Raw genomic sequence first — 57,205 nt, 5'->3', positions numbered from 1 at the left:
GCGAATTGCAGGACATGGCCGGCGCGGTCGGCCTGCGCGACGTGCGCTACGGCTATGAGGGCGACAACCATGTGTTCGCCAGGTCCGGCGGCGCGGTCAATCCGGCCTGGATGCCGAAGGACGAGTCCAATCCTTACTTCACCTACGATCCCTCGAAATGCATCGTCTGCTCGCGCTGCGTCCGCGCCTGTGAGGAGGTGCAGGGCACGTTTGCGCTGACAATCGCCGGCCGCGGCTTCGACAGCCGCGTCTCGCCCGGCATGAGCGAGAGCTTCCTCGGCTCCGAATGCGTCTCCTGCGGCGCCTGCGTGCAGGCCTGCCCGACCGCGACGCTGACGGAAAAGTCGGTGATCGAGATCGGCCAGCCCGAGCATTCCGTGGTGACCACGTGTGCCTATTGCGGCGTCGGCTGCGCCTTCAAGGCCGAGATGCGCGGCGAGGAAGTGGTGCGCATGGTGCCGTACAAGGACGGCAAGGCCAATCGCGGCCACTCCTGCGTCAAGGGCCGCTTCGCCTGGGGTTACACCAACCACAAAGAGCGTATCCTCAATCCCATGATCCGCGAGCGGATCGAGGATCCCTGGCGCGAAGTGTCGTGGGACGAGGCGTTCTCGTTCGCCGCCGCGAAGTTCAAGGCGATCCAGCAGAAATACGGCCGCGACGCGGTCGGCGGCATCACCTCTTCCCGCTGCACCAATGAAGAGACCTATCTGGTGCAGAAACTGATCCGCGCCGGCTTCGGCAACAACAATGTCGATACCTGCGCCCGAGTCTGTCATTCGCCGACCGGATATGGCCTGTCGCAGACCTTTGGCACCTCGGCCGGCACCCAGGACTTCGACTCGGTCGAAGAGACCGACGTCGTGATCGTGATCGGCGCCAATCCGGCATCCGCCCACCCGGTGTTCGCCTCGCGCTTAAAGAAGCGGCTGCGGCAAGGGGCAAAACTGATCGTGATCGATCCGCGGCGCACCGAGATGGTTGAGGCCCCTCACCTCAAGGCGCTGCATCTGCCGCTGATGCCGGGCACCAATGTCGCTGTGATGACAGCGCTTGCGCATGTCATCGTCACCGAGGGCCTGGTCAATGAAGCCTTCGTGCGCGAGCGTTGCGACTGGAGCGAGTTCGAGGAATGGGCGGCGTTCGTCGCGCAGCCGAACAACAGCCCGGAAGCGACCGCGATCCTGACCGGCGTCGATCCGAAGGCGCTGCGCGAGGCGGCGCGCATCTACGCCACCGGCGGCAATGGCGCGATCTATTACGGGCTCGGTGTCACCGAGCACAGCCAAGGCTCGACCACGGTGATCGCGATCGCCAACCTCGGAATGGTGACCGGCAATATCGGCCGCCCCGGCGTCGGCGTGAACCCGCTGCGCGGCCAGAACAACGTGCAGGGCTCCTGCGACATGGGCTCGTTCCCGCACGAACTGCCGGGCTACCGCCACATCTCGACCGACGCCGTGCGCGACCAGTTCGAGGCGATGTGGAAGGTCCAGCTCAACCCCGAACCGGGCCTGCGCATCCCCAACATGTTCGACGCCGCGATCGAAGGCAGCTTCAAGGGCCTCTATGTGCAGGGCGAGGACATCCTGCAGTCCGACCCCAACACCTCGCATGTGGTGGCGGCGCTCTCGGCGATGGAATGCGTGATCGTCCACGATCTCTTCCTGAACGAGACCGCGAATTACGCCCACGTGTTCCTGCCGGGCTCGACCTTCCTGGAGAAGGATGGGACCTTCACCAACGCCGAGCGCCGTATCCAGCGCGTGCGCAAGGTGATGACGCCGAAGAACGGACTGGCCGACTGGGAAGTGACGATCGCACTCGGCAAGGCGATGGGCTTCGAGATGCAGTACAACCACCCCTCCGAGATCATGGACGAGATCGCGGCACTGACCCCGACCTTCGCCGGCGTCTCCTATGCCAAGCTCGACGAACTCGGATCGGTGCAGTGGCCCTGCAACGAGAAGGCGCCCGAGGGGACGCCGGTGATGCATATCGGCGGCTTCGTGCGCGGCAAGGGCAAGTTCATTGTCACCGAATATCTCGCGACCGACGAGCGCACCGGCCCGCGCTTCCCGTTGCTGCTGACGACGGGGCGCATCCTCAGCCAGTACAATGTCGGCGCGCAGACCCGCCGCACCGAAAATGTGGTCTGGCACAGCGAGGACCGGCTGGAGATCCATCCGCACGATGCCGAGCAGCGCGGCGTGCGCGACGGCGATTGGATACGGCTCAAGAGCCGGGCCGGCGAGACCACGCTGCGCGCGCTCATCACCGATCGCGTCGCGCCAGGTGTGGTCTACACCACGTTCCACCATCCGGACACGCAGGCCAATGTGATCACGACCGACTATTCGGACTGGGCCACCAACTGTCCGGAATACAAGGTCACGGCGGTGCAGGTCTCGCCATCCAACGGTCCGTCCGATTGGCAGAAGGCGTATGAGGCGCAGGCGAAGCATTCGCGGCGGATTGCGGCGGTCGTGGAAGCCGCGGAGTGAGGATGCACGATCCCGTCACCAGCGCAGAGCGGCAAGTCTGGCGCGACGGCAGCCTCAGCGAGGGCACGCGCCAGATCCCCGCAGAGACGGCGCTGGCGCTGACCTATAATGGCGGCACCTACGCCGTGATGATGGGCACGCCGCAGGACCTGCGCGACTTTGCCATCGGTTTCAGCCTCAGCGAAGGTATCGTGCAGTCATCCGACGAAATCGAGACATTCGATGTCATCGAGCTCGATGATGGCATCGAACTGCGGATGTGGCTCGCGCCCGACAAGGCCGCGCAGATCAACGAGCGACGGCGGCATATTGCAGGTCCGACCGGCTGCGGCCTCTGTGGTATCGACTCGATCGCGGAAGCGGTTCGTCCGGCAGCGATCGTGCAGAAGGGCCGCAGCTTCTCGCCGCGCGAGATCATGACCGCGATGGCCGCGATCGCGCCGCTGCAGGCGATCAACCTCAGCACACGCGCGGTGCATGCTGCCGCGTTCTGGACGCCCGCGCGCGGCATCGTCGCGCTGCGCGAGGACGTCGGCCGTCACAATGCGCTCGACAAGCTCGCCGGCGCGCTGGCGCAAGCCAAGGTGTCGGCCAGGGAGGGCATGGTGCTGTTGACGAGCCGCGTCTCGGTCGAGATGGTGCAGAAGACGGCGACCATCGGCGCACCGCTGATGGTCGCGGTGTCAGCGCCGACGGCGATGGCGGTGCGCATGGCCGACGCGGCCGGCATTACGCTTGCGGCAATCGCGCGCACCGACGGATTCGAAGTCTTCACGCATGCGGAGCGCATCGCGGCCCACGCCGACAGCAGGGAAGCCATCCATGTCGCCTGATAGACTGATCCACATGGCCAACCAGATCGGCAAGTTCTTCCAGAACCAGGGGCATGACCGCGCGGTGCCGGGCATTGCCGAGCATATCAAGAAGTTCTGGGACCCGCGGATGCGGAAGGCGATCTTCGCCCATCTCGACGCCGGCGGCACGGGGCTTGATCCGTATGTCCGAGATGCGCTCGAGAAGTTGAAGAGGGCGTAGAGTTGTAGTTGTAGGGCGGGCAAAGCGGAGCGTGCCCACCCTACGTTTCGAGTTTGCTCAACGTCCCCCGACCAGTGCGTTGAACACCCGACGGACCTCGCCCTGCGTCTCGCGCACGCGGGCTTCCAGGGCGGAGAAATCCGGCGTGTCCCCTGCCCGCGCCATCACCCGCAACAAATCCTCGCCGGCGCTTTCAGGATTGAATTTGCCGGTTACGCACAGCCGCAAGATCTGCGTCAGGTCGTGATAGAGCCGCGCGGCCGAGCGCAGCACCTCGGCCTCCGACTGGCCGAGCACGCCAAGCTTTGCGGCGTTGTCGAGCACCTGCATCGTGGAGACGCTGAGGATGTCGGGCTTGTCGGCGGCGTGCACGAGCTGCAGATATTGCGCGATGAAATCGATGTCGACGAGGCCGCCGGCGGCGAGCTTTAAGTCCCAGACGTCGTCCTCGCCCTTCTCGAGCGCGATCGCACGGCGCATCTCGAGGACGTCGTTGGCGGTCTTGCCCGCATCGCGCTTGCGCGTCAGCACGCCGCGGATGATGCGTTCGATCTTCTCGCGGAACGCCGGCGATGACGAGATCACACGGGCGCGCGTCAGCGCCATGTGTTCCCAGGTCCAGGCCTCGTGCTCCTGATATTCGGCGAAGGAATCGAGCCGCGACGCCAGCGGACCGGCGCGGCCCGACGGGCGCAGCCGCATATCGACCTCATAGAGCACGCCGTAATTGGTCCGCGTCGTGAAGGCAGAGATCAGGCGCTGGGTGAAGCGAGCAAAATACTGCGCGCCGTGCAGCGCGCGGTCGCCGTCGGAGTCCGGATGTTCGTGGTCGTAGTCATAGAGCAGGATCAGGTCGAGGTCGGAGGACGCCGTCATCTCACGGCTGCCGAGCCGGCCCATGGCGAGGATGGCGGTCTCCTGGTCCTTGATGCGGCCGTATTGCGTGGCAAACTGATCGGTGACAAGGCCATGCACGGTGTGCACGATGCCTTCCGCCACATCAGCAAAGGCGACGCTCGCCTGCTGCGCCGACACGGTGCCGGAGAGAATCCGCGTGCCGATCAGGAACAGGCTCTCCTGGCCGAACAGCCGCAAGCGGTCGAGGAAATCCTCGTAGGAATCCGCGTCCTTGAGCGTTGTCGCGAGTCGGTCCGACAATTCGCGCTGGTCCGGCATCGCGCCGAAGAAGCGCGGGTCGATCAACCCGTCCATGATCTGAGGCTGCCGCGCCAGCATGTCGCCGAGCCGCGGCGCGGCACCGAGGATCAGCGCGACCAGCGCGACCAGGTCGCGGTTCTGGCTGAGCAGCGTGATCAGCCGCCCGCCGCGCTGCAGTGCGCCGAGGAAACGGTCGAACGCCGCAACCGCAGCGTCCGGCTCCTCGGCATGCGCGAGGCCGTCGATCAGGCCAGGAATGAATTCGAGGAAGGCGTTGCGCGTCGCTTCCACGCGCAGCGCGCGATAGTCGCCTTCGATCCAATGCTGCACGGTCATTGCGACCGCCACCGGCTTCTCGAAGCCGAGATTGGCGAGATGCTCGAGCAGCCGCTGGTCTTCAGCGCCGGCATCGTAGTCCAGCTTCGGCAGCTTTGCCGTACCGGTCGGCTCATCGCCCTCGAACAGCTTGGCGTAGTGGCCCTGCACGATCTTGAGATGCGCGAGCAATTCCATCGCGAAGGTGGCCCTGCTCGTATAGCCGAGGAAATGAGCGAAGCGTTCAATCGCAGCGGAATCCTCCGGCAGCGTGTGCGTCTGCTCGTCGGCGATCATCTGCAAGCGGTGTTCGACGCGGCGCAGGAACTGATAGGCCGCGGTGAGTTCGTCGCGCGCCTCGTAAGTGATCCAGTTGCTGGAGGCGAGCACGGCGAGCGCCTCGAGCGTCGGCCGCACCCGCAATTCCGGATGCCGCCCGCCCGCGATCAACTGCTGGGTCTGGGCAAAGAACTCGATCTCGCGGATGCCGCCGCGGCCGACCTTGACGTTGTGCCCCTCGACCGCGATCTCGCTCTGGCCGCGATAGGTCTGCATCTGCCGCTTCATGTCGTGGACATCGGCAAGCGCGGCGAAGTCCAGATGCTTGCGCCAGACAAAGGGGGCGATCTCCGCAAGCAATACCTCGCCCGCTTTGCCGTCGCCGGCGCAAGGGCGTGCCTTGATCATCGCCGCGCGTTCCCAGGTCCGTCCTTCCCGCTCGTAGTAGCTCAGCGCCGAATCGGTCGAGATCGCGACCTGCGTCGAGGCCGGATCAGGCCGCAGCCGCAGGTCGACACGGAACACATAACCCTCGCCGGAGCGCTGCTGCAGCATGCGCGCCATTGACTGAGTGACGCGGACGAAGAACGGCTGCGGCTCGATATCATCGGCCAGCGAAGTCGCAGCCGGATCGTAGAACACGATGAGATCGATATCGCTGGAATAGTTCAGTTCGCCCGCGCCCATCTTGCCCATCGCGAGCACGATCAGGCCGCTGCCCGCTTCGAGATGGTCAGGGTCGGGCGCATGGAGGCGGCCGCGCGCCATCTCCTGGCGCAGCAGGTAGCGCAGCGCCGATTGCACGGCGGTGACCGCAAGGTCGGTCAGTGCGGCGGTGACCCGCGTGACCGGCCAGACGCCGCCGATGTCGCAGAGCGCGATCAGGAGCGCCGCCTCCGCCTTCATGCGGCGGAGCAAATGCATCACCTCGGTCTCGCCTGAGGCGGCGAACACGTCATGCGAGGTCTTCTCGATCAGGGAGGCCAGATGCGCTTCGGGGTCGCAGGAGAGCAGCCGGATCAGCCGTGCCGGATCGGCACGCACCAGCTCGAACAGGAACGGCGAAAATTCCGCAATGCCAAGCAGGATACGCTTGGCGAAGGGATAGCCGAGCAGTTCGCCCAGCGCGGCTGATTGCGCCGGCTCGAGCTCGGCGAGCCAGTCTGTCAGGCGCTGTTCGGCGTGGATGGGCGCGGACACATGCGGTCCGTCCGCGAACCGCGCGGCCAGACGATGTCCCGCGGAGCCCGGCGCGGAAGCGTTCATGCCGCCTTCTGTGGCACATCCTGTGTTTGGCCTGCAAGCCTGTCAGCCGCGCCGGCGCGCGCCGGGAGCACCAGGGTCGCAATAAGGCCGGGATCGGCGTCGCCGAGCCTGAGCTCGCCGCCGTGCAGTGTCGCGACCGCCGAAGCGAGGCTTAGCCCTAGTCCGGAACCGGGCAGCGTGCGGCTTGCCTCGAGCCGGACGAATCGTTCCACCACATGCTTGCGGTCGGCCTCGGGAATGCCGGGGCCGTGGTCGGCGACGCTGAGCAGCACCGAATCGTCCTCGCGCCGCGCCTCGATCAGGATCTCCTTGGCCGCAGCGGCGGCCTCCGGGTCGATCGGCTGCACCACCGGCTTGCCATATTTGATCGCGTTCTCGACGAGGTTGGCGAGCGCTTGGCTGATCAATTCACGGTTGCCATGGAGCGGGCTGGGTCCGGTCACCACATGCAGGCTCATCCCGCCGTCCTCGGCAAGCGGCTCGTAGAGTTCGTGGATGCCGGCGGCGACCTCGGCGGCGTCGAAATCATCCATGTTGCCGCGCGCCTGCCCGGACTCCGCGCGCGCGATCATCAAGAGCGCATTGAACGTGCGGATCAGGCCGTCGGATTCCTCGATGGTGCGCTCCAGCGCAGCCCGGTAACCGGCCTCGCTGCCGGCGCGCGCCAATGCTTCCTCGGCGCGGTTGCGCAAGCGCGTCAGCGGGGTCTTGAGATCGTGGGCGATATTGTCGGAGACTTCCTTCAGCCCCGTCATCAGCGCCTCGATCCGCTCCAGCATGGCGTTGAGGTTCTCGGCGAGCCGGTCGAGCTCGTCGCCGCTGCGGCCGACCGGCAGGCGGTCGGAGAGATCGCCCGCCATGATGCGCTGGGCGGTGCCGGTCATGGCATCGATCCGCTGCAGCACCCGCCGCGCGACAAAGATGCCGCCGCCGATGCCGAGCACGACCACCACCAAAATCGACCATTGCGCGGCTTTCGCGACGATGCCGAACAGCCTCCGTCGCTCCTCCAGGTCGCGCCCGATCAACAGCCGGAAGCCGTTGGTCATCTCGGTGACCCGCACCAGCGCGCGGTGATCGGTATTGTCATTGTCGTCAAGCCGCCGATAGGCCGTCTCCGTCCAGCCCTCGATTCCCATCACGCCCGGCGCCAGCGAGCCGACATTGCCGGCGATCGCCTGCCCGTTCGGTGCGGTCACGAGATAGAGATTGGCACCCGGCCTCAGCGCCCGGTTGCCGATGGTAAACACCAGGCCGCGCAGGCCGCGCCGGTTGTAGATCTCGGTGACCTCGCCGACCTCGGCATTGACCGTGGAGGTGATCTGCTCAGTGATCAGGCGGCGGGTATTCCACGCGAAATAGCCGAGCAGCGAAGCGGCAAACAGCGCGAACAAAAACAGATAGACCAGCGTCAGTCGGAACGCCGTGGTGCGGATCAGTTTACCGAATGCCGTCACGGATCATGTATCCGGCGCCGCGGATCGTGTGCAGCAACGGCCGCTCAAAACCCTTGTCGATCTTGGAGCGCAGGCGCGAGATGTGAACGTCGATGACGTTGGTCTGCGGATCGAAGTGATAGTCCCAGACATTCTCCAGCAGCATGGTGCGCGTCACCACCTGGCCCGCATGCTTCATCAGATATTCGAGCAGGCGGAACTCGCGCGGCTGCAGCGTCAGCTCGTCCTTGCCGCGGGCGACGCGATGCGACAGGCGGTCGAGCTCGAGATCGCCGACGCGATAGACCGTCTCTTCCGCCGGGCCGACATTGCGGCGCGACAGCACTTCGACGCGCGCCAAAAGCTCGGCGAATGAATAGGGTTTCGGCAGGTAATCGTCGCCGCCGGCGCGCAGGCCCTTGATGCGGTCGTCCACCTGGCCGAGTGCGGAGAGGATCAACACCGGCGTACGGTTCCCCTTCTCGCGCAGCGTGCCGATCAGGGACAGGCCGTCCCGCTTCGGGAGCATGCGGTCGACGACGAGGACGTCATAGTCGCCGCTCTCGGCCATCGACAGCCCCTCCTCGCCGTCGTCGGCGAGATCGGCGATATAGCCGACTTCGCGGAACGCCTTGACGAGATAGTCGGCGGATTCGCGGTCGTCTTCGATAATCAGGAGGCGCATCTGGGGTGCGGCTGCAGGTGCGGTGGCGGTCACGGAATTGGCTTTCTCTCACCATGGCGCGGCCGCCCTGCACATGCAAGACGGCCGCGCTCGCTCGCGTTGTTTTGCATGATCGTTCCGGAAAGGCGGCTTGCGCTTTTCCGGATCATGCCGGAGGGGAAAGAGTGGGCGGTGAAGCTGGGGGACTTCACCGCCCTAGGCCTTCCGACGGAGGGGGGCGCATTCCACCGGAAGGTAGCAACAGGGAGCGAGCGTTGGGGCTCGCTCCCCAGGAAGGGCCGCCGGCGGGGGCGACGATTGCCGGCGACGCCTTCCATCTCTTAACTAACCCTTGGCCAGCGGCACTGCCACGAAGCGCGACGAACCGCCGCTCTTCACACGCATCAAAACGCTGTTCTTGTTATCGTTCCGTGCGGAGGTGATCGCATCACGCACATCACCGGCGCTGGTGACGTTCTTGCCGGCAACTTCAAGAATGACATCGCCTTCCTTGAAGCCGCGCTCGGCCGCAGCGCTCTTCGGGTCGACCTCGGTCACCACGACGCCATCCTTTCCGGCGCCGGCCACGCTGTCGGCGGGGGCCACCGTCAAGCCGAGCTTCGGCACATCGGTGCCGCGGGAGGAAGGACCACCACGATCGCTGTTGTCGTTATCGGCCTTGGCTTCCACCGTGTTCGGCAACTGCCCAAGCGTGAGGTTGACGGTCTTCTCCGTGCCCTTGTGCAGGACATTGAGCTTCACCGCGTTGCCGGGAGGCAGGCCGCCGATGGTGCGGGCGAGCTCGCGCGCATCCTTCACCGGCTCGCCGTTGACGGCGGTGATGACGTCGCCAGACTCGATGCCGGCCTTGGCCGCCGGGCCATTGGCCTGGGGTTCCGCCACCAGTGCGCCTTCGGCCTTCTTCATGCCGAGGCTGTCGGCGATATCGGAGGTCACCGGCTGGATCTGGACGCCGATCCAGCCGCGGCTCACCGTGCCCTTGTCCTTGAGCTGGGCGACCACGTTCTTCACCGTCGGAGCCGGGATCGAGAAGGCGATGCCGACGCTGCCGCCGGAGGGCGAGTAGATCGCGGTGTTGACGCCCATCACCTCACCGGAGACGTCGAATGCCGGGCCACCGGAGTTGCCCTTGTTCACGGGTGCGTCGATCTGGATGAAATCGTCATACGGGCCGTTGCCGATGTCGCGGCCGGAGGCCGAGACGATGCCGGCGGTGACGGTGCCACCGAGCCCGAAGGGATTGCCGACCGCCAGCACCCAGTCGCCGATCCGCGGCTTGCCGTCGGACAGCTTGGCGAACGGGAAGTTGGAACCGCCCTCAACCTTGATCAGCGCAATGTCGGTACGGGCATCGGTGCCGATCACCTTGGCCTTATAGGTCTTGCCGTCATCAGTCGTAACCTCGACCTTGTCGGCGCCATCGACGACGTGATTGTTGGTCACGGCGTAGCCGTCAGCGGAAATGAAGAAACCCGAACCCTGGCCGGTCACGATGCCACGGCCACGCGGTCCGCCGCGCAGACCCGGGGGGAACCCGTCCTGTCCACCAAAGCGACGGAAGAAGCGCTCCATCGGCGAACCCGGCGGGAACGGCGAGTCGTCATTGCTGTCGTCCTTGGCGAGCTTTTCGCCGATATTGACCTTCACCGAAATCACCGACGGCTTCACACGCTCGACAATGTCGGCAAAGCCGATCGGCTGCTGGACTTTGCGGACCTCGTTGTTGACCTGCGCCTGCGCCGGGCCTGCAAACAGATCGCTCGGCATGTGCTGCGGGCTCAACCCATAGGCGGAGACGCCAAGGCCGGCGACGACCGAAGCCATCAACGCAAATCTGCGGGCCGACAACAGCGAGCGCCGGGGCGCGCGGGAAGACGGCAGAGACGAAAGATCGGTGGGTCGTTCGGTCATTCCTAAAATCTCCAAGAGCCAGAATTCGAAGTGGTGCGAGGGCAAGCACCGGACCTGACCAAACATGGGGATGTCAGCCTTACGGCGCGCTGGCTGCGGAATTAAACTTTCGTAATAGAGATGAAACCGGGTGCGGCAGAATATCGCAGATGTACCAATGAGTTAGCCGCGAGCTGCAGCGCTCGCGGCCGGCTTTCGTCGAGCGGTTCCAGGGTCGAAAAAGCGAGCCGTCAGCCCGCCCTGACGCTGGCAATGAAGCCCTCGACCTCGCGTTTGAGAATGTCCGCCTGTTGCGACAGGTCGACCGCTGAATCCTTGGCCTCGCCGGCCATGCGCCCGGTGCCGGACGAGGTGGTGGTGATCTGGACGATGTGGTTGGTGACGTCCATGGTTCCCCTCGCCGCATCCTGGACGCTCCTGGAGATGTCCTGCGTGGCGTTGCGCTGGCGTGCGGTGTCGACGTCGATGCCCGACATGATCGAGCTGATGTCCGCGATCGTGTTCGAGATTCCGTCGATGGCGCCGCGGGTTTCTGCTGTGATCGCCTGGATGCTCGCGACCTGCTGCGAGATCTCTTCGGTCGCCTTGCTGGTCTGGCTCGCGAGGTTCTTCACCTCGGAGGCGACCACCGCAAATCCCTTGCCGGCCTCGCCGGCGCGCGCGGCTTCGATGGTGGCGTTGAGCGCCAGGAGGTTGGTCTGGGAGGCCACCGTCTGGATCAATTGCACGACGGCCCCGATCTTCTCGGCCGCGTCCGAGAGCGCATGGATGGTGTCGGCGCTCTGACGCGCCTGCGCCACCGCGCCCTCGGCGCGCTGGGTGGCGTCGGTAACGCGCTGGCTGATGGCTGCAATCGAGGTCGTCATCTGCTCTGCGGAAGCCGCCACCGTCTGCACGCTGGTGCTGGCCTGGCCGGCTGCACTGGCAACCGCGCTCGCCTTCTCGCTGGTCTCATTGGCAGCACGCGACAGCGTTTCGGCGTTGCCCCTGAGGCGAACGGCCGATGCCGCAACACTGTCGACGACATTGGCGACGAGGCCGTTGAAGTCGCAGATCTTCTCGTCCAGATAGCGGGTGCGCTCGCGCTGGTTGTGCGCGTCGCTCAGCTCCTGCTCGGTCAGCCGCTGGCGTTCGATCCCGTTGGTCTTGAACACTTCGAGCGCGCCGGCGAGCAGGCCGATTTCATTGCCTCGGCCGAGGCCCGGGATCGGCGTCTCGTATTTCTGTTCGGCCACCTCGCGCATCGCATGCACGATGGCGGCCAGTGGCCGCATCACGCCGTTCCGAACCGCGAAATAAGTCATCAGGCAAACCGTAATCGCGATCACCGCAATCGCGGCGCAGGCGATCAGGAAGTAGGAAAACGCGGTCTGCGCTTCCTGATAGATCTGCATGGCATGCTCGCGGCCGGACCCGCTGAGCGATTTGAACTCCGCCGCAAGCGCGGTGATCTCGTTGTTGAGGTAGAGCACGGCGATAAAGCCCGTGCCGCCGCCGATCCCCAGCAACATCAGAAGTGCAATGACGACGGATGCGACGAGGAAGCGGATAGTCAGATTACTGTTGGAAAACATCGGCTTGCTCAAGAGCGTTACGACGAAGCATCATCACGCTCTATCTCTTTGTGAACACGATCTTCGTCGATCATGTTCTGGAGGAAGGGACGCGGCAAAGTTCCGCACAAAAGGTCAAAATTAGATGAATGCCGCCGCGGATGCCGACGCGTGCGAACCTACGTAACAGTACGTAGTCAGGTCCGCCTTTCCCCCGGCGCTTCCTCTGACATCAGCGCAGCCAACCGGCTCTCCTCCTCAGGGGTGAGATGAGCGCCGGTGGCGGCCGCCGTCGAGGCGGCTGGCCGGCGGCGGCCGAACCGCCAAAGCGTCACGCCGCCTCCGACCAGCACCAGCGGCGGCACCAACCAGAGCAACAGCGTGTGTGGGTTGAAGCGCGGCTTCAGCAGGACGAATTCGCCATAGCGTGCCACCAGAAAATCGATCACCTGCCGGTCACTATCGCCGGCCGCGATCCGCTCGCGGACCAGGATGCGGAGGTCGCGCGCCAGCGGCGCCTCGGAATCGTCGATCGACTGGTTCTGACACACCATGCAGCGCAGCTCGCGCGACAGCTCGCGCGCCCGCGCTTCCTTGGCGGGATCGGCCATGATCTCGTCGGGCTGCACGGCAAAAGCCGGAGCGGCGACGGATACGGCCAGCGCGAGGGCAAGAACGGCGAGCGCCCTGCGCATCACTCTGCCGCCTGCAATGCGCGCGCGGCCTTCGCCGGCTTCGGCGCGCCGACGCGCAGGCGCCGGTCCGACAGCGACAACAGGCCGCCAAAAGCCATCAGCACTGGGCCGAACCAGATCAGGAGCACCATCGGCTTGTGGTAGATGCGCACGGCAATGCCGCCGTCAGCGGCGATATCGCCGAGCGAGATATAGAGCTGGCTCGCGCCGCGCGTCAGCAGCGCGGCCTCGGTGGTGGATGCGCCGCGTGTGGTGAAATTGCGCTTCGACGGGGTCATGACGCTGAGGGTATTGCCGTCGCGCCCGACTGTGAACCGCGCCACCATCTCGCGAAAATTCGGCCCCTGGCGCTGGCCGATGTCATCGAGCTTCAATTCGTAGCCGGCGACTTTCGCGATGTCGCCCGGCTTCAGGGTGCCGATATATTCGCTGTTCCAGGTGGTCTCACAGACGATCCCGATCAGCGCAATACCGACGCCGGCATGGGCGAATGCCGTTCCCCAGGCCGCGCGCGGCAAGCCACGCGCCCGCTGCACGGACGTGCCGAACGGCAGCCGGAACAGCCCGATGCGCTCGGCGAGGTCGGTAAGCGCGCCGGCGACGACGAATACCGCAAGCCCGATCGCAAGCGGCGCAAAGCTAGAGCCGCCGCGCGTCCAGGCCCACAGCACCGCGATCGCAATCAGCGCTAAGATGCCGGCCGCGGTCAGCCGCTGAGCAGCGCCGAGCAGGTCACCACGCTTCCAGGCCAGCGAGGGGCCGAACGGCACCGCGATCATCAACGGCACGAACAGCGGCGCGAAGGTCAGGTTGAAGAACGGCGCGCCGACCGAGATCTTGTCGCCGGTCAGGACCTCGAGCGCCAGCGGATAGAGCGTGCCGATGAACACGGTCGCGCAGGCCGTGGTCAGGAAGAGATTGTTGAGCACCAGCGCCCCCTCGCGCGAGATCGGCGCGAACAGGCCGCCCTGCTTCAACGACGTGGCCCTGGCCGCATAGAGCGACAGGCTGCCGCCGATGAACAGGCAGAGGATCAGCAGAATGAACACGCCGCGTGCCGGATCGGTCGCAAAGGCATGCACCGAGGTCAGGACGCCCGAGCGGACCAGGAAGGTGCCAAGCAGCGACAGCGAGAAGGTCAGGATCGACAGCAGGATGGTCCAGACCCTGAGCGCGTTGCGCTTTTCCATCACGACCGCGGAATGCAAGAGCGCGGTGCCGGCGAGCCAGGGCATCAGCGACGCGTTCTCGACGGGATCCCAGAACCACCAGCCGCCCCAGCCGAGTTCGTAATAAGCCCAGTACGAGCCCATCGCGATGCCAAGCGTGAGGAAGATCCAGGCCAGCAGCGTCCATGGCCGCACCCAGCGGGCCCAGGCGGCATCGATGCGGCCCTCGATCAGGGCGGCGACCGCGAAGGAGAACGAAATCGAGAAGCCGACATAGCCGAGATAGAGCATCGGCGGATGCACGGCGAGGCCGACGTCCTGCAGCACCGGATTCAAGTCCCTGCCCTCGATCGGCGGATTGGCGATACGCAGGAACGGATTCGAGGTCAGCAGGATGAAGAAATAGAAGGCGCTTGCGATCCAGGCCTGCACCGCAAGCACATGCGCGCGCAAGGTCAGCGGCAGATTGTTGCCGAAAGCGGCGACGAGGCCGCCGAACAGCGCCAGGATCGACACCCACAGCAGCATCGATCCTTCATGATTGCCCCAGACGCCGGTGATCTTGTAGATCAGCGGCTTCATCGAATGCGAATTCTCGAACACGTTGACGACGGAGAAATCCGAGGTCACGTGCAGCATCACCAGCGCGGTGAACGAGGCGCCAACGAACAGCAGCTGCGCGAGCGCGGTGGAGCGCGCGACGTTCATCAGCGCGACATCGCCCCAGCGCGCGCCGAGCATCGGAACGACCGACTGGATCAGCGCCAGCCCGAGCGCCAGCACCAGCGCATAGTGTCCGGCTTCCGCGATCAACGCATCACCCCCTTCACCTGCTGCGTCTCGGCCGACGCGCTGGGCTTGCCGTAATCGTCCTTCCAGTGGCCCTGCTTCTTCAGGGCGTCGGCGACTTCCTTGGGCATGTAGGTCTCGTCATGCTTGGCGAGCACAGTGTCGGCGCGGAACACGCCGGATTGATCCAGCGCGCCCTCGGCGACGACCCCCTGCCCTTCACGGAACAGGTCCGGCAGAATTCCCTTGTAGGCGACCGGCAGCGCGGCGCTGCCGTCGGCGACCTCAAACGTCACGGCGAGGTTGTCGCCGCGCTTGAGCGAGCCCGGCTGCACCAGGCCGCCGAGGCGGAACCGCTTCCCGGCGGCGATATGCTTTTCGGCGACCATCGAAGGCGTGGAGAAGAACACGATGGAATCGCGCAAGGCGTTGAGCACGAGCGCAGCCGCCACCGCGAGCACCGCCAGCGAGCCGCCGATCATCACCAAACGCCGCTGCTTACGCGTCATGGTTCCCTATGGTCCTGTTTGTGCGAATGTCATCCATCCAGCCCGAGATTCTTCAGGCCTTCATTGAGCTGGCGCAAGCGCTCGGCATCATTGGCAACCGCCTGGCGGGCATCGGTGCGCGCGGCAACTGCCTTGTCGCGCTCGCCCATCACCATATAGGCGCGCACCAGCCGCAGCCATCCCTCGACATCGTTGCCGTCCTGCTTCAGGCGCGTGGCGAGCCGATCGACCATGCCGCGGATCATCGCGGAGCGGTCGTCCGCGCTCATGTCCTTGGCCGCGGCCATGGCATCATCGGATAGCGCGGGCGCGGCAGGGGCGGCGCCAACGCGCACCAGCGAGGTCTGCACCAGCGATCGCCATGGCGCATCCGCCGGCGCCTTGGCCAGCATCGCGCGCCAGATCGAGGCGGCGTCGGCCTTGCGGCCGTCCTGCTCGGCGGCGAGCCCGAGGAAATAGTTGGCCTTGGGGTCGCCGGCATTTTGCGCCACCGCGCGCTCGAATTCGGCCTTGGCCTCCGCCGTGACGACGCCACCGGCCGCACCGGTCAGCGCTTCGCCAAGATCGGCACGGCGCTCAGAACTGTCGCCGTTATAGGTGATCGAGTTGCGATAGGCGCGCACGGCATCGTCGTAACGGCCGAGCCTTGAAAGCACCGGCGCCAGCACGTTCCAGCCGCGGCCGTCGGTTGGATTCTTCTCAAGATGCGCTTCCACCTGCGCCACCAGGTTGGCGAGCGGCTGATTGACGTCTGCAGGGCGGCTACGCGCGGCGAGTGGAACATCGCTGAGCTGTGGCGAGCCCAGCGCGAGATAGACCGCCGCCGCCATCACCGGCAGCCCCACCAGCGCCGCCACGGCGGCCGAGCGCCGCAGCCGCAGATTCGCTTTCGGAGCCGCGGCGGCCTCGTCGTCAACGGCGGCGAGCAAGCGTCGGCCGATCTCGACCCGCGCCGCTTCGGCTTCTGACGCCCCGATCATGCCCGAGCCAAGATCGCGCTCGATCTCGCCGAGTTGGTCCTTGTAGACATTGGCCTCGCTGCCGCCCGATGTCGCAGGCGTCGCGCGACCGAGCGGCCATAGCACGGCGAAGATCGCCGCGACCGTCATCAGCGCGAACACAAACCACAGTGTCATCAACGAGTTCCCGGGCGAACGGCACCGAAAGCTGGTGCCGATGTGCCGTTTACACTACCGGCGGGAAGCGGAGCAATTGACAATTGCTGGATCGGAACCGCCCTACGTAACCATCCGGAGGGATGATTGCGGGCGTTTTCACCATCCGGAGGGATGATTGCGGGCGTTTTCGCGCAAACCGGACATCGGCTCGCGGAAGGAAACCCATCAAAACTTATCAAAGCTCAAGGATCAGCCGGCGCGGGAGGATTTGCGCTCGCCCGTCAACGCGTTTTCCGCGGCGCGGTTCATCAGCGAAGCGTAGTCATGGCCGAACAGGACCTCGCAGAACCGGATCGCCGCGCTGGCCTGCTGCTGCCGATAGCCACGTACCCTGTGGTCGCCGGCGCGCAAAGACTGCACCAGCGCCTCCGTGGACTGCTCGACATATTGCTGCAGGTCGGAATAGGTCCGCAGCGTCACCTCGTTGATCGCAAGCTCGCTCGCATAGATGCGGCATACCGCGACGAAATCAATCAGGGCGGCGACCTCCTCGACTTCGGTCGGATCTATGCGGACGGCGGCGGAGATGTCCTTGTCCGCGCGCTGGCGCAGGATACGGCGGACCCGGCCGGGAACGCTGTCGATCTCCGATTGCAGCGAGTTGGAGATGTCGGCCCGGATCGACGTCAACTGCTTGCCCCAAGTGGAATCGTTGCGCAGGTCGAGCTCTGTTCGCAAGCCGCGTACACCGTCATGCAGCATCTTCAATTGGTCCCCGACATTGTCGAGATGACCGCGCCGGATATCGCTGCGCAGGCAGGCCGCGAGATAGGAGAGATCGTGCAAGGCGATCGTGACAGCGGTGCCATAGGGCGTGGCGGCGACGCGGATCTCGTCGTCGGAGGCCGCCATCTTGATCGCGAGGCGGATGATCTGCCAAGGCGCGACCAACCGCTGCATCACCAGCGATAGCGCGAAGGGAAGCAACTGCGGCGTCTGCAGCGAGGGGACGTTGAGCGCCGCAGTGACGGAGCCGATCTGGGTGTCGCCGAACATCCGGAGCTGGGCCGGAAGACGGCTGCCGAGCGTCTCCAGCGCCTCGCGCGCACGCAACACCTGCCCGATCGACAGCAGGTCCTCGACGACGTTGGGCGGGCCGATGCGCGACAGCGCCCGCTGCTTGTCGTCGCCCGGCACCGGCGTCGCGACCTTCACGATCGCCTCCGCTGCAGCGAGCTGATATTTGCGGGCTGCGGCCTCGGCTGCCGAAGTAGCGCCACTGCCGTGCGCCTTTGCCAGCGCGGCCTCGAATTCGCGGGTCGATTCAGGCGCGCCTTCCCGGCCGAGCCACTGCCATATCGGCAGCAGCGAGGCACGGCGGACCTGTCCTGGCCGGATCGGGAAATTGCCTTCGGCCAGGAACGGCTCGAGCGGACGGAATAACAGGCGCGCCGGATCATCGCCGCGGGGGTGTGTCTCCTCCTCCTCGGCGCGGCGCACGATCTTGCGCAATTGTTCGAGCACGAGGGTGGCGACGTTGACATCCTCGCCGCGCTCCACCGCGCGTTCGAACTCGCGCATCAGCAGCGCCTGCGACTGCGGTGGAAGCTGCGCGAGATAATCCCTCAGCCGCTCGATTGGTGTCTGGCTCATTGGCCTGGGGTGATCGAATGCTCGTGATGGCGACGCAGGAACGCGTCCGCTCGGCATGATAGGAGGGCGCGCGTTAAGAAGGCGTTTAGGAAATGATGCACGGGCGGCCGTCGCAGCGGCTCCTCGGCTTTTAAACTCCCGGCAATTCCAGCTCCGCCCGCAAGCCGCCGATCGGCGCGTTGCGAAGCGACAGGCTGCCGCCATAGAGCCCGGCGAGATCGGTGACGATCGAGAGCCCGAGCCCCGAGCCCGGCTTGGATTCATCGAGCCGCTGGCCGCGCCGCGATACCTGGGCCCGCTCGGCGGCCGACAATCCGCGCCCGTCATCGTCGACGATGATATGCAGCCGCGGGCCGGCGCCCGGCTCCGCCGGCGGCTCGACCAGTACCTGGATGAAGACCTGCGAGGCCGCCCATTTGCAGGCGTTGTCGACGAGGTTGCCGGCCATCTCCTCGAGGTCCTGGCGCTCGCCGCGGAATTTCGCAGACGGGTCAGCCTTCAGCTCGATCGTGATGGCGCGGTCGCGATGGATCTTCTCCATGGTCCTCCGCAGCGCCTCGATCGCCGGCGCCACTTCGGTGACGGTGGCAACGATGGTGACGCGCGCGGCGATGCGGGCGCGCTCCAGGTGATGCGCAACCTGGTCGCGCATCACTTCGGCCTGCTCCAGCACTTTGGCGGCGAAGGGCTCGGCCGCATGCGTGGAGGCCTCGTTGAAGATCACCGACAACGGCGTCTTGACCGCGTGGGCGAGATTGCCGACATGGGTGCGCGCTCGCTCGACGATCTCGCGGTTGGCGTCGATCAGCGCATTGGTCTCGCGCGCGAGCGGCGCGATCTCCACAGGAAACCGGCCCTCGAGCCGCTCGGCACGGCCGGAGCGGATATCGGCGATCGCCTCCGAAATGCGCTTGAGCGGCGCCAGGCCGAAACGGACCTGGAACACCGTGGTCAGCAACAGCACGATGCCGAGCGCGGTGAAGGTGCCGCCGAGATAGTAGTCAAAGCTGCGCGTCTCGTCGAAGATCTCGCTGGCGTCACCGGCGACGCTCACCAGGAATTTGCCGTCGCTGCCAAGATCGACCGGGCGCTCCACCATGCGCAGCGTCTGTCCCTCGGGGCCATCGACATAGCCGAGGCGGACGCCGGCGGCGGTCAGCTCAAAGCCCTGATTCTCCAGTTTCGGCAGCTTCTTGTCCCACAGCGACCGCGAGGCGCGCGTCTCGCCCTTCTCCACATCGGTACGCAAGATCTGCCAGTACCAGCCGGATAGCGGCAATTCGAACAGGGGCTCGCCGAGTTGGAACTGATGGTCCGCCGGCTCGTCGGGGGTGGCGACTTCGGCAATGAGGGTGCGGAGATAGAGGTTGAGGCGGCGATCGAACGCGCGCTCCGTCGCATCGCGATACACCGAGGACAGGACGAAGCCAGTGATCGCCAGGATCACTACCAGCCATGCGGTTGCCGACAGGAACAGGCGGGTGGCGAGCGAGCTTCCACGCATCAGAACATGATCCCGAAAAAGCCAGCCCCGCGCTTGATGCGAGGTAGGCACCGATTTTCGGATAAAATCATGCTCCGATCAAAAAGTAAGCCCGGCGGCCAGCGGCGCCTGGGCGGTTAGGCGCCGTTCGGCGGCGGCGTCAGGAGATAGCCGAGGCCGCGGACGGTCTGGATGATGTCGACGTCGAGTTTCTTGCGGATGCGTCCGACGAACACTTCGATGGTGTTCGAATCGCGGTCGAAGTCCTGGTCGTAGAGATGCTCCACCAGTTCGGTGCGCGACACCACGCGCCCGGTGTGATGCATCAGATAGGCGAGCAACCGGTATTCGTGCGAGGTCATCTTCACCGGGTTACCGGAGACGCTGACGCGGCCGGTGCGGGTATCCAGTGTCACCGGGCCGCAGGTCAATTCGGATTGAGCGTGGCCGGCGGAGCGGCGCAGCAGCGCGCGGATTCGTGCCAATATCTCTTCCATATGGAAGGGTTTTGCGACGTAGTCGTCGGCGCCGGCGTCGAAGCCCTGTACCTTGTCGCTCCAGCGGTCGCGCGCCGTCAGGATCAAGACCGGCATGACTCGGCCGTTGCGCCGCCAGGCTTCCAGCACCGAGATGCCGTCCATCTTCGGCAGACCGATGTCAAGGACGACGGCGTCGTAGGGCTCACTGTCGCCGAGATAGTGCCCCTCCTCGCCGTCGAAAGCGCGATCGACCACATAACCGGCATCCGTCAGCGCAGTCGTAAGCTGGCGGTTGAGATCCGGATCATCCTCAACGACAAGCAGGCGCAATTTGGCCTCCGATGGTGAGCCGCAACATAGCTATGATGAGGTCCACCGGCGTGAACGGGCTATGAACAGGAGACGGTGCCATGTTACTTTTATTCATTTCCGCGGCTTGATAGCAGATTTGGACCGCCTGAACAGCCGCCGGAGTTAACGATAACAACTGATAGCGCTGCCATGCGGACGCCGGCGATGCGGTGTGGGTTGAGCTCGGCCCGGTTTTTGCCTAGCAACAACCTATGAACCAACGAATGTCCCTGGTTGGCGCCTGGCTGGTGCTCGCCTTCATTGCCTTCGCGACGCTTTCCCCGCTTCAAGACCGCCCTGTCGTCGCAGGTCCCCAGTTCGAACATTTCGCAGCGTTCGCGCTGATGGGATTTGCGTTCGTGCGCGGCTATCCCAGCCGGCTGCTCCTGATCATCGCGGTCGTCGTCTGCAGCGCGTTCGCGCTGGAAGCCCTGCAACTGCTGACGCCGGACAGGCACGGCCGTCTCATCGACGCGCTGGTCAAGGTCGGCGGCGGGCTCGCCGGGATTGCCGTCGCCCATTTCGTGGAATTGCTGCTGCGCGGCCCCCTCAACCGCTTCAAGGGAATCCGTCCCGACGCCGCGCAGGAGCCGCCGTCCGCGCTGCAGCCTTAGGGTTAAAACAGACGTCACATTGAAATGCCACGATCGTCCGGATAACCTCGGCCGCACGGCGATGCATTGGTGGCATGAGGCTTGCTTCGTCGATAATTTACAGCGTCCGGTGGATTGAATTTCGAAAATGAGTTTTCAGCTCGTATGCATTGAATGCGACAGCATCGGCGTGGTGATCGACCACGGCGAACTCGCCCCGCCCTCCGCGATCGTCAGATGCAGCCATTGTTCGGCTGCTCGCGGCACGCTCGGAGAATTGCGCAGCCTGGCGTTGTCCGAGCGCCGAGATTTGTTCGATGTCGGCCTGGACATCAACGGGACGGGCGCGGCGCTCTAGCTGGGGCGGTATTTGCTGCGGCAATTCTATCTCAGCCATCGCCGGCCGGACCAGAGTTAACAACCGCACCAGAATTCTCTCGGGTCAACCTTGACAGGGCGGCTTCTATCCCGCTGTCTAACCCTCGCATCGAACATTGGCTTCCGACAGCTCTAGATTGTAGTGACTGTCTGCGCCGCGGGACCGCTCCTTGAGAACTCGATCTAGCGGAGAATGACGATGATCCTTGTGACCGGCGGGGCCGGCTATATCGGCTCGCATGCTTGCGTAGCCTTGCTAGCCGGAGGGGAAGATGTCGTCGTATTCGATAATTTCTCCAACAGCAGTCCGATTGCCCTGCAGCGCGTGCAGCAGATTTGCGGCAAATCACTGATTGCCGTGGAAGGCGATATTCGTGACGAACGCGCGATCGAGCAGGTATTGACGCAACACAACTGCACGGCGGTGATGCATTTTGCCGGGCTGAAGTCGGTTCAGGACTCCGTTGCGGAGCCGCTCGAATATTACGATCAGAACGTCATTGGATCGCACCGGCTGCTTCGCGCGATGCAACGGTCGGGCGTCAAGACCATCGTGTTCAGCTCATCAGCCACCGTCTACGGTACCCCGAAGTTTCTGCCCTACACCGAAGACCATCCCCTCAATCCCGTGAACCCCTATGGACGGACCAAGCTCATCATAGAGGAGATGCTCCGCGACCAATATGTCAGCGACCCGAGTTGGAGGATCGCCATCTTGCGCTATTTCAATCCGGTCGGGGCGCATGAGAGCGGCTTGATTGGCGAGGATCCCCGGGGGGTCCCCAACAATCTGGTCCCCTTCGTGGCCCAGGTCGCAATCGGGCGACGCGAGCGATTGAACATATGGGGCGCAGACTACGATACGCCGGATGGGACAGGCGTTCGCGACTATATCCATGTCATGGACCTGGCGCTCGGACACCTGTCCGCACTGAAGGCACTGGGCAGCCCGAAATGCTTCGCAGTCAATCTCGGAACGGGTAGCGGCAGCAGCGTGCTCGAAGTGGTTCGCGCCTTCGAAAAAACGTGCGGCGGCGCCATACCCTATGAGATCAAGCCACGCCGGGCGGGCGACATCGATGCCTACTACGCCGCGACCGAAACCGCATCGCAGCTAATCGGATGGAAAGCGACGAGATCGCTTGATACGATGTGCGCAGACCATTGGCGATGGCAGAGCAATAATCCCAACGGATATTGCTGATCGTGACGCATTCCTAATCGTTCGCCCGGACGCGCAGGGACGCTGGCTGATATTGATGCAGGTGGCGAACCACTGAGATCGGACAAGCTGGCCCGTTGGGGTACAGCGACCGACTTGTGTGCCTACGATTTCGTCGCCTGGCGCTTCGCGGCCTGATATGTTTCGCTCGCCTCGCAAGCGCGATCCCTTCGGCCTCACGCACCAGTTTGCGAAGATTGTGAAGTTGAGCAATACGGCGAGTCATCAGCTCGACTCGTTCGACCAAAGCCTCGGCTGAAATAACCTTACAACCACTCATATACTTACCTGTACGATACTATTTAAAATGTAAAATAAACAGGAGGTTACTAGCAGCGGAATTCTAATTTTGCAACAATGCAAAAATGGGCTTTGCAAATCCCAGCATGCCGCGATCTGCCTGCCGAATTAAGCGCGTTTTAAGGTCTGCGACCGACACTCCGAAACGGGAGTGCCTCGTATGGCTCAGGTCGCGGTATGCAGCTTTCTCTTTGGCGCCGTCTTCGGATTGCGCTTTAGGGTGCCTGTCCTTCTGCCGCTGACGCTTGCGACCGGCGCAATCATACTCCTGAGCGTCCCGGTCCTTTCCTTGACGCTGCTCGAGAGCCTCACCTGCTTTGCGATCGGCACGCTTACCCTCCATGGCGGATACCTGTTCGGATCGTTCACTGGCTTCGCCATTTCGCAGGTGCGGGCAACCCGCGTTGCTGTCCATCCGCCCACGGAAAGCGGCAGTTGCAATCGGAGCCGCGATGCGCAAATGCCGCACGACCCGCATATGACAAACTGCGTGGATGATATCGGCGCATCGAATTTGATCCGCTGAATGGCCCCGCGCAGTTTCATTGCGTGCCGATTAAATCCTCATCCTGCTGCCGCCGATCGCGAAGCTGGCGGCAACCGCCAGAACTCGTTGCATCTCCGCCCATTCTGCAGTCGCCGTTTCTTGCTGCGGGGAACTTTCAAGGAGACAGGGCGGAGGCTACTCCCTCTGAAACAATTAACATTTCGGTAGGAAATGAGCTTTGATAAGAGCCGTCACGACATTGATCGGCTTCAGAAGCAGGCAGCTGGCTTAAGGATGGGCCTTACCCGACGCTTTCCCAACTACATCAAGCCTCGGCTTCCCGATGGCGTCCGCGTCTACGCGATCGGAGACGTCCACGGACGCGCCGATCTCCTTCAATCGCTCTTAACTGTCATTGACGTTGATCTCGACCGTTCGGCGCCGGAGCGCGCCATCCAGGTCTTTCTCGGCGATTACATCGATCGCGGTCCCCAATCGCGGGCCGTGCTCGATCTCCTGATCCAGCGCAGCCAAAGTCATGAGACGGTCTGCCTCAAGGGCAACCACGAGGTCTTCCTGCTTGACGTGCTGAAGGATCCCGCCAAACTGCAGGAGTGGCGCCACTATGGCGGCCTGTTGACACTGATGTCCTATGGCGTGACCCCGACCATGAACCCGACGGCGCAAGAGCAGGTCGAGTTCATCGAGGGGTTGAAGCGCGCCTTGCCGCCCGAGCACCTTGCATTCCTCGAGCAGTTGCCGACTTCGTTCACCTGCGGGGACTTCTTCTTCGTCCACGCCGGCGTTCGTCCCGGCGTTTCGCTCGACAAGCAGCACGAGCAGGATCTGCTCTGGATCAGGGACGAATTCCTCAATTCCGAAGAGCGATTCGGCAAATACATCGTTCACGGACACACGCCCGTCAGCGCGCCGGATGTTCGGCCGAACCGCATCAACATCGATACGGGCGCATATGCGACCGGCAACTTGACGCTGCTGACGATACAGGGCGACAGTCTGCTCGCGATTTGAAGTGTCAATTTCGGCTTTACGCAACACCGGGGCAGAGGCGGTGCTCTTCGACAAATTCAGCCGATGGACCAGGCGCTCGATCCCCAGTTCAGCGCCCTGCTACGGCGCATTGGTCGGGGGCGCATACGGTGAGACGTCAACCCTTGAAGCTGAGCAGAAAGCATTTGCTCGATCCGAGCTTTACCAGTTGTGATCCAAAGCTGCCTCGAGGCACGCTGCTCGTCCCTTACCCGATGCCGCGAATTCACGATGAACAGGTGTTCATGAGCGTGACGAAATCGTCACGGAAGTTTCGTTGAATGGCCTTGCTGATTGCTTACGTTTTTCTCGAAGAGGAGGACGTTCCATGAAGCAATCGCAACATCTCCTGGATAACGCGGTGACCTGCTCCAAGCTTGCAAAGCGGACAACCGACAAACAGGCGAAGGCACACTTCAAGCGCATGGAAGATGCTTGGAGGGCTCTGGCGCGAGAACAAGACTGGCTCGATGGAGAAATTGCTCCAGTCGAAGCATCCCGGCTTGGCCGCCCGACCGGCGTCAGGCAATCCCTGTCATGACATACGGACTGGATTGGCTCCCTCGTCGGTGGGATGATTGATGACGGCCTCGTTGGCCGCTCAATCCATCAGGAGCTTGTAGGCGGCAATCAGAGCCACCATGGCCGCAAAGATCAGCAGGGCCGGCACCGATTTTCGGGCGGCCGGCCTGTCGGACGTGGTCGCGGCCAGCCGAGCTGGTGGAGGCTGACGCGGGCTCTGCGACCGCACTGAGCCGTTGTCCACGGATGCAGCGACGGCTTCCAGTTCTGGCGCGGCGCCCACGCCTCCCATCTCGCTATAATACCTCGCGTAGACCTCGCGCACTGCCACCCCTTTCGACTCGGCCTCGCTCATCCGCTCAAGCCTCGCTCGATAGTCGAGCAAGAACGCTTGCGCATTCGGAGGCAAGTCATCGAAGCTCCCGAGCTTGGCCATCATAAGCCAGGTGGCAAAATCCGCCTCAGCTTTGGAGTGGGCTTTTCGGGCGACGCGGATACTCGGGCGTGAGACCATAATTATCTGATCGATTTGCGACTAAAATCGCGGGCATTCATACCGTTCGTCGGACGGTTCGTCTGGATGTGCGAATTATCCAAGCTGTCGTCAAGCACTTCGCTTGGGGTCTGTATGTGCAGGCCACTCGGGCCGGCAAATCCTGCTGAAGTTCAGGGCTCTGGCGCGACGTTAGTAGTCAGCCAACGGCTTCTGCAGGCGGGCTCACCAGGCTGACCTCGCCCGCTATCTGACGCGAGAGGCGTGCGGCTTCATAGTGATGAGAGAGTTCCCGCACGGAGCCGACGGTTCCTTCCTCGGCGCGGCGGTGCAGGGAACAATCAGTACCACCGCGACTCGCCGCCTTCACCCGCAGCTTAAGCCGCCTGCGGTCCCCAAATATCCCGATGCACGAATATCTGCGCTATGCGGCTCCCCGGTGTAGCGGGGAGATCGGTTCTGGCTAGATTCCTGAAAATAGCTACGGCCACATAATGCGCAATAATATTAATATTAAATATAGCTTTATTTATATATCGAAATCGGATTATTTATAACACGCTCTAATTAAATCGGGATTGAGATCATGAAGGGCATTATCCTCGCCGGCGGGACGGGGTCGCGCCTCTACCCGGCGACGACCGTGGTCTCAAAGCAGCTGTTGCCCGTGTTCGACAAGCCGATGATCTACTATCCGCTGTCGACGCTGATGCTGGGCGGCATCCGCGACATCCTGATCATCTCGACGCCGCAGGACAAGCCGCTGTTTCAGCGGCTGCTCGGCGACGGCAGCGATATCGGCGTGCGCTTTTCCTATGCCACGCAGGAGACGCCACGCGGGCTTGCGGACGCCTTCATCGTCGGCCGGGATTTTATCGGCACCGACCCCGTCGCCTTGATACTGGGCGACAACATCTTCTACGGGCACGGTCTGCCGGAGATGCTGTCCGCGGCATCGCTGCGCCGGAAGGGCGCCACCGTATTCGGCTATGTCGTGAAAACGCCCGAGCAGTACGGCGTGATCGAACTCGACAATAGAGGCCGCGCCCTCTCGATCGAGGAGAAGCCGAAGCAGCCGAAGTCCAATGTCGCCGTCACGGGGCTGTATTTCTACGACAACGACGTCGTCGACATCGCGGCCAAGGTCAAGCCGTCGGCGCGCGGCGAGATCGAGATCACCGACGTCAACAACGCCTACCTCGAGCGCGGCGATCTCTATGTCGAGGTGCTCGGCCGCGGTTTTGCCTGGCTCGACACAGGCACGCATGCCTCGCTGGTCGACGCCAGCTATTTCGTCCAGATCCTCGAACAGCGCCAGGGGCTGCGCATCGCTTGCCCGGAGGAGATCGCACTGCGCCAGGGCTACATCTCGCTGCAGGCGTTCGCCCGGGTGGCGCAGAAGACCGCCAAGAGCAGCTACGGCGAATATTTAATGTCCGTTTATCGTTCATTTGAGCATTAGAGGCAGCTCACCATGCGTTTCAAGGGTTCGACCATCTTTGTCACGGGCGGTGCGGGTTTTATCGGCTCCGCCGTCGTGCGCCACCTGCTGCGCGACACCCATGCCCGCGTCGTCAATATCGACAAGCTGACTTACGCAGCGAACCCCAATTCGCTGCCCGGCGCCGCTCAGAACCTGAACTACAGTTTCGAGAAGCAATGCATTTGCGACGGCGCCGGGCTGCGCCGCCTGTTCGAGAGATACCAGCCCGACGCGGTGATGAACCTCGCCGCCGAGAGCCATGTCGATCGCTCGATCGATGGTCCCGGCGAATTCATCCAGACCAACATCGTCGGCACCTTCACCATCCTGCAGGAAGCGTTGCGCCATTGGCGGACGCTGTCGCCCGAGAGACGTGCACGCTTCCGCTTCCTGCACATCTCGACCGACGAGGTGTTCGGCTCGCTCGGCGACAACGGCTTCTTCACGGAGACGACGGCGTATGCGCCGAACTCGCCCTATTCGGCGAGCAAGGCGTCCTCCGACCATCTGGTGCGCGCCTGGCGCGAGACTTACGATTTGCAGACGCTGGTCACCAACTGTTCGAACAATTACGGTCCCTATCATTTCCCGGAAAAGCTGATCCCGCACATGATCATCAAGGGCCTGGCGGGCGAGCCCCTGCCCGTCTATGGCGATGGAAAGAACATCCGTGACTGGCTCTATGTCGAGGATCACGCCAAGGCGCTCACGCTGGTGCTCGAGCGCGGCACGGTCGGGGAGACCTACAATGTCGGTGGCCGCAACGAGCGTAGCAACCTGCATGTGGTCGAAACCATCTGCGATCTCCTCGACGAGATCGCACCGAGCGCGCAGGGTCGGCGCCGTGACCTGATCACCTTCGTCGCCGACCGCCCCGGCCACGACCGCCGCTATGCTATCGACGCCTCCAAGCTGGAACGCGAATTGGGATGGAAAGCGCAGGAAACATTCGAAAGCGGCATCGCGAAAACGGCGCGCTGGTTCTGCGACAATCGTGCCTGGTGGCAGGCCATCCTCGACCACGGCTACCAACGCGCCCGCATTGGGCTAGGATAGGCCTCAACCCCGCAAACGGGGCTGGGGATTGTCTTTGGCCGTCATTTGGTCATCATGGAAATGGTTCAGCTATGACATTTCAAGTCACAGCGTGACGCATCCACACGCGCCTCAGCGCAGGCGATCCACTTAGGAAAAGGTTTCAAGGTCCGATATGCGAATAACAATGGTGGGCACGGGTTACGTCGGTCTGGTCTCTGGCGCCTGCTTTGCGGACTTCGGCCATCAGGTGACCTGTGTCGACAAGAACGCGGAAAAGATCGCGGCACTCACGCGGGGCGAGATTCCGATCTTTGAACCGGATCTGGATCGGTTGGTGGAAGCCAACACCCGGGCTGGACGGCTGTCGTTCACGACCGAGCTCGCCGAGCCCGTCTCTCACTCCGACGCCGTTTTCATAGCGGTCGGAACCCCGTCGCGGCGGGGCGATGGTCACGCGGACCTCAGCTACGTCTACGCCGCGGCGCGCGAGATTGCTGGGAGCCTGAAGGATTTCACTGTCGTCATCACCAAATCGACCGTTCCGGTCGGAACTGGCGATGAGGTCGAAAGACTCATTCGCGAGGCCAATCCCGACGCCGACGTCGTGGTCGCCTCCAATCCCGAATTCCTGCGCGAGGGCGCGGCGATCAGGGACTTCAAGCATCCCGACCGGATCGTCGTCGGCACTGACGACGAGCGGGCCAGGAAGAGCATCGCCGAAATCTATCGTCCGCTCTACCTCAACCAGGCGCCGCTGATGTTCACCGGCCGTCGCACCGCGGAGCTGATCAAATACGCTGCCAACGCCTTCCTCGCGACCAAGATCACCTTCATCAATGAAATTGCCGACCTTGCCGAGAAAGTCGGCGCCGATGTGCAGGAGGTCGCGCGCGGCATCGGCCTTGATAATCGCATCGGCACCAAGTTCCTCCACGCCGGCCCTGGTTTTGGCGGCTCGTGCTTTCCGAAGGATACGCGTGCCCTGATCAAGACGGCGCAGGATTATGAAGCGCCGATCCGCATCGTCGAAGCCGTGCTGGCCGTGAATGAAAACCGCAAGCGCGCGATGGCGCGCAAGGTCGCCTCGGTGCTTGGCGGGTCGCTGCGCGGCAAGACCGTCGCGCTGCTCGGGCTGACCTTCAAGCCCAACACCGACGACATGCGGGAGTCGCCATCGATCCCGTTGACCACGGCCCTGCAGGATCTCGGGGCAAAGATCAGGGCTTACGATCCGGAAGGCATCGAACAGGCGCGCTCCGAACTATCCGACGTCACCTATTGTGACGGCCCGTACAGCTGCGCCGAGGGCGCCGACGCGCTGGTGATCGTGACCGAGTGGGAACAATTCCGCGCCCTCGATCTGGAGGCCTTGAAGCAGAAGATGGCCAATCCGGCCATCGTCGACCTCCGCAACATCTATCGACCGAGCGACGTCGTCGCTCATGGATTCAAATACGAAAGCGTCGGCAGGCCGGCACCGTCGGCGAGCTAAAGCGTGATGGCTTTTGTTTGAATCTGCGGGTGAACGCAGCTGCTCACCTCTCCCATAGGGAGAGGTGAGCGAATGGGCGAACAGCCTGTTGCGATCGATAAGGCCGACGTCGAAGCCACAGAAGCGCACGACGTGGTCACCGGTCACGAGCTCAGCGACGCCGATAAGCTGGTCCGTCAGCGCCTCGGGCCTGCTGCTCAGGCCAGACCTTCAGGGGACGATGCATCCACACGTGCCGATGCTCGTCCGTTAGGAGATCCACGTGGCCCTGCGGCGTAGTCCGGTCACGGTCAGCCACACCGCCGAAATCAAAAAGTAAAAGGCGCCTACGGCAGCATAGCCCGCCAAGTTGGCGATTGACGGCGGCGTCGGCAGCTGAGCCTGCGCGATGAACAAACCGCCCGCCACGGCTGACTGGCCGCCACTAAGCACCATTGCCCATTGTGCGCCATAGCTCTTCCACCGCCGGACTGCGGTGCCAAGTTGGAGCAGTCCAGAAAGAAGCGCCCATGCACCGAAAACCCCGACCACCCAGTTCATGCTCATCCGCAAAGCCAGAACGACCGCCACCGTCGTCGCAAGACTCACGAAGACATTGAGGGCCTGCGTGCGATTCTCACCCAATCCACCGCTGCGCGATGCGTCGACATAATTGGCCGCCGCGTCCCACGCAGGATAGGTGAGGAGGAGGATCGCTGCGATCGACGAGGACTGTTGTCCGACCGTGAACACCGCAGCCACCCAGGCTGCGGAGAATGCGGTTCGGGCAAAGTAGTAAGCCTTCAACCATTGCTCTTGCTTGGTGAGGGCTGAATTTGCTGGGCGGACTGTCATCTGCTCTCCTCTGGACTAAAAGGCATCCTTACCTACTAGTTGGTAGATTCCGCGGCGCAATCTGACACCTGGCCCGAGACGGCGCGCCGCTCCCCGTCCGATGGCTCCTCAGAAAAGACAGACGTGCATCGTCAACGCCGCGCGGAAAGTTGGTCTAGCAATGGATTGAGAATCGTCCCGAACATCTTTGGATCGCCATACGCTCGTGCGGACAACATCGCTCCGTGGACAATTGCCATGAACGTTTCGGCCTCCACGCGCGGCGTTGTCACGAGTTGCACGCGTCCCTCGTGCGAGCCACGCTCAAGCACCGAGGCAAGCCAATTTGACAACCAGCGAAAATGCGCTCTGACTTCGAGTGCGACCTCTTCTGGTAAGACAGGCAGTTCACTCGCGAGCAGCGCGCAAACGCAAAAGGGGGCGCTCACGCTAGTGATGCAGGCTTCCCAGTACCCAGTATAACTGCGGAGTAGTTCGATCGGATCTGAGATATTCCGTTCGAGGTGGGCAACTCCTGCCCGAGCCTCTTCGCGATAGCGAGCAACCAACGTGCGAACGAGGTCCACCTTGCTGGGAAAATGATGGTGGATGCTTGGTTTCCGGATTCCGATCACATTCGCAACGTCCGCATAGCTGAAGCCGTGGTACCCTCCGGCAATTATGAGAGAGCGCGCGCAAGCCAGAATCTCGTCGGCAGTCGATGAAAGGTTGCTCATCATGACAATCTACCTTCTAGTCGGTAGATCGTCAAGCTAGAACGAGCACAACGAACGGTTTGACTTCCCGGCTGATGCTTCAGCGACGGAAGACCTCTCGGAAGAACCGCGACTGCCATAAGGCGCGTACAGCAGGTAGTGCGCCCGACGTTTCTGCGAGCGCCGGTCGGGCACCGCATATCCCAGAAGAAAGCCCACTGAAAACGTGGCAAGCAAAATCAGCGCGGGAAAATGATATTGGTCCAATATACTTGCGACAGCATGCCGTCGTGACAGAGGGTAACGCTTCGAAACGGAAGCTATCAGTCACACGCGGTGATAGTCGCGGAACCAGGCAACGAACTTCGCAACGCCGTCCTCGATCCGGGTATGCGGCCGAAAGCCGATCTCACGCGCGAGATCGTCGACGTCAGCAAAGGTGGCGGGCACGTCGCCGGGCTGCATGGGCAGCAGCACCTTCTGGGCTTCCCGTCCAAGTCCCCTCTCCAGGAGCGCGACCACGTGCATCAATTCTTCCGGCTTGTTGTTGCCGACATTGTAGATGCGCCATGGCGCCTTGCTCGAGCTCGGGTTGGGCTTGTCGCCCGACCAGTCCGGATCGCCCTGCGGCACATGATCGATGAGTCGCGTCATCGCCTCGACGACGTCATCGACGTAAGTAAAATCGCGGCGCATGTTGCCCTGATTGAACAGGTTGATCGGCTTGCCCTCGCTGATGGCGCGCGCAAAGAGGTAGAGCGCCATGTCAGGCCGATACCAGGGACCGTACACCGTGAAGAAGCGAAGCCCGGTCATCGGAATGCCGTAGAGGTGGCTGTAGGAATGGGCGAGCAGTTCGTTCGCCTTCTTGGTCGCGGCATAGAGGCTGATGGGATGATCGACATTGTCACGCACGGAGAACGGCAGCTTGGTGTTGGCGCCGTAGACCGAGGACGACGACGCGAACAACAGATGCCGGCAGCCATTATGCCGGCAGCCCTCCAGGATGTTGATGAAGCCTTCGAGGTTGGCGTCGGCATAGGCGTGGGGGTTCTGCAGCGAATATCTGACGCCCGCCTGCGCCGCCAGATGGACCACCACCGGAAAGCGGTACTCTTCAAACAGCGCCTTCATGCCGGCACGGTCGGCGAGGTCGAGCTTGCGGAAGGTGAAGTTCGGATGGTCCTTGATGAGGTCGAGGCGTGCGAGCTTGAGCGCTGGATCGTAGTAGTCGTTGAGATTGTCGATGCCGATGACACGCTGGCCGGCCGCCAGCAACCGTTGTGTGAAATGAAGGCCGACGAACCCCGCGCAACCCGTGACCAGCAAATCGTCTGCAGACACCGCTTTTCCATCCTTCGCGCCATAACGCCCAGTAGCGTCATGATCGCCGCACAATGCGTCGCTGTGAAGGCTTTAGCGGGACCGATCGGCCATTATCCTTGACGGCAGAACCGCCTGCCTAATTGCTGGCGGATGGCTTGTAGTCAGGAAACCGGCTCAGCACGGCGGCCTTCATGAACTTGAAATGCGCGATCGCCGTGGCGAGTTCCGTGAGCCGGCGCTGCCCATTGGCGATCTCGGCGTCGAACAAGTCCTGGTGATAGTTATCGAGCGGCTCACGCTCCAGATATTCGTCAGTGCCGTTGCCGAGCGTCACTGCGGCACGCGCCAGGACGTCGTCGACACGGCGGCTCAGGCCGCGCTGCTCGCTCTCGGCGGCCTCCAGCGCCTCGTCGATCGCGGCCACGATCGATCCCACCCGCAGCCGGTCCGTCTCGGCGTCGCGCTCGGGCGAACGCGCCCGGAAGCCCTCATCGATCCCCAGCCGGGCCTTGATGAAGTTCTGCGCTCGGGATCGCAAGAAGAGCTGAAACATCTGCGTTCGTCCGGTCCGGCCCCTTGCAGGAGCAACGCGCAAAAGTCGCCCCGGCTTAGTTAAGGAACGGTAAATTTGCGGCCGCAGCGCCCCGCGGCGATTGGCCATACGAATATGTCCCGCGGATCAAGAGAACCACCAGAGCACCAGTTTCAGGAACAGCGAACCCAAGAGAAGGACCCAACCCGCCATGGCGAACAGCGCCACGGCCAGGAATACGCCGGAGAAACTGTGCTCCTTCGCCCGCGTCAGGAGCGAAACTTTTTCTGGTGGGGAGAGCATACGGGATCTGCGATGGGGAACGTTCAGATCCGACTTCTACGATGCAAATTCGGTAAACTGGTGACGCTTCCCTGCCGCTACCTTCCAGGCGCCGCGTGCGGGCAACACGTGTCAGTGAAGTTGCCGAGCAGTCGCTCCGCCTCCGGGGTCGGTCGATGTAACTGCACCAGCAGATACATCGACCGAGCCGCCGATCGTGGCCTATCTCAGGTGTGGAAGAATACGAACCAGATCACGCCAAGGATCAGAACTGCGAGCCCCGTCGAAATCGACAACAGCGCGGCCACGGAGGGGCCTGGTTCGGCTTGCCGCGCCTCGGTCGTGGTTTCAACGATCCGGCCATCTCGGTGCGTCGTTGCCATGCGCCACCTCATTCCGTTCAGCCGGCAGTCAAGTGCCTGCAACTACCATCTCTGCCTGGATGCCTTGTCCTGGACGCAACGCATGATCGGAAGCGATGTTCCGAGGGTTTGGCGGCTGACCGGACGAGCCAAGGCGCCGCATGGACTGCGACAAATCCGCAAGAACCATGCCGGCTATCAGCGGTTAACGTCACTGGCAGGTTCACCGTTTGGCCATGCTTGAAACCGGGTTCCGCGGTGCTATCTTCCGCCTGCCGTCTGTTGCGTCTTCGGAGTATCCCTATGGCCCCCCGCGCCAACTGGAAGGGTTTTCTGCGGCTGTCGCTCGTGACCTGCCCGGTCGCGCTCTACCCGGCCACGTCAGACACCGAGAAGGTCTCCTTCAACCAGGTCAATCGCAAGACCGGGCATCGCATCAAATACACCAAGGTCGATGCCGAGACCGGCGAGGAAGTCGCCGCCGAAGACATCATGAAGGGCTACAAGGTCGATACCGACACCTACATCGAGATCACCAAGGACGAGCTCGACGACATCGCCCTGGAATCGACGCGCACCATCGAGATCGATGAATTCGTGCCGAAAGCGGACATCGACAGCCGCTATCTGATCCGCCCCTATTATCTCGTCCCGGACGGCAAGGTCGGCCACGACGCGTTCGCGGTGATCCGCGAGACCATCCGTAGTCTGAACAAGGTGGCGATCGGCCGCGTGGTGCTGACCAACCGCGAGCACGTCATCGCGCTGGAGCCGCTCGGCAAGGGCCTGATGGGGACGCTGCTGCGCTACCCCTATGAGGTCCGCGACGAGAAGGAATATTTCGACGACGTGCAGGACGTGAAGATCACCAAGGACATGCTCGACCTCGCCAAGCACATCGTCGAGCAGAAATCGGCCGACTTCGATCCCGCCGAGTTCGACGACCGTTACGAAACCGCGCTGATCGAGCTGATCAACCAGAAGCGCACCGGCCTGCCGGTGGCGAAGCCCGCGCCGAAATCGACCGGCAATGTCATCAATCTGATGGATGCGCTCAAGCGCAGCCTTGCCAATGAGAAGCAGGCGCCTGCTCCCACCAAAGCCAAAGGCAAGAAGCCGAAGAAGCGGGTCGAGGGCCAGCGCGAAATGCTGTTGCCGATCGCCGGAAGCGGCAGCGGCGCCGGCAAGCGCGCCGCCAAGGAAGAGCCGAAGAAGGCCGAAAAGCCCGTGCGTGCGCCGACCCGAGCCAAGAAGGCTGGATAGGCAGGGAAGCAGCCCGGCGGTTTCATGCAATGATAGCGACGCGGCAGGCGGCGAGCTGACATGCCGTGGTCGACGCCTTTCGAGCAACCGATCGTCCTGCGCGGCGGCCGCAAGCTGGTGACGCTTCAGCACGCCGCCGATTACATCATGAAACTGCCGGAGCCCGTGCAGCAGCGCGAACGCTGGCAAACCGCGGTCGAGAATCTGATCCATGCCGCCGAGACCGGCGGCGGTTGGCTGATGTTCGCGCGGATCGCGGTGCTGCGGGCCCTCAACGAAGACGAAGTCGGCTGACGGCCGCGCGCGCTGTTACTGCGGGAATCCGTCGCGAACCCGGACAAAGAGCAGCCTGACGTTTTCACCAAGGCTGGTGACCGCGGCGACGATCACGATGCTGATGCTGCAGGCGACCAGGCAATATTCGATCGCGGTTGCTCCGCGCTCATCGCTGAAAAAGCTTGAAAACAACTGGCGCATCAAAAATCCTCGTCGACGCCTCGCACCGGTTTCTCCCCGTCTCGCGTCTTGGCGGCAACCTAGAGGCTGACTGGTTGATGCCTCATTGACTGATAGGATGAATGATTGATTAAGGCTGCCGGAGGATTGCGCCGGCATTTGCAGAGAGCGAAGCAACCCGGCAGAACACGCCGGATTGCTTCGTCGCCGTTTCCTCGCAAAGCGCGAAGCGAGGGCGATCAGAAGTTGCGCTGCGCGCGAAGCTGCAGCTCGAACGTATCCTGGTCCTTGAACTCGTAGCGCGCGGACGGCTTCGGCGCGGACGCGCCAAGCACGGCCGATCCCTCGAATTTTTGGTCGAGGTGGAACCACTGGAATTCGGCCGTGAAGGTCAGGTTCTTGACCGGGGTCCAGCGGGTGGCGACGCCAAGCTGCGACAGGTTGAAGTCGGGGTTGCAAACGTAATCCGCGCTGACCGCTTTGCCGGGCGTGGTGTAGTTGGCGCACATGAAGGCCGTCGCCGCGCCGTCATAGCGGACCGCCGTGTACGAGCCGTAGAGGCTGCTCGACCAATATGGGTCCCAGTTATGGTTGAACGCGCCGCGAACGCCAAAGGCCTCCGTCAGATGCAGCGAGCCGTCGCCGCCGGCTGTGACGGGCAGATAGACGGCGTCGGTCGTCGCACCGAACCCGATGCTCTGATAGGCGCCGAAAGCGCTGCTGCTGCCGAACATGGCAAAGCTCGGCGAGGTCGAGGACGTCCCGATCACGTACTTCGTCGCGCCCTTGGCATAGCTCGCGTCCATCTTGATGTCGTCGCCGGCACCGGTCGGGATGTTCTTGATCTGCAACGCCGCCTGCACCGCGCCGCCCCACGAGGTGTCGGGATGTCCGGAAAGCTCGGATGCCGCGGTCGGCGCCGCGCCCGGCAGGCCGACCGCGCCCGCCGGCGCGCCGAGCGCGTTGAGCGTGTTGTAGGAGCCGCTCACTTCATGCGCCGCGGCCGAGATCTGGAACAGACCCCAGGCCTGGTCGACGCGGATGTTGCCGACCACGTCAGGCGCGTGAACGCCCGCGTACGCGTTGCCGGTGTTGAACGTGGCATTCAGCGGCAGCGACAGGTTGTAGACCGCGGTGCGATCCCACACCGTCGGATCGTCGAGGCCGATGCTGGCCGACACGCCGTTGCCGAACTGCGCGGTGTACTGGATGTTGTTGACGCCGGTGTCGGTGTTCTGACCGCCGAGCAGGAAGTCCGAGATGTTGCCGGGGAAGCCCTGCCAAGGCGACGCGTAGGCAGACGCCGACTGACCGAAGGTGAAGCCTGCGAACTGGATAAAGAGGTACTGGAGGGTAACGTAGCCGCCGCCGGGAGTGTCGAGCAACTGCGAGCCGGCCACCGGAAGCGAGCCGTTGATTGAGTTCGGGTTGAAGGTGTTGTTGCCGAGCGTAGAGAACTGAAACCGGCCCATCCCGAAGGTACGGACAGTGCCATATTCGGTCTGGGTGCGGGTATCGATTGACAACGCCATACGGGAGCGTGCTGCGAAGTAGTCACGATAACGGTTACCCTGGCCGATGTCGCCATTCCAAGCGGGCTGGCCCTGCACGCCGCCGTTGAATGTGGCGTCGACCCGCAGATAGCCGCCGATCTTCATGCAGGTGTCGGTGCCCGGGATGTACCAGAAGCCGGCGCCGTACAGCGAGCAGACCTTCACATATTCGACGGCCTTCGCCTTGACTGGAAGATCGGCTGCTTGTGCGCCGCTGGCGGCCATCAGGCCTGCGGCTGTGCCGAGAATGAGTGTTCGCGCCCGTATCATATTTTCTAGATCTCCTAATCCCCAACATGCAGGTGCATGTTTGGAGCGCTAACTACTCCAAAAACCTCCGGCGACAATGACAACGACATGAAACAGACACACTTCGCTGTGCGCTGTGATGTTTTCGCCACGTCGACGGTTCGAAGTACATCGAATAATCGCATTCGCCTCGCGCAGATCAGATCTGACAGCACAAAAGTTTGATCGACCATTCGCGCATTGCAAGCCTCCGCATCGCGAAATGCATATCTGCACTTCCGCGGACAGACGCAGCGCGCGCTTTACGCGCCGACGAAATCCTGTTCCTCTGGTGCAAAGCGGCCGGGTGAACCGGCCGCGACCCAAGGGAGAGATACGGCCATGAAGCTCGGCACGGCGATTGCAGAAATCATGAAGCGCGAGGGCATCGAGATCCTCTGCGGCTATCCGGTCAATCATCTGATTGAGCACGCCGCCAACGCCGATATCCGCCCGATCATGGTGCGGCAGGAGCGCGTCGGTGTGCACATGGCGGACGCAATCTCCCGCGTCACGTCCGGCCGCAGCATCGGCGCGTTCTGCATGCAGCACGGCCCCGGCTCGGAGAATGCGATGGGCGGGGTGGCGCAATGCTTCGGCGAGTCGGTGCCCGTGCTGGTGCTGCCGATGGGCTATCCGCGCCGACTCGCGAACATCGAGCCGAACTTCAATTCCAGCCAGGCGATGAAGGCATTCACGAAATCGTCAGAGCCGATCATTCTCGCCTCAGAAGTATGCAACATCTTTCGCCGCGCCTTCACCCAGCTCAAGAACGGTCGCGGCGGACCGGTCATCGTCGAAATCCCCGCCGATATGTGGAACGAAGAGGTGCCGGAGCCCTTAAACTACACGCCGGTGCTGCGCACCCGCTACGGCGCCGACCCCGTGCATGTGAAGGAGGCCGCCGCACTCCTGGTCAACGCCAAGCGTCCGGTGATCTATGCCGGCCAGGGCGTGCATTATGCGCGCGCCTGGCCGCAACTGAAGCGCCTGGCCGAACGGCTCGCCATTCCCGTCACGACCAGCCTCGGCGGCAAATCGTCGTTTCCGGAGACGCATCCGCTCTCGCTCGGCTCGGGCGGGCTCGCGGTGCCGCGCGCGGTGCCGAAATTCCTTGCCGACGCTGACGTGATCTTCGGCATCGGCTGCTCGTTCACGGAAACAAATTTCGGCATCGCCATGCCGAAGGGCAAGACCATCATCCATTCGACGCTTGATCCCAATCACCTGAACAAGGATGTCGAGGCCAGGATCGGCCTGGTCGGCGACGCGGCACTCGTGCTCGATGCGCTGCTCGAAGAGATCGGCAAGACCGTCACGTCGGATCGAGACGCCAGTGCGGTTGCGGCCGAGATCACCGCGATCAACAAGGAGTGGCTCGCGAAGTGGATGCCGAAGCTCACCCATAACGAGGCCCCGCTCAACCCGTACCGCGTGCTGTGGGACCTGCAGCACACCGTCGACATCCACAACACCATCATCACCCATGACGCCGGCAGCCCGCGCGACCAGCTCTCGCCGTTCTGGAAGTCGGTCGAGCCCCTCTCCTATCTCGGCTGGGGCAAGACCACGCAGCTCGGCTATGGGCTCGGGCTCGCGATGGGCGCCAAGCTCGCGATGCCGGACAAGCTCTGCATCAACGTCTGGGGCGACGCGGCCATCGGCTTCACCGGCATGGACTTCGAGACCGCGGTGCGCGAGCGCATTCCGATCATGTCGATCCTGCTCAACAATTTCTCGATGGCGATCGAATTGAAGGTGATGCCGATCTCGACCGAGAAATACCGCTCAACCGACATTTCCGGCGACTACGCCGCGATGGCGCGCGCCTTCGGCGGCTATGGCGAGCGGGTGACCAACCCTGAGGACATCGTGCCGGCGATCAAGCGCGGCATCCAGAAGACCAAGGAAGGCGTTCCGGTCCTGCTCGAATTCATCACCAGCAAGGAAACCGAGGTGTCGAGGCCGGGCACTTGACCTTCTCCCCTTGTGGGAGAAGGTGGCGCGCATGAAATGCGCGACGGATGAGGGGTTGTCTCCACGCGCACGGGTGTTCGTGGAGAGAACCCCTCACCCGAACGAGTTCGTCGCCGACAGCGGAGCTGCCCTCTCCCACAAGGGGCGAGGGCGCAACGACGCGCACAGACGCTTTCTCCCGCGAGCGGCGCCTTTCGGCGATCGCCACCGCCCCATGAGCGAAGCACGAAATTTTTTGCTCACTTCGCTGCGGTGGTTTAAGACGTTGGCATGTCCGAGACATCAACGTCTAATACGCCGCTACCGTTCGACGAATTGGCGGAAGCCATCAAACGCCGCCGCTCGACCTACGGACGGATCAGCGGCTTGCAGCTCGATCGCGCTGTGCCCGGCGAAGCCTGGTCACGGCTGCCGTATCGGCCGGTCTTCGTCGGCGATACGCAGACGGGCGTCCTACACGGCGGCGTGGTCACCGCCATGCTCGACGAGACCTGCGGCATGGCTGTTCAGCTCGCGCTGGACGGCACGCGCGCCATCGCCACGCTCGACCTGCGCATCGATTACCAGAAGCCCGCGACACCTGGGCTCAACATCAACGCGCATTCGATCTGTTATCGCGTGACCCGCTCCATCGCCTTCGTGCGCGCGACCGCCTACCAGGATTCCGAGGACGATCCGGTCGCCACTGCAACCGCCTGCTTCATGGTCGGCGCGAACCGCACCAACATGCTGTTCGACAAGCCGCGCAACGATGCCGCGTTGCCGGTGCTCGACGCGCCGGACGATCCCGCCGGCCCGTTCGCGACCAGCCCGTTTGCGCGGTGTCTCGGCATCCGCATCGGCGAAGAGGGTACGCTGGTGATGCCTTTCTCGCCGAAGATCATCGGCAACCCGCTCCTGCCCGCCATCCATGGCGGCATGACCGGCGCCTTTCTCGAGACCGCCGCGATCGTGGGCGTGACGCGCGAGCTCGGCGTTTCGGCGCCACCGAAACCGATCGGCCTGACCATCAACTATCTCCGCTCCGGCCGCGCCCTCGACAGCTACGCCAACGTCTCCATCGTCAAGCAGGGACGGCGCGTCGTCGCCTTCGAGGCGCAGGCCTGGCAGGATGACCGGGCGAAGCCGATCGCCTCGGCGTTTGGGCATTTCATGCTGAGGCGATCATCTGACATCGATGAGGAATGACGAATAGGCTGGCGGGGCCCTCGCCGAATTGACGAGCTATGGAGTCCCGTTTCCGACGAGTACGAAGGGCGCCCATGCGCTGGGATGCGCGTTGTCGCCGCCCTTGGCAACCAACGCCGAGATCGAGCGGCGAAGCGCCTCGGCGCGGCCGGTGTTGGGCTGCGATGTCATGGCACTGATTGCGCCCGTTGTGATGGCGACGGCGGCATCCGAATTGACCGGCCAATGCGAGACCAGCAATGCGCGCGTGCCCGCATAGAAAAAGGCTCTTGCAAGACCGGAAAAGGCTTCCGAGTTCGGTGCTTCGCCGCCGGCCGTGTTGCAGGCTGAAAGCACGACCCAGTCGGCGTCGAGCTTGAGCGCGGAAATCTCCGAGGACGTGAGATAACCGTCGTCGGCCCGCGTGGCGGCAGGAGGCGGCGTCAGGATCAGCCCTGGCTCGATCGAGCCGCGGACCTGACCGGCCAGCGCTGCATGCGTTGCAAAGTGAAGAATGCGAAATTGCTCCAGGCGCCCGCTTTCGCTGAGCGACTTCACCTTTGCTTCTGTCGCCTCGTTGCCCAGGTAAACCTCGCCCTTGGGCGCAAAACTGTCCGCCACGGCGCACAATTCGAGCGCGGTTTCGGGCAGCGGCATGAGATGCTTGAGTTGCTCGATATCCGCGGTGCCGCCGGAAAGGATGACGGCAGCACGCTGCCCTCTTTGGGCTACGAGGTTCGTTCGCGGTGCCGCGCTTTCCGCGCAATTCTGAAAAAGCCGGGCCTGCTTGACGCGGGCGACAACCCCATCGCTTTGGCCGTCTCCGTTCAGCAGCGGGTTGCCAAAACCTATGAAAGGCTTGGACGCCTTGCTCCGTTGCGCGACCTGGCGCAGCGCCTTCAGGCTGGAGACGGATGGCAGGACGGTGGTCGCAAACCGCTTGACCAGCCAGGGCTGCTTGGCGAGATCTTGCCGGGCGCCGTCAGATGCAGGCTTGTCAGTCAGCAGGAGCTGGAAGGGCAGCGTGGCGAGCGGGCCGGATGGAACGAGAATGAGCTCCTTGCCTGCAACGTCCTTCTCAACCGGCTGAAGCAGCGCCTGATAGAGTCCAAATGCCCGGTCCAGATCGAACGGCAATTGATCGGCCGGCGGGCGATCGATTCCGAGCTTTTCGGCGCACGCACGACTCTTGTCCATCCACGCTTCGTAGTCAACGCCGCAGCGCAGGATGCTGACCGTCTCCGCCACCTGCTTTGCGCCCATCGGCGCGGCGTGCCAACGGACATCCGACGCCGTGACGGTCCACACGAAGGTAAAGCGCGACGTCGTCGTGAACAGCAGCAGCGCCTCCTTCGGACCCAGCACTTTTTGAACGTCTTCGAGAGAAATCGGCGTCCTGGCAACGAGCGCTGCGTATCCCGAAAATTGGGCCGCTATCACGCGATCGAGCGCTTCGATCTGGCTTGCGATGCGCATCGCCTGGGCACGGATCGCCTGCTCTGTCTCCTGGTTGCGCGCGGCATTCGGCTGTGAAATGGCCGAGATCAGCAAGCGATCGGTGGCAAGCGCCTGCTCGCTCAAATCCTGGCGCTGGCGAACCCGCGCCGACAGATCGCCGCTGCCCGTCGCGACACGCGCCGACATTCCAGCGACAGCCTTTGCCGCCTGTTCGTCACCGATCCACTGCGCGGCCTCGAAGGCCCGAGATCGCAACGCCGTCGCCTTGTCGCCGTCGGACGTCTCGACGAGCTGATAGGCGGCAACGATCATGCCGGGGAATGGGTTCGTATTGTCATGGAATTTCAGATCGGCGGTCGTCCGCGCCGCATCGGCTTCGCCGGCGCTGCGGTTGATCAATATCGTCGAAGCGCGCGCAAATGCGTCATAGGCCTGCTGCCAGTCGCTGGCGTCGAGATAATGTGCCCCGAGATTGTTGAAGCTGTTGGCAACATCCGGATGCACTTCGCCAAGTGCGCTCGAGCGGATCTCCAGCGCCCGTTTCAAGAGCGGTTCGGCATCCTGGGACCTTCCTGTGCTGTCCATGATGACAGCCAGATTGTTGAGGCTGCTCGCGACCAGCGGGTGGACCTTGCCGAGCGCGCCCTCGCGGATCGCAAGCGACCGTCGCGCCAAGGGTTCGGCTTCGGCATAACGCCCGTCGTCGCAGATCAACGTGACGAGATTGTCGAGCGAGATCGCGAGATCGACGTGGTTCGGACCGAGGGCCTTTTCGCGGATCGCCAAGGAGCGGCGAAATAGCGGCTCAGCGTCTTTCTTTCGACCGGCATAGGCCTTGGCATCGGCGAGGTTGTTCAACGTCGTCGCTACATTCGGATGGTCCGGTCCGAAGGCCTTTTCCTGGATGGCAAAGGCGCGAACCAGCAGGCTTTCGGCTTCCTGCGCCCTGCCCTGTCGCGAAAGAACAAGCGCGAGATTGTTGAGGCTGGCGGCGACATCGGCATGATCGCTGCCGAGCGACTTTTCCCTGATCGCCAGTGTGCGCCGCGCCAGTTGCTCGGCCTCGTAAAGCCGCCCCTGCAGGCGCCTGAGTTCTCCGAGATTGTTGAGCGTGGAGCTGAGATGGACGCTGTCACGGCCGTGGCGCTGTTCCTGGAGACCGAGCGCTTCAAGGAAACGTTCCTCGGCAAGCTGAAGCCGGCCTTGCGCCTTGTAGACCTCCGCGATGTTGTTCAGGACCACCGGGACCATGATGTCGGCCTGTCCCGATGCGCGCTTGAAGACTTCAAGCGCCTGGCTGTAAATCTCAAGCGCTTCCGCTTCTCTCAATTGACGGTGACGCACATTGCCGAGCTGCATGCGCGCCATCGCGGTATTGAGATTGTCGCGGCCCAACGTGCTTTCGTTGATGGCGATCGCGCGCTGCGCATTCCGCTCGGCGTCGTTCAACCGGTTCTGGCTGAACGCGATCTGGCCGAGAGTGACGAGGACTGCCGCAACATCCGCATGGTTTGCGCCGAGCGCCTTCTCGCGGATGGCAAGCGCTCTTTTCAAGGCGGCCTCGGCTTCGGCCATTTCGCCTTGGGCCTGCAGAGCCTGCGCCAGCACGACCAGGGTGGTCGCTGTCAAAAGCGACTGTCGGCCCGTGGCCTTCTCGGCCTTACTTGTCAGCTTTCTCGCCAGCGGTACGGCTTCGCCGTATCGACCTTCCCTGGCGAGCGCCGTGATGCGTTGCATCAGCGCCAGCATTTCCTGCTGGCCAGCCCCGCAAGGTAACGTAACCATGCCTGCGAGGAATACGGCCACGATAAACCCGGCAATCAATCTTCGGCCTGCTCGCATGCCCCGCTCCAATCGCTTTTGCAAAGCATCTGACATCGCCACTCTCTGGGGCCAGAGCAAGGCGAAGGCCGAACTCGGCTCCTGACAGCGGTGTTGTTGTAAGGCGCAAAAACAGCTGGCGCATATTCCGCTCAATCGAACAAGGCGAGATGACACCGCCGCAAACCCCCGAAACGCGATGCGCGCGCACGTCAATTTATCGAGACATTTCAATGTGATTTGCCCGGTCCAGTCTTGCCGCGAAAAATAAACCGCTTAACCCGTCGGGCAAATCAGTGATTTAACTCCGCGCGTCTCACCCAGATGAGGGGCGGATCGCGATCGTCACGAACGTTGCGGTGAGATGCGGTGGACGTGATGGGTGTGACTGACGAGCACGCGCATGGCGGACGGCGAAGTCGTGTGGTTCTGGCGCCCCGACGCTGGCGCTAAGTGCGCGAGCAGCAAGAGCTGCCGCGGATGACGGTGGCAAGAAAGCCCGGTCACCGGGAAGAGCACGAAGTAAGCCGTAAACCACTGCGCAGGGAAAGCCGGTGTTGCTCCGGTTGACCTGTGGTCCTACCCCCGTGCTTTTTGTTGCACGGGGCCCACGGGTGCAGCCGGCACCCGGCTTTCCCTGCGCCCTCTACCCGATGAGAGGGCGGAACGAGACGCAAAGCTCGGGCGAAACGCGCCGCGAGAATGCGGACTCACATCCGCTGTTTGAATCAGACGTAGGATGGGTAGAGCGAAGCGAAACCCATCATTCGCGCCGCTTGTGACCGAAGCCGATGGGTTTCGCTTCGCTCTACCCATCCTACCAGTCCGCTGTTTGAAAATTGAATCAGAACCAAGCCGTCGTCGCGGGCTTGCGCGCCACGGTGAAGCCGTGGCGGAGCCTGGAGGACAGCAGTGCGAGGGTCGACGGGATCTACTCCGCCATTTCCACCTGCCGCGTGGTCGGGCCTGCGAGCGGCCGTTCTTCCATGATGGTGATACAGAGGGCAGCAGTGGCGAGCAGCACGGCGGCGGCGCCGAACACGAAGCGGAAGGCCGTGATCATATCCGCGGCCGGAATCGAGCTCACCGCTCCATGATGTTCGCCGGCCAGCGAAATATCCGCGCCGAGCGCCATCAGAAGGATCGCGGCGAACGCCGCCACCGTGAACGACGTCGTCAGTGCGCGGAAGAAATTCATCGCGCCGGTCACGGTGCCGACCTGCGAGCGTGCCACCGCATTCTGCAGCGAGACCACGCTGACCGGAAACGTCGTGCCGAGGCCGAGCGCGAACACCGACATCAGCATGAGCAGCCCCCACAGCGGCAATGTGGTCAGCGCCATCGCCAGTCCACAGAGGGCGGCGGCCGACGTGCCGACTATCGCCACCCGCTTATAGTGCTTGGCACGGGCCATGGTGCGGCCGGCAATGGCCGCGCCGCAGGTCGAAACCGCGGCAAGCGGGATCAGCGCCAGGCCGGCCTCGCTGGCGGTCAGGTGATAGACCACCTCATAATAGAGCGGCAGGTGCACCGTCAGCCCGACGATCGCACCGAGTGCGCAACTGCCCGCGGTGATCGCGAAGGGAACGACCGTTCCGCTCAGGAGCGACAGCGGCAGGAACGGCTCGTCCGCCCTGCCCGCGTGCCACACGAAGGTGGCGGCGAGCGCAAACGCGGCCCCGATCATCGCCATGATCACCGGCGACAGCCAGGCAAAATGGTTGCCGCCCCAGGTCAGCACCAGCATGAACACGACGGCGGACGCCATCAGCAGGATGCCGCCAAGCCAGTCGACCTTGCGCCGGCGGTGGAACACCGGGATCTTGCCCATCTTCGGCAACAACAGCGCCAGCGCGGCAAACGACAGCGGCAGGTTGATCCAGAAGATCATCGACCAGTGCAGATGCTCGGCGAACACGCCGCCGATCACCGGCCCTGCGATGCCGCCGGCCATCCAGACGCTGCTGAAATAGGCCTGGTACTGGCCGCGCTCGCGCGGGCTGACCACGTCGGAGATCACGGTCTGCACGACAGGCATGATGCCGCCGCCGCCCAGCCCCTGCAGCCCGCGCGCCAGGATCAATATCGTCATGTTGGGTGCGATCGCGCACAGGATCGAACCGACCACGAACAGGCTGAGCGAGGTGATGATCATGGCGCGGCGGCCATAGATATCGCTCAAGGTGCCGAATACCGGCGCGACCGCAGTCGACGCCAGCAGATAGGCCGTGATCACCCAGGACAGGTTGGAGACATCACCGAACTGGCGGCCAATGGTCGGCAGCGCCGTCGCCACGATGGTCTGGTCGAGCGCCGCCAGGAACATCGTCAGCATCAGGCTGATCACGATGGTACGGACTTCGTCCGGGGCAAGCGGAACCGGCGGCGCCAGCGGTGGCGCGTCGGTGAGATCGATCACCTCGGTCGGCAGGCGGGACAGCTCTTCGGCTACGTCTGCAGGCAATGTCTGCTGGTCGGCAGGTTCGTGGCTCTGCCGTTCGAACTTGTTCATCTCGCGCGTAATTCTTGCTGCGGCGCCAACGCCACAATGGAATCGTTCTATGAATCGCAATGTAGGCAGCAAATTGCTGTTGAGGCAGGCGGCGCAGCGCATGGGCGCATTCCGAGGCCGCCTCATCGCAATGACGTGATTGCGCGCCTGGACGAGTCGCTACGATTTCGGCCGGTTTTTCACTCGCGCCCGTTTCGGCAGCAGCGCCGGCCACCGCACGATGTGGTCCTCGAGCTCTTCATCCGGGATCTCATCCTCGGTTCCCTCCACCCGGCCACGCACGGAGACGCCGGCTTCGTGCACGGTGTTCGGGTCGCCGGAAATCAGCGGATGCCACCAATAGAGATCGCGCCCCTCCGCGACCAGTCTGTAGCCGCAGCTCGGCGGCAACCAATTGAGGGTACGGACGTTCTCGGGCGACAGCCGGACGCAGTCCGAAACCTTGTCGGACCGGTTCTGATAGTCCTTGCAGGCGCAGAGCCCGGCATCCAGCAATTTGCAGGAGACGTGGGTGAAGTAGATTTTCCCGGTGTCCTCGTCCTCGAGCTTCTCCAGGCAGCAGCGCCCGCAGCCATCGCACAGGCTTTCCCATTCGACATTGGACATTTCCTCCAACGTCTTGGTTTTCCAGAAGAATCCCTCCTGGCTCGAGGCGCGCTTGGGCGGTGCGGTCATGGAAATCGAGAATTTGGTTTAAGTCGGCTTGCAGTCCATCTAGGGGCTGCGGCGGCCACCATGCAAGCCGGCCATCTACGGATCGCCAATGAATTCACAAACGGGTTCAACCTGACATTAAAATCGCAAGCAACACCATTGGTTTATAGTTTCCGCTCAGATAGAAACGATAGCCGAGTCCCCCAAGTGGCGCGAACAGCGCCTTGGGTTTGCCGCAACCTGGAACCAAGACGCTCGACCGACGTCCAAGTCGACGAGCATGTGAGCGCTTTCTAACCGAGCAAGGGCCCCGGTGCGCCAGATCCTATCACCGCAGTGGAAGACCAAGCTCCGGAATTTCTTTCTGGATCTGGATGCGCGGATCGATTCCACGCTGTTCTCCTCCGGCCGTGGCTTGCGCGAACTTTATGAGCGCTATTCTACCTTCATGGACCGCTTCTATGTCGGCCGCTGGAAGCGCTGGGTGTTCATCGAGCCGCTGTCGGAGGCCGCCACCATGGGGCTCGGCGGCATGATCGTGCTGCTGGCGCTCGCGGTCCCGGCATTCCGCGAAACCGCCGATGACGACTGGCTGAAGAAGTCCGATCTCGCGGTGACCTTCCTCGACCGTTACGGCAATCCGATCGGCAGCCGCGGCATCAAGCATAACGACTCGATCCCGCTGGAGGACTTTCCCGACGTCCTGATCAAGGCCACCCTCGCCACCGAGGACCGCCGCTTCTACGATCATTTCGGCATCGACATCGCCGGCACCGCACGCGCGCTCATCACCAATGCGCAGGCCGGCGGCGTGCGCCAGGGCGGCTCTTCGATCACGCAGCAGCTCGCCAAGAACCTGTTCCTGAACAACGAGCGCACGATCGAGCGCAAGATCAAGGAAGCGTTCCTGGCGATCTGGCTCGAGCACCGCCTTACCAAGAACGAGATCCTGAAGCTTTATCTCGATCGCGCCTATATGGGCGGCGGCACTTTCGGCGTCGACGGCGCGGCGCATTTCTACTTCAACAAGTCGGCGCGCGACGTGAACCTTGCGGAAGCCGCGATGCTCGCCGGCTTGTTCAAGGCACCGACCAAATACGCGCCGCATATCAACCTGCCGGCGGCGCGCGCCCGCGCCAACGTCGTGCTCGACAACCTCGTCGATGCCGGCTTCATGACCGAGGGCCAGGTGTTCGGCGCCCGCCGCAATCCTGCGGTTGCTGTCGACCGGCGCGACGAGAATTCGCCGAACTACTATCTCGACTGGGCGTTCGAAGAGATGCGCAGGCTGGTCGACACCTTCCCGAAATCCTATACCGAGCGCGTCTTCGTGGTCCGCACCGCCATCGACATGAACGTGCAGCGCTCCGCAGAGGAAGCGATCGAGAACCAGCTCCGCCAGTTCGGCCGCGATTACCACGCAACGCAAGCCGCGACCGTGGTCTCCGATCTCGACGGCGGTGTGCGCGCGATGGTCGGCGGCCGCGACTACGGCGCCAGCCAATTCAACCGCGCCACCGACGCGTACCGGCAGCCCGGCTCGTCGTTCAAGCCCTACGTCTATACGACCGCGCTCCTGAACGGGTTCACACCGAATTCGAAGATCGTCGACGGGCCCGTGTGCATCGGCAACTGGTGCCCGCAGAACTATGGGCACTCCTATTCCGGTTCGGTGACACTGACGCAGGCGATCACGCGCTCGATCAACGTGGTGCCGGTGAAACTCTCGATCGCGCTCGGCGGCAAGGAAGGCCCGAAGGCCGGCCGCGCCAAGATCGTCGAAGTGGCGCGCCGTTTCGGCCTCAAGGCGCCGCTGCCGGACACGCCCTCGCTGCCGATCGGCTCCGACGAAGTCACCGTGCTCGAGCATGCGGTCGCCTACGCGACGTTCCCGAACAGGGGCCGCTCCGTCACGCCGCATACGGTGCTGGAAGTCCGCACCGGCGCCGGCGACCTGGTGTGGCGCTGGGACCGCGACGGGCCGCAGCCCAAGCAGGCGATCCCGGCCTCCGTTGCCGCCGATATGGCGGGGATGATGAGCCACGTGGTGAGCGAAGGCACCGCGCGCCGCGCCGCGCTCGACGGTATTCCGACCGCCGGCAAGACCGGCACCACGAACGCCTATCGTGACGCCTGGTTCGTCGGTTACACCGGCAACTTCACCTGCGCGGTCTGGTACGGCAACGACGACTACTCGCCGACCAACCGCATGACCGGAGGCTCGCTGCCGGCGCAGACCTGGCACGACATCATGGTCGCCGCGCATCAGGGCGTCGAGGTCCGGGAAATTCCCGGCGTCGGCATGGGCCAGAAGCTGCCGAAGGAGCCGGCGGCGCAGGCGAACGCCGCGCCCAAGGTGCTCGAGACCAAGCCCGGACCACCGCCCGTGCTGACCAAGCGCGGCGCCGATATCCTGGTGCGGGTCGAGAAGATGCTTGACGAGGCAGCCAAGACCTTGGGCAAGACGTCGTCCAACGCGCCGGCGAAACCGGATAAGTCGTCGTCGAGCGCGCTGGCTTTCCCCGAGAATTACGTCGCGGCGGCCGGCGATCAGGTGGCGGCGCCGACGCCGCGCAAGAACTGATGCCAGCTTCGGAGCTGTTAGGGCCGTGCGGCTGATCCTCATTACCTTGGTCGCGCTGATACTTGCCGCCGGGATCGGCCTCGGCTCGACTTACGTCGCCGCGACGCGCGGCACCAATATCGGCACGCTCAAGATCGGCGCCTGGACCGCGCGGCCGAGGAATGGCACATCCGACATCGACCCCTATAACCGCGCGACGATCGCCCGCTCCGGCGAATTGCCGGTCGGCACCGGCGACGGCATAGGCTTCACTGCTACCACCGATGACAACAAGAAGCCGCTCGACGGACGCTGCGACGTCATCGTCAGCGGTGTTACCCCGCCGGCGCGGTTCTGGACACTGACGCTGTTCGACCGCAAGGGCCATCTGGTGGCCAATTCGCTGCAACGCTACGGCTTCACCAGTCAGGAAATCATCCGCGCCTCCGACGGTACGTTCGAGATCCGAATCGCCTCGCGCTCGCGTGCCGGCAACTGGCTGCCGACGGGCGGCATCGAGCGCTACGCGCTGGTGTTACGGTTGTACGACACGCCGGTCGGGGTGGCGACGCGGACCCAGCGCGACGCGCCGATGCCGGCGATCTCGACGGTGGGTTGCCCATGATCCGCCTCGCCTTCACGATCATCGCAGGCGTGCTGCTGGGCGGCGTGGTGCATCTCGTCAGCGTGCTGGCCTTGCCGCGGATTGCCTCCCAGGACGCTTATTCGCGGCTGGCGCCGATCACGCAGCTCAATGCGGTCACACCGCTGCCATCAGCGGATCCCGGCAATTCGCTGATGCCGTTCATGGACCCAGCATTCGCGATGGCGGTCTGCCGCTACGATCTCTCGACCGGGCCGATCAAGCTGACGGTGCCGGTGAGCCAGTCCTATACCTCGGTGTCGTTCTACACCCGCAACGAGCTCGCCTATTACGCCATCAACGACCGCTCCGCGGGCAAGAAGGTGATCGAGCTCGATCTGATGACCGAGGCTCAGCACAACGAGCTGCCCGAGGACGAAGACATCACCGCCGCCGACCGGCTGATCATCGATTCTCCGACCGCGACCGGCCTGATCCTGTTGAAGGCGCTGGCGGCGGAGCCCGGCCTGATGCCGCAGGCACAGGCCTCGCTCGCGGCCGCAAGCTGCAAGGTGCAGACCGAACCCCTGGCGCCGAAACAGGCCGAAATCCCGCTTCCCGCCCCTGCGCCCGCGGCTCGCCCTTCCGGCAGGCGCTAGCCCTTCACGACGGTGGCGTGCCCGATGACCGGCGGCTGAGCGGCGACGGGCGGATTGGCAGTCAGCGCGGCGAGCTCGCCGATCAGACGGTCGGCATCGGCCGCGACATTGTCGGGCGCCTGGATCACCAATCGCTCCAGCGCCCAGCGATAGGACGAGATCCGCCGCTCCAGGCATTGCTGGACCCACTGCACGATCAACGTGTTCTCTTCCATCCGGGCAATCGCGTCCGCCCGCTCGTGCGGCGACAGATCCGACACCATGCCGAGGCTGGCGTTGCGCTTGCGGTCAAGCTCGATGACGCGCCAGGCCGTCGCAAAGAACGGCTCGAACCGCGCGATGTCGTCGCGCACGTCGTCGATCAGTTGCATATAGCGCGAGGTGTGTGCGCGGTGCGGCTCGTCGATCAGCGCGCGTCCGTAAGCGGTGCGGTCGAATACCACCTTCTGGCGCCATGGCGAGGGCAGCGGCTGATAGTCGCCGAACACGCTCTTCCAGGCCGGCCGCGAATGCGGCGGCTCGATCAGGGGATAGGCGAGGTCGCGGAGCTGGCGCTCGTTCTCGGTAAGCTGGAATTGCGAGGGCCTCATGCCGATGCTGCCGGTCGCTTCAGCGCCGAGCCAGCGGTGCATGTCGTCGTTGCGGAAGTCGGCACGCGTGCGGCCGAAATCGCCACCGCTGCAGCCGCCGAGCGCCGCGCCGATCAGCAGCAGTGTAAACACCGGGCGTGAGCGCCGGCTTCCGGTGCTCCGGCTCGGAAGACGCGCCTCGCGCATTTCAAACGTCCAATGGTCAGGTGCGCCGACGGCGACGGCGACGAGGCGCTGTACCTTCTGCCGGCCCGCGCCCGCCATCGGTCTCGTCGGTCACGCGCTCAATCCGGATAACGGGAAGGATCAGAACAGTCCCCATGCCATCGCTTGCAGCGCCACCCACGACTGCGCCCGGCCGCCGCGAAGCCGCATCCGCCGGAAACTCAATGATGGTGCCCATTTCTGTTCTCTCTGCCTGCCGCACGGCGATGATTTGCCAGGCGACGTCCGGATTAAGAACCGCACGTGGTTAATGAGCTCTTAATCGGGACGGCCGGTCGGTTACGGATGTGGCGAGTGTGCCTTATTCGTCAGATCGCTTCCGTCAGATAGTTCACATTTTAGCGGATACCTTCACGGCCCGTTTTCCTTAACCGCCCCTTAAAGCCGCACGACATAGGCTGGCGTCAGAACGTTTTGCGCATTTTGAAAGTCGCGTACGCCTTCCCATGAGCGCAGCTCCAGTCATTCCAGGCCTCGATGGGCTGATGACCTTGTCCCGCCGCGAGGGCGTCGACATCCGTCCGACGCTGCTGCGCGTGCTCACCGACCTCTATGTGCAAGCCAAGGCTCACTCCGCCGATGAAGAGCGGCAATTCGTCGAACTGGCCTCGCGCCTGATCGACCAGGTCGACGATGCGACCCGCGCGGCGGTGCGGGCGCGGCTCGCCGTCTATCAGGCGACGCCGGAGGAGTTGCTCGGCAAGCTCCGCCTGCGGCGCACCGACCCGGACCAGCCGGTGCCGGTTGCCGCTCAGATCCCGGCGGCGCCCTCCCCGCCACCATCGCTCAAACCCCCGACCGAGGCGCAGCTTCGGATGGCATCGAGTCTCGCGATGCGGCCCAACGATGCCGCGGAGATCACCGACATATTCTTTGCCGCGACGGGCAGCGAGCGGGTCCAGATTCTGCAGAACATCGTGCAGACCCCACTGAAGGCGTCAGCGCGGATTCCTGCAGCACGCGCCGCGCGCGCCATCGAGATCCTGGAAATGGCGGCCTTCGCCGAAGACATCGAGAATTTCGCGCGCGAAGTTGGCGAGGCCCTGATCCTGCCATCGCGCATCGCCGAGCAGGTGGTGAATGATCCCGGCGGCGAGCCGCTGGCCTGCGCAGCGAGAGCGCTGAACATGCCGAGCCCGGTGTTCCAGCGGGTGCTGATGTTCCTCAATCCGGCACTGGGTTCATCGGTGCACTACGTGTTCCGTCTGTCGCGAATGTACGATCGTCTGAGCGAACGCACCGCGCTCATCATGCTGGCGGCATGGCGAGGCTCGACCATGGCGGTCGCGCGTGCCAAATATCGCCCTTCGCTCTACGATGACGAGCGCCATCGTGCACGCACCACATCCGGTGAGAGGCGCCCCGCCGTTCAGCCGGGTAATGCGCCCGCGATCCGCTCGCAGAGCTCCGGACGCTAACCCTTCGCCAGGTCTAGAAAGTGCCGCCCAGCCTTGTCCTCGGTCTCGACGACCCAGGCATCGGGATCGAAGCGGATTTCCTTGGCAAGCCGTTGCTCCACCGAGTGCTCCGGTACCGGCTCTTTCGTCATGGGCACGAAGATGCGGTCGAATGGCCGGCTGTCTTCATAGGCCGTCTGCGGCGCGGGCGTGTAAAGCATGGCGTTGCCGTCAAGCAGCGCCACTTTCACGAACACCGCCCCCGCCTCCTCCGCGCCACGCCGGCGCACAGCGCCAAAAACGCCTTCTTTCTGGCAGCGCCGCAGGTATGCGGATACCCAGATGCTTGATTTCAATCGCATTGGACAACGATAGGTCAGCGCTTGGCGCGACGCTACCCTATTCGACCGGGTGTCCGATCATCGCCGAGAGTTCGCGCACGACCCGGTCCGACATCTGGCCGGTCACCGGCAGCTTGCGGTCGCGCTCGAATTTGGCGATCGCGGCCTGCGTGTCGGAACCAATGGTGCCAGTCGGCTTGAGTTGGCCGTAGCCATATTCGGTGAGCGCGCGCTGGACCGCCGCGATGCGCTTCGATGCCGCACTCTGGGTGGTCTCGCCGCGCGAGGGAATCGGCGCAGGCGGTCGCACGACGTTTGCTGGAGCCGGTGGAGCTGAAGTCGACTTCACGACGAGATTGGTCATCGGGTCGGAAGTCCTCGAATCAGAGGTTTTGGAATCGGATGGCCTCGGTTCCACCCTGGATTCGGAAGGCTTCGCGGGTTCGGCCGGCTTCGCTTCCACAGCCTGTGACTCAACGGGACGCGCAGCCTCGACCGGTCGCGGACGCGGCAGCGGGCTCGTGACGGCAGGCGCTGGCGGCGGCAACGTCACGACCGAGCCGAACATCGGCGATGGATGGCGGCCGGCCTGCAGGAACAACGCGTTGGTGATGATGGCAATGACGGTGCCGGCCGCGAGCACGCCGGCGACCGTGTCCTTTGGACTATGCAGCAGCACGCGCATCAGGAGGCCGCGCTCTTCCTCGGCTTCGATCGCGACCGCCTGCGCGCCGCGACGGCGGCGGCGCGGCATCTCATCATCATCGGCAACTTTTCTAGGCACTCTTCTTCACCTGCTGGGCTTGTTCCTGTAATCCGGATCGCAAGGCGGGCTTCAGCGTCGCGATCTTGCCGGAAGGCTCCTGCACCGCCGGCGGCACAAACGAGAGCGGCAGCGTCACGGCCACGGTAGTGCCTTCGCCAAGCTTGCTCTCTACACTCATCTCGCCCTGGTGCAAGCTGACCAGGCCCTTCACGATCGACAGTCCAAGTCCGGTGCCTTCATGGCGACGCTGATAGGTCTTGCCGGCCTGGAAGAAAGGATTGCCGATCCGCTTGAGGTCGTCGGCATCGATGCCGACACCGGTATCAGTGACGCGCAGCACCAGCCGCGATCCCTCGACCGCCGCCGACACCGTGACGCTGCCGCCGCGCTCGGTGAATTTGATGGCGTTGGATACCAGGTTGAGCGTGATCTGCTTGAAGGCGCGCGGATCGCCGTTCATCATCGGCAGATCCTCCGGCGCGCGCGTGATCAAGTCGACGCCGCTCTCCCGCGCTTTCAGCGCCAGCAGATTGCAGCAGTTGAGCAGCGCCGGGCGCGGCGCGAACGGTTCTGGCGCAATTTCGAAAGTGCCCGTTTCCATCTTGGACATATCGAGGATGCCGTTCACCACCGACAGCAGATGTTGGCCGGAATCACGGATGAGCTGCGCATACTCCTTGCGGCGCGCTGCATCGAGCATCAGCACATCTTCCTGAGCAATCATCTCGGAGAAGCCGATGATCGCATTCAGCGGCGTGCGCAATTCGTGGCTCATGGTGGCGAGGAACCGCGTCTTCGACGCGTCCGCCTGCTCGGCAGCGTTGCGCGCCTGCTCCAGCGCCTCCTGCTGCATCTTGCGATCGGTCACGTCGCGGATCACGGCGACGACCTCGCCTTCGCCTCCGGCCTGGTCGAGCGGCCGGCAGCGCATCTCGACCCAGATGAAATCCGCCGACTGCGGCAAACCGCGCGGCGCCTCCCGCCGCAGCCGGAATTCGACACTGCCCCCCTCGCCGCCCCGCGCTGCATCCGACAGCGCGGTGAGATAGGCCGGACGATCGGCGACATGGACGCGATCGAATAGGCCATGCCCCAGCAGCCGCGGCGCCGGCGCGCCGAGCATCGCTTCCGCCGCCGGCGAGATGAATTGCACCGCCCCGTTGCGGCTATGGCGCGACAACACATCGCTCATATTGTGCGCCAACAGACGATAGCGTTCTTCCTCGCGATAGAGCAGCGCCACGCTGGTGCGCGCGAGCGACTCGGCGCCGAAGGCAAGGCCGGCGGCATAGAGCGTCGCTGAAACGACGCCGAACCCGATCAACGCCTCCTGCAACGGCATGCTGAGATTTGACGGTGGCAGCAAATGGAAATGGCCGAGCACGATCAAGGCCGCCGCGCACGACATCGCAAGCGCAAAGGCGAATGCCACCACGCGGCGCGACGCCGATAGCGCAGCCTCGATCGGAACGACGATGAGCCAGACGGCGGCGAAGGATGTGATCCCGCCAGTGGCCGCCGCCACAATCATGACGAAGCCGGCAAGCGCCAGTGACGACAGCACATGCGCGCCTTCGTAACGGCCTGTGCGCGACAGGAACCAGGACAACAGGATCGGCGCGATCAGCCAGGCGAAAGCCGCGACCTCGATCGCGGTGGGCGCGCCGCGCAGCGCGAGAAAAACTGGAAACGCGGCGAACGCGGCCAGGCTGCCGAGCAGGCGCGGCGCCATGAAGGCGCGATGCCGCGCCCGCGTCAACGCGTCATATCTCGCCGACGGATGCAGCAGGGCATCGAGACAATCGCGGATAATATTCAAAACACTCACGGCTCTCGCGCTTTCCGATCCTGCGTCAAAGACGCGTCGGAACGCCCCCTTCATCTTGGACTCACCGTGTCAGAGTGAACTTAAGCGAACGCTAAGGCACAGCGCCTGGCCGCCAGTCTCTGTGCGTTCGCGCAGCTTTTGCACATCACAACCGGCGCATTTGGCGCGGATGGTGAACGTTAGGTTTCCGCGATCGATGATCTTATGGTTTCGAAATGGTGGACAAGACGGGCAACGACATGTTGCCGCGGCGCGGAGCATCAATCGAAAATTTACACCGAATCCAGACGCCCGCGGATTTCAGCGCGCATTTTCCGCGAATTTTCGACGATTTAACTTCAAGGCAAACACTCGCGTTTTATTGACCGCTGATAGTCACGTGCGAATTGCGGATCAACCGCAAACGAAGATGACGGGGTCGCGAGATGTTTTTCCTGCTGCGCATGGCATTCTGGCTCGGGCTCGTGCTCGTGCTGCTGCCAAGGGATAAAGCACCTGAATCGGAAAAGCTGCCGCAGATCGGCGCCGCCGAAGCCGTGCAGGCGGCGACCGCTGCGGTCAGCGACATGGGCCAGTTTTGCAAGCGCCAGCCCGCAGCCTGCGAGGTCGGCGGCCAGGCCGCAACTGCGATCGGCCAGCGCGCCACCGATGGCGCAAGAAAAATCTATCAGATCATCATCGACAAGAAGCCGCCCGACCACACCGGCTCGATCGGCTCGTCTGGGGATGCCGAGGTCTCCATCGCGTCCCGCGACACCCTGACGGTCGACGACCAGGCCATCGAATGGCGGCCGCCGATCGCACCGTGACTGCAAAATAAGCCGGAACCCGCAGCATTTTCATCGCATTCAGCCGCCCGCGTCCCTATATAACGGGTGGAGAGACGGGACGCGGGTGACGATGACGATCGACGAAATCAGGGACAATTTTGCGCTGCTCGACGAGTGGGACGACCGCTACCGCTACGTCATCGAGCTCGGCCGCACGCTTGCGCCGATGCCGGAGGAAGAGCATTCCGCGGCCAACAAGGTGCAGGGTTGCGCAAGCCAGGTCTGGCTCTCCAGGAAGATCGACCGCAATGGCGAGCCGCGGCTGCACTACCTCGGCGACAGTGACGCGCATATCGTGCGTGGGCTGATCGCGATCCTGCTCACGCTTTATTCGGACCGCACGCCCAAGGAAATCCTGGCGACGGATGCGGCTGCGATCTTCGACGAATTCGGGTTCCGCGAGCACCTGACGCCACAGCGCTCCAACGGATTTCGCTCGATGATCGAGCGTATCCGCTCGGACGCGCGCGAGACGCTCGCGACCGCCGCTTCCTAGGCATCTGAGATATACGCTCCCTCTCCGGCTTGCGCCGCTTGCGGGAAAGGTGAAGCGAACTCGCTGCTCAAATGCGGCACCCCCTGGCTGTGCTACTTGCGTTTCCGCTGCTGCTGGCCAAGGCCCATCTTCTTGGCAAGCTGCGAGCGCTCTACCGCATAGTTCGGCGCGACCATCGGATAGTCGGCCGGCAGCCCCCATTTCTCCCGATATTGTTCTGGCGTCATGTTGTACTGCGTGCGCAGGTGACGCTTCAGCGACTTGAATCGTTTGCCGTCTTCCAGGCAGACCAGATATTCGG

General features: G+C 63.5%; 52 protein-coding genes (2 of these 52 cut by a window edge). 22 read left to right on the top strand and 30 right to left on the bottom strand.

Annotation, left to right across the window (positions count from 1 at the left end; genetic code table 11):
• The 3 genes in view from fdhF to J6497_RS24115 are tightly spaced (at most 2 nt apart) and all read left to right on the top strand, a layout consistent with a single transcriptional unit that may run on beyond the window.
• Positions 1–2,504 carry the 3' portion of a formate dehydrogenase subunit alpha gene (gene fdhF / locus J6497_RS24125; RefSeq protein ID WP_225706771.1) on the top strand. 373 nt of this gene lie to the left of the window's left edge, so only the last 2,504 of its 2,877 coding nucleotides appear in the window; the start codon falls outside the window, past its left edge; it ends in the stop codon at positions 2,502–2,504.
• Between the two features lie 2 nt (positions 2,505–2,506).
• Positions 2,507–3,337: a formate dehydrogenase accessory sulfurtransferase FdhD gene (gene fdhD, locus J6497_RS24120; RefSeq protein ID WP_225706770.1), complete on the top strand. Its 831-nt coding sequence runs from the start codon at positions 2,507–2,509 to the stop codon at positions 3,335–3,337.
• A complete protein-coding gene (locus J6497_RS24115) occupies positions 3,327–3,539 on the top strand; it encodes a formate dehydrogenase subunit delta (protein ID WP_225706769.1) in 213 nt (70 codons plus the stop codon). The genes fdhD and J6497_RS24115 overlap by 11 nt, the downstream gene beginning before the upstream one ends.
• 57 nt (positions 3,540–3,596) lie before the next feature.
• Here the strand turns inward: J6497_RS24115 and J6497_RS24110 are convergent, their stop codons facing one another.
• The 12 genes from J6497_RS24110 to J6497_RS24055 form a co-directional block, all read right to left on the bottom strand.
• Positions 3,597–6,557 (bottom strand): bifunctional [glutamine synthetase] adenylyltransferase/[glutamine synthetase]-adenylyl-L-tyrosine phosphorylase, encoded by a 2,961-nt coding sequence (locus tag J6497_RS24110; RefSeq protein WP_225706768.1) that lies wholly within the window; start codon positions 6,555–6,557, stop codon positions 3,597–3,599.
• Positions 6,554–8,014: a HAMP domain-containing sensor histidine kinase gene (locus J6497_RS24105; RefSeq protein WP_225706767.1), complete on the bottom strand. Its 1,461-nt coding sequence runs from the start codon at positions 8,012–8,014 to the stop codon at positions 6,554–6,556. Before J6497_RS24105 ends, J6497_RS24110 begins: the two co-directional genes overlap by 4 nt.
• Complete coding sequence (locus J6497_RS24100) at positions 7,998–8,678, bottom strand: response regulator transcription factor (RefSeq protein WP_027581499.1); 681 nt, start codon at positions 8,676–8,678, stop codon at positions 7,998–8,000. Before J6497_RS24100 ends, J6497_RS24105 begins: the two co-directional genes overlap by 17 nt.
• A gap of 324 nt (positions 8,679–9,002) precedes the next feature.
• On the bottom strand, positions 9,003–10,589 hold the full coding sequence (locus tag J6497_RS24095; RefSeq protein WP_225706766.1) for a Do family serine endopeptidase: 1,587 nt from the start codon (positions 10,587–10,589) through the stop codon (positions 9,003–9,005).
• Positions 10,590–10,819: 230 nt separating this feature from the next.
• The gene (locus J6497_RS24090; protein WP_225706765.1) at positions 10,820–12,163 is read right to left on the bottom strand and encodes a methyl-accepting chemotaxis protein; all 1,344 of its coding nucleotides are present in this window, start codon (positions 12,161–12,163) and stop codon (positions 10,820–10,822) included.
• A gap of 176 nt (positions 12,164–12,339) precedes the next feature.
• Positions 12,340–12,837: a cytochrome c-type biogenesis protein gene (locus J6497_RS24085; RefSeq protein WP_225706764.1), complete on the bottom strand. Its 498-nt coding sequence runs from the start codon at positions 12,835–12,837 to the stop codon at positions 12,340–12,342.
• On the bottom strand, positions 12,837–14,819 hold the full coding sequence (locus tag J6497_RS24080) for a heme lyase CcmF/NrfE family subunit (RefSeq protein WP_225706763.1): 1,983 nt from the start codon (positions 14,817–14,819) through the stop codon (positions 12,837–12,839). Before J6497_RS24080 ends, J6497_RS24085 begins: the two co-directional genes overlap by 1 nt.
• Positions 14,816–15,304, bottom strand: a complete 489-nt coding sequence (ccmE, locus tag J6497_RS24075; protein WP_225706762.1) for a cytochrome c maturation protein CcmE — start codon at positions 15,302–15,304, stop codon at positions 14,816–14,818. Before ccmE ends, J6497_RS24080 begins: the two co-directional genes overlap by 4 nt.
• Positions 15,305–15,333: 29 nt before the next feature.
• On the bottom strand, positions 15,334–16,440 hold the full coding sequence (ccmI, locus tag J6497_RS24070; protein WP_225706761.1) for a c-type cytochrome biogenesis protein CcmI: 1,107 nt from the start codon (positions 16,438–16,440) through the stop codon (positions 15,334–15,336).
• Between the two features lie 231 nt (positions 16,441–16,671).
• The gene (locus J6497_RS24065; RefSeq protein WP_225706760.1) at positions 16,672–18,075 is read right to left on the bottom strand and encodes a hypothetical protein; all 1,404 of its coding nucleotides are present in this window, start codon (positions 18,073–18,075) and stop codon (positions 16,672–16,674) included.
• A gap of 130 nt (positions 18,076–18,205) precedes the next feature.
• Positions 18,206–19,579: an ATP-binding protein gene (locus J6497_RS24060; RefSeq protein ID WP_225706759.1), complete on the bottom strand. Its 1,374-nt coding sequence runs from the start codon at positions 19,577–19,579 to the stop codon at positions 18,206–18,208.
• Between the two features lie 116 nt (positions 19,580–19,695).
• The gene (locus J6497_RS24055; protein ID WP_225706758.1) at positions 19,696–20,367 is read right to left on the bottom strand and encodes a response regulator transcription factor; all 672 of its coding nucleotides are present in this window, start codon (positions 20,365–20,367) and stop codon (positions 19,696–19,698) included.
• Between the two features lie 245 nt (positions 20,368–20,612).
• On the opposite strand from J6497_RS24055, the gene J6497_RS24050 reads away from it, so the two are divergent.
• The 6 genes from J6497_RS24050 (at position 20,613) to J6497_RS24025 (ending at position 24,959) form a co-directional block, all read left to right on the top strand.
• Positions 20,613–21,002 (top strand): VanZ family protein, encoded by a 390-nt coding sequence (locus J6497_RS24050; protein WP_225706757.1) that lies wholly within the window; start codon positions 20,613–20,615, stop codon positions 21,000–21,002.
• A 127-nt stretch (positions 21,003–21,129) separates the two neighbouring features.
• Positions 21,130–21,339: a hypothetical protein gene (locus J6497_RS24045; RefSeq protein WP_225706756.1), complete on the top strand. Its 210-nt coding sequence runs from the start codon at positions 21,130–21,132 to the stop codon at positions 21,337–21,339.
• 219 nt (positions 21,340–21,558) lie between these two features.
• Entirely contained in the window at positions 21,559–22,563 is a 1,005-nt protein-coding gene (gene galE, locus J6497_RS24040; RefSeq protein WP_376708263.1) for a UDP-glucose 4-epimerase GalE, read from the top strand.
• A 478-nt stretch (positions 22,564–23,041) separates the two neighbouring features.
• Positions 23,042–23,407 carry a hypothetical protein gene (locus J6497_RS24035; RefSeq protein WP_225706754.1) on the top strand — a complete coding sequence of 122 codons (366 nt, stop codon included), beginning with the start codon at positions 23,042–23,044 and terminating at the stop codon, positions 23,405–23,407.
• A gap of 255 nt (positions 23,408–23,662) precedes the next feature.
• A complete protein-coding gene (locus J6497_RS24030) occupies positions 23,663–24,400 on the top strand; it encodes a metallophosphoesterase family protein (protein ID WP_225706753.1) in 738 nt (245 codons plus the stop codon).
• A 346-nt stretch (positions 24,401–24,746) separates the two neighbouring features.
• Positions 24,747–24,959, top strand: a complete 213-nt coding sequence (locus J6497_RS24025) for a hypothetical protein (protein ID WP_225706752.1) — start codon at positions 24,747–24,749, stop codon at positions 24,957–24,959.
• A gap of 60 nt (positions 24,960–25,019) precedes the next feature.
• On the opposite strand, the gene J6497_RS24020 is transcribed toward J6497_RS24025, so the two are convergent.
• Positions 25,020–25,454 carry a hypothetical protein gene (locus J6497_RS24020; protein ID WP_225706751.1) on the bottom strand — a complete coding sequence of 145 codons (435 nt, stop codon included), beginning with the start codon at positions 25,452–25,454 and terminating at the stop codon, positions 25,020–25,022.
• Positions 25,455–26,019: 565 nt separating this feature from the next.
• Between J6497_RS24020 and rfbA the strand changes: the two genes are divergently transcribed.
• The 3 genes from rfbA (at position 26,020) to J6497_RS24005 (ending at position 29,446) form a co-directional block, all read left to right on the top strand.
• A complete protein-coding gene (rfbA, locus tag J6497_RS24015; RefSeq protein WP_225706750.1) occupies positions 26,020–26,895 on the top strand; it encodes a glucose-1-phosphate thymidylyltransferase RfbA in 876 nt (291 codons plus the stop codon).
• A 12-nt stretch (positions 26,896–26,907) separates the two neighbouring features.
• Positions 26,908–27,972, top strand: coding sequence for a dTDP-glucose 4,6-dehydratase (gene rfbB / locus J6497_RS24010; protein WP_225706749.1), 1,065 nt, complete (start codon positions 26,908–26,910; stop codon positions 27,970–27,972).
• A gap of 154 nt (positions 27,973–28,126) precedes the next feature.
• Positions 28,127–29,446, top strand: a complete 1,320-nt coding sequence (locus tag J6497_RS24005; RefSeq protein WP_225706748.1) for a UDP-glucose dehydrogenase family protein — start codon at positions 28,127–28,129, stop codon at positions 29,444–29,446.
• Positions 29,447–29,695: 249 nt separating this feature from the next.
• Here the strand turns inward: J6497_RS24005 and J6497_RS24000 are convergent, their stop codons facing one another.
• The 6 genes from J6497_RS24000 to J6497_RS23975 form a co-directional block, all read right to left on the bottom strand.
• Complete coding sequence (locus tag J6497_RS24000) at positions 29,696–30,280, bottom strand: DUF308 domain-containing protein (protein ID WP_225706747.1); 585 nt, start codon at positions 30,278–30,280, stop codon at positions 29,696–29,698.
• A gap of 131 nt (positions 30,281–30,411) precedes the next feature.
• Positions 30,412–30,996: a TetR/AcrR family transcriptional regulator gene (locus J6497_RS23995; protein ID WP_225706746.1), complete on the bottom strand. Its 585-nt coding sequence runs from the start codon at positions 30,994–30,996 to the stop codon at positions 30,412–30,414.
• A 306-nt stretch (positions 30,997–31,302) separates the two neighbouring features.
• Positions 31,303–32,319: an NAD-dependent epimerase gene (locus J6497_RS23990; RefSeq protein ID WP_225706745.1), complete on the bottom strand. Its 1,017-nt coding sequence runs from the start codon at positions 32,317–32,319 to the stop codon at positions 31,303–31,305.
• Between the two features lie 118 nt (positions 32,320–32,437).
• Positions 32,438–32,854 (bottom strand): hypothetical protein, encoded by a 417-nt coding sequence (locus tag J6497_RS23985; RefSeq protein WP_225706744.1) that lies wholly within the window; start codon positions 32,852–32,854, stop codon positions 32,438–32,440.
• Between the two features lie 126 nt (positions 32,855–32,980).
• A complete protein-coding gene (locus tag J6497_RS23980; RefSeq protein ID WP_225706743.1) occupies positions 32,981–33,136 on the bottom strand; it encodes a hypothetical protein in 156 nt (51 codons plus the stop codon).
• A 206-nt stretch (positions 33,137–33,342) separates the two neighbouring features.
• The gene (locus J6497_RS23975; protein WP_225706742.1) at positions 33,343–33,498 is read right to left on the bottom strand and encodes a hypothetical protein; all 156 of its coding nucleotides are present in this window, start codon (positions 33,496–33,498) and stop codon (positions 33,343–33,345) included.
• 282 nt (positions 33,499–33,780) lie between these two features.
• Between J6497_RS23975 and ku the strand changes: the two genes are divergently transcribed.
• Positions 33,781–34,740: a non-homologous end joining protein Ku gene (gene ku, locus J6497_RS23970; RefSeq protein ID WP_225706741.1), complete on the top strand. Its 960-nt coding sequence runs from the start codon at positions 33,781–33,783 to the stop codon at positions 34,738–34,740.
• 60 nt (positions 34,741–34,800) lie between these two features.
• Entirely contained in the window at positions 34,801–35,034 is a 234-nt protein-coding gene (locus J6497_RS23965) for a hypothetical protein (RefSeq protein WP_225706740.1), read from the top strand.
• Positions 35,035–35,049: 15 nt separating this feature from the next.
• Here J6497_RS23965 and J6497_RS23960 read toward each other — a convergent pair whose 3' ends face one another.
• Both J6497_RS23960 and J6497_RS23955 read right to left on the bottom strand, forming a co-directional pair.
• Positions 35,050–35,217: a Flp family type IVb pilin gene (locus tag J6497_RS23960; RefSeq protein WP_225706739.1), complete on the bottom strand. Its 168-nt coding sequence runs from the start codon at positions 35,215–35,217 to the stop codon at positions 35,050–35,052.
• A 218-nt stretch (positions 35,218–35,435) separates the two neighbouring features.
• Positions 35,436–37,019: a porin gene (locus J6497_RS23955; protein WP_225706738.1), complete on the bottom strand. Its 1,584-nt coding sequence runs from the start codon at positions 37,017–37,019 to the stop codon at positions 35,436–35,438.
• Between the two features lie 219 nt (positions 37,020–37,238).
• On the opposite strand from J6497_RS23955, the gene J6497_RS23950 reads away from it, so the two are divergent.
• Together J6497_RS23950 and J6497_RS23945 are read left to right on the top strand one after the other, a co-directional pair.
• Positions 37,239–39,014 (top strand): thiamine pyrophosphate-requiring protein, encoded by a 1,776-nt coding sequence (locus tag J6497_RS23950; protein ID WP_283844878.1) that lies wholly within the window; start codon positions 37,239–37,241, stop codon positions 39,012–39,014.
• A 270-nt stretch (positions 39,015–39,284) separates the two neighbouring features.
• A complete protein-coding gene (locus J6497_RS23945; RefSeq protein ID WP_225706736.1) occupies positions 39,285–40,202 on the top strand; it encodes a hotdog domain-containing protein in 918 nt (305 codons plus the stop codon).
• Between the two features lie 36 nt (positions 40,203–40,238).
• Here J6497_RS23945 and J6497_RS23940 read toward each other — a convergent pair whose 3' ends face one another.
• The 3 genes from J6497_RS23940 to J6497_RS23930 all read right to left on the bottom strand — a co-directional run bounded on the left by J6497_RS23940 (position 40,239) and on the right by J6497_RS23930 (position 46,647).
• A complete protein-coding gene (locus J6497_RS23940) occupies positions 40,239–43,481 on the bottom strand; it encodes a CHAT domain-containing tetratricopeptide repeat protein (RefSeq protein WP_225706735.1) in 3,243 nt (1,080 codons plus the stop codon).
• A 910-nt stretch (positions 43,482–44,391) separates the two neighbouring features.
• Positions 44,392–45,972 carry an MDR family MFS transporter gene (locus J6497_RS23935; RefSeq protein ID WP_225706734.1) on the bottom strand — a complete coding sequence of 527 codons (1,581 nt, stop codon included), beginning with the start codon at positions 45,970–45,972 and terminating at the stop codon, positions 44,392–44,394.
• 159 nt (positions 45,973–46,131) lie between these two features.
• On the bottom strand, positions 46,132–46,647 hold the full coding sequence (locus J6497_RS23930) for a YcgN family cysteine cluster protein (RefSeq protein WP_225706733.1): 516 nt from the start codon (positions 46,645–46,647) through the stop codon (positions 46,132–46,134).
• A gap of 292 nt (positions 46,648–46,939) precedes the next feature.
• On the opposite strand from J6497_RS23930, the gene J6497_RS23925 reads away from it, so the two are divergent.
• From J6497_RS23925 to J6497_RS23915, 3 genes are read left to right on the top strand one after another with little or no spacing between them, the layout of a single operon-like run.
• The gene (locus J6497_RS23925; protein WP_225706732.1) at positions 46,940–49,210 is read left to right on the top strand and encodes a transglycosylase domain-containing protein; all 2,271 of its coding nucleotides are present in this window, start codon (positions 46,940–46,942) and stop codon (positions 49,208–49,210) included.
• A gap of 25 nt (positions 49,211–49,235) precedes the next feature.
• Positions 49,236–49,814, top strand: a complete 579-nt coding sequence (locus J6497_RS23920) for a DUF1214 domain-containing protein (protein WP_225706731.1) — start codon at positions 49,236–49,238, stop codon at positions 49,812–49,814.
• Positions 49,811–50,431 (top strand): DUF1254 domain-containing protein, encoded by a 621-nt coding sequence (locus tag J6497_RS23915; RefSeq protein WP_225706730.1) that lies wholly within the window; start codon positions 49,811–49,813, stop codon positions 50,429–50,431. Before J6497_RS23920 ends, J6497_RS23915 begins: the two co-directional genes overlap by 4 nt.
• On the opposite strand, the gene J6497_RS23910 is transcribed toward J6497_RS23915, so the two are convergent.
• Entirely contained in the window at positions 50,428–51,207 is a 780-nt protein-coding gene (locus tag J6497_RS23910; RefSeq protein WP_225706729.1) for a hypothetical protein, read from the bottom strand. The genes J6497_RS23915 and J6497_RS23910 overlap by 4 nt on opposite strands.
• A gap of 16 nt (positions 51,208–51,223) precedes the next feature.
• On the bottom strand, positions 51,224–51,424 hold the full coding sequence (locus J6497_RS23905) for a hypothetical protein (RefSeq protein ID WP_225706728.1): 201 nt from the start codon (positions 51,422–51,424) through the stop codon (positions 51,224–51,226).
• Between the two features lie 268 nt (positions 51,425–51,692).
• Here J6497_RS23905 and J6497_RS23900 point away from each other — a divergent pair, with 268 nt between their 5' ends.
• Complete coding sequence (locus J6497_RS23900; RefSeq protein WP_225706727.1) at positions 51,693–52,664, top strand: DUF2336 domain-containing protein; 972 nt, start codon at positions 51,693–51,695, stop codon at positions 52,662–52,664.
• Here J6497_RS23900 and J6497_RS23895 read toward each other — a convergent pair.
• The 3 genes from J6497_RS23895 to J6497_RS23885 are packed head-to-tail and all read right to left on the bottom strand — an operon-like array spanning position 52,661 to position 55,578.
• Complete coding sequence (locus J6497_RS23895) at positions 52,661–53,005, bottom strand: DUF1491 family protein (protein WP_225706726.1); 345 nt, start codon at positions 53,003–53,005, stop codon at positions 52,661–52,663. The two genes, J6497_RS23900 and J6497_RS23895, sit on opposite strands and share 4 nt — an antisense overlap.
• 37 nt (positions 53,006–53,042) lie before the next feature.
• Complete coding sequence (locus J6497_RS23890) at positions 53,043–53,768, bottom strand: peptidoglycan-binding domain-containing protein (protein WP_225706725.1); 726 nt, start codon at positions 53,766–53,768, stop codon at positions 53,043–53,045.
• A complete protein-coding gene (locus tag J6497_RS23885; RefSeq protein ID WP_225706724.1) occupies positions 53,761–55,578 on the bottom strand; it encodes a sensor histidine kinase in 1,818 nt (605 codons plus the stop codon). Before J6497_RS23885 ends, J6497_RS23890 begins: the two co-directional genes overlap by 8 nt.
• Positions 55,579–56,003: 425 nt before the next feature.
• On the opposite strand from J6497_RS23885, the gene J6497_RS23880 reads away from it, so the two are divergent.
• Positions 56,004–56,387 (top strand): DUF5330 domain-containing protein, encoded by a 384-nt coding sequence (locus J6497_RS23880; RefSeq protein ID WP_225706723.1) that lies wholly within the window; start codon positions 56,004–56,006, stop codon positions 56,385–56,387.
• Positions 56,388–56,478: 91 nt separating this feature from the next.
• A complete protein-coding gene (locus tag J6497_RS23875) occupies positions 56,479–56,904 on the top strand; it encodes a SufE family protein (RefSeq protein ID WP_225706722.1) in 426 nt (141 codons plus the stop codon).
• Between the two features lie 92 nt (positions 56,905–56,996).
• Here the strand turns inward: J6497_RS23875 and J6497_RS23870 are convergent, their stop codons facing one another.
• Positions 56,997–57,205, bottom strand: partial view of a Ros/MucR family transcriptional regulator gene (locus J6497_RS23870; RefSeq protein ID WP_225706721.1) — the 3' portion only. It continues 205 nt past the right edge of the window; only the last 209 of its 414 coding nucleotides appear in the window; the start codon falls outside the window, past its right edge — the gene reads right to left on this strand; it ends in the stop codon at positions 56,997–56,999.

The organism is Bradyrhizobium cenepequi (assembly GCF_020329485.1).
Taxonomy (GTDB): Bacteria; Pseudomonadota; Alphaproteobacteria; order Rhizobiales; family Xanthobacteraceae; genus Bradyrhizobium; species Bradyrhizobium cenepequi.
The sequence above is the reverse complement of the archived record's forward strand: the minus strand, read 5'-3'. Positions and strand labels throughout refer to the sequence as shown.

What these genes read in the sequence shown, in the direction of transcription:
- fdhD (WP_225706770.1), top strand. Translation starts at nt 2,507, where the DNA reads ATGCACGATCCCGTCACCAGCGCAGAGCGGCAAGTCTGGCGCGACGGC.
- J6497_RS24115 (WP_225706769.1), top strand. Translation starts at nt 3,327, where the DNA reads ATGTCGCCTGATAGACTGATCCACATGGCCAACCAGATCGGCAAGTTC.
- J6497_RS24110 (WP_225706768.1), bottom strand. Translation starts at nt 6,557, where the DNA reads ATGAACGCTTCCGCGCCGGGCTCCGCGGGACATCGTCTGGCCGCGCGG.
- J6497_RS24100 (WP_027581499.1), bottom strand. Translation starts at nt 8,678, where the DNA reads ATGCGCCTCCTGATTATCGAAGACGACCGCGAATCCGCCGACTATCTC.
- J6497_RS24095 (WP_225706766.1), bottom strand. Translation starts at nt 10,589, where the DNA reads ATGACCGAACGACCCACCGATCTTTCGTCTCTGCCGTCTTCCCGCGCG.
- J6497_RS24090 (WP_225706765.1), bottom strand. Translation starts at nt 12,163, where the DNA reads ATGTTTTCCAACAGTAATCTGACTATCCGCTTCCTCGTCGCATCCGTC.
- J6497_RS24085 (WP_225706764.1), bottom strand. Translation starts at nt 12,837, where the DNA reads ATGCGCAGGGCGCTCGCCGTTCTTGCCCTCGCGCTGGCCGTATCCGTC.
- ccmE (WP_225706762.1), bottom strand. Translation starts at nt 15,304, where the DNA reads ATGACGCGTAAGCAGCGGCGTTTGGTGATGATCGGCGGCTCGCTGGCG.
- ccmI (WP_225706761.1), bottom strand. Translation starts at nt 16,440, where the DNA reads ATGACACTGTGGTTTGTGTTCGCGCTGATGACGGTCGCGGCGATCTTC.
- J6497_RS24065 (WP_225706760.1), bottom strand. Translation starts at nt 18,075, where the DNA reads ATGAGCCAGACACCAATCGAGCGGCTGAGGGATTATCTCGCGCAGCTT.
- J6497_RS24060 (WP_225706759.1), bottom strand. Translation starts at nt 19,579, where the DNA reads ATGCGTGGAAGCTCGCTCGCCACCCGCCTGTTCCTGTCGGCAACCGCA.
- J6497_RS24050 (WP_225706757.1), top strand. Translation starts at nt 20,613, where the DNA reads ATGTCCCTGGTTGGCGCCTGGCTGGTGCTCGCCTTCATTGCCTTCGCG.
- J6497_RS24045 (WP_225706756.1), top strand. Translation starts at nt 21,130, where the DNA reads ATGAGTTTTCAGCTCGTATGCATTGAATGCGACAGCATCGGCGTGGTG.
- galE (WP_376708263.1), top strand. Translation starts at nt 21,559, where the DNA reads ATGATCCTTGTGACCGGCGGGGCCGGCTATATCGGCTCGCATGCTTGC.
- J6497_RS24035 (WP_225706754.1), top strand. Translation starts at nt 23,042, where the DNA reads ATGGCTCAGGTCGCGGTATGCAGCTTTCTCTTTGGCGCCGTCTTCGGA.
- J6497_RS24030 (WP_225706753.1), top strand. Translation starts at nt 23,663, where the DNA reads ATGGGCCTTACCCGACGCTTTCCCAACTACATCAAGCCTCGGCTTCCC.
- J6497_RS24025 (WP_225706752.1), top strand. Translation starts at nt 24,747, where the DNA reads ATGAAGCAATCGCAACATCTCCTGGATAACGCGGTGACCTGCTCCAAG.
- J6497_RS24020 (WP_225706751.1), bottom strand. Translation starts at nt 25,454, where the DNA reads ATGGTCTCACGCCCGAGTATCCGCGTCGCCCGAAAAGCCCACTCCAAA.
- rfbA (WP_225706750.1), top strand. Translation starts at nt 26,020, where the DNA reads ATGAAGGGCATTATCCTCGCCGGCGGGACGGGGTCGCGCCTCTACCCG.
- rfbB (WP_225706749.1), top strand. Translation starts at nt 26,908, where the DNA reads ATGCGTTTCAAGGGTTCGACCATCTTTGTCACGGGCGGTGCGGGTTTT.
- J6497_RS24005 (WP_225706748.1), top strand. Translation starts at nt 28,127, where the DNA reads ATGCGAATAACAATGGTGGGCACGGGTTACGTCGGTCTGGTCTCTGGC.
- J6497_RS24000 (WP_225706747.1), bottom strand. Translation starts at nt 30,280, where the DNA reads ATGACAGTCCGCCCAGCAAATTCAGCCCTCACCAAGCAAGAGCAATGG.
- J6497_RS23995 (WP_225706746.1), bottom strand. Translation starts at nt 30,996, where the DNA reads ATGAGCAACCTTTCATCGACTGCCGACGAGATTCTGGCTTGCGCGCGC.
- J6497_RS23985 (WP_225706744.1), bottom strand. Translation starts at nt 32,854, where the DNA reads ATGTTTCAGCTCTTCTTGCGATCCCGAGCGCAGAACTTCATCAAGGCC.
- J6497_RS23980 (WP_225706743.1), bottom strand. Translation starts at nt 33,136, where the DNA reads ATGCTCTCCCCACCAGAAAAAGTTTCGCTCCTGACGCGGGCGAAGGAG.
- J6497_RS23975 (WP_225706742.1), bottom strand. Translation starts at nt 33,498, where the DNA reads ATGGCAACGACGCACCGAGATGGCCGGATCGTTGAAACCACGACCGAG.
- ku (WP_225706741.1), top strand. Translation starts at nt 33,781, where the DNA reads ATGGCCCCCCGCGCCAACTGGAAGGGTTTTCTGCGGCTGTCGCTCGTG.
- J6497_RS23965 (WP_225706740.1), top strand. Translation starts at nt 34,801, where the DNA reads ATGCCGTGGTCGACGCCTTTCGAGCAACCGATCGTCCTGCGCGGCGGC.
- J6497_RS23960 (WP_225706739.1), bottom strand. Translation starts at nt 35,217, where the DNA reads ATGCGCCAGTTGTTTTCAAGCTTTTTCAGCGATGAGCGCGGAGCAACC.
- J6497_RS23955 (WP_225706738.1), bottom strand. Translation starts at nt 37,019, where the DNA reads ATGATACGGGCGCGAACACTCATTCTCGGCACAGCCGCAGGCCTGATG.
- J6497_RS23945 (WP_225706736.1), top strand. Translation starts at nt 39,285, where the DNA reads ATGTCCGAGACATCAACGTCTAATACGCCGCTACCGTTCGACGAATTG.
- J6497_RS23940 (WP_225706735.1), bottom strand. Translation starts at nt 43,481, where the DNA reads ATGCGAGCAGGCCGAAGATTGATTGCCGGGTTTATCGTGGCCGTATTC.
- J6497_RS23935 (WP_225706734.1), bottom strand. Translation starts at nt 45,972, where the DNA reads ATGAACAAGTTCGAACGGCAGAGCCACGAACCTGCCGACCAGCAGACA.
- J6497_RS23930 (WP_225706733.1), bottom strand. Translation starts at nt 46,647, where the DNA reads ATGACCGCACCGCCCAAGCGCGCCTCGAGCCAGGAGGGATTCTTCTGG.
- J6497_RS23915 (WP_225706730.1), top strand. Translation starts at nt 49,811, where the DNA reads ATGATCCGCCTCGCCTTCACGATCATCGCAGGCGTGCTGCTGGGCGGC.
- J6497_RS23910 (WP_225706729.1), bottom strand. Translation starts at nt 51,207, where the DNA reads ATGCGCGAGGCGCGTCTTCCGAGCCGGAGCACCGGAAGCCGGCGCTCA.
- J6497_RS23905 (WP_225706728.1), bottom strand. Translation starts at nt 51,424, where the DNA reads ATGGGCACCATCATTGAGTTTCCGGCGGATGCGGCTTCGCGGCGGCCG.
- J6497_RS23900 (WP_225706727.1), top strand. Translation starts at nt 51,693, where the DNA reads ATGAGCGCAGCTCCAGTCATTCCAGGCCTCGATGGGCTGATGACCTTG.
- J6497_RS23895 (WP_225706726.1), bottom strand. Translation starts at nt 53,005, where the DNA reads ATGCGATTGAAATCAAGCATCTGGGTATCCGCATACCTGCGGCGCTGC.
- J6497_RS23880 (WP_225706723.1), top strand. Translation starts at nt 56,004, where the DNA reads ATGTTTTTCCTGCTGCGCATGGCATTCTGGCTCGGGCTCGTGCTCGTG.
- J6497_RS23875 (WP_225706722.1), top strand. Translation starts at nt 56,479, where the DNA reads ATGACGATCGACGAAATCAGGGACAATTTTGCGCTGCTCGACGAGTGG.